Source organism: Microbulbifer regidiadema (SeqCode), assembly GCF_052467605.1.
This window is the reverse complement of record NZ_CP174316.1, coordinates 2,361,364-2,419,034: the sequence shown is the minus strand read 5'-3', so window position 1 is coordinate 2,419,034 and position 57,671 is coordinate 2,361,364. Positions and strand designations below refer to the sequence as shown.

At 54.0% G+C, this 57,671-nt stretch carries 49 protein-coding genes (2 of these 49 only partly in view); 29 read left to right on the top strand and 20 right to left on the bottom strand.

What is annotated here, in order from left to right; all coding sequences use genetic code 11:
* Together ACJJIF_RS11210 and ACJJIF_RS11205 are read right to left on the bottom strand one after the other, a co-directional pair.
* On the bottom strand, positions 1 to 440 hold the beginning of the coding sequence (locus tag ACJJIF_RS11210; protein WP_444932298.1) for an NAD(P)H-dependent flavin oxidoreductase. 508 nt of this gene lie to the left of the window's left edge; only the first 440 of its 948 coding nucleotides appear in the window; it begins with the start codon at positions 438 to 440; its stop codon lies off the left edge, out of view.
* Positions 441 to 674: 234 nt separating this feature from the next.
* Positions 675 to 1,049 carry a hypothetical protein gene (locus ACJJIF_RS11205; protein WP_444932297.1) on the bottom strand — a complete coding sequence of 125 codons (375 nt, stop codon included), beginning with the start codon at positions 1,047 to 1,049 and terminating at the stop codon, positions 675 to 677.
* Positions 1,050 to 1,182: 133 nt separating this feature from the next.
* Between ACJJIF_RS11205 and ACJJIF_RS11200 the strand changes: the two genes are divergently transcribed.
* Positions 1,183 to 2,160: a winged helix-turn-helix transcriptional regulator gene (locus tag ACJJIF_RS11200; protein ID WP_444932296.1), complete on the top strand. Its 978-nt coding sequence runs from the start codon at positions 1,183 to 1,185 to the stop codon at positions 2,158 to 2,160.
* Positions 2,161 to 2,185: 25 nt separating this feature from the next.
* Here the strand turns inward: ACJJIF_RS11200 and ACJJIF_RS11195 are convergent, their stop codons facing one another.
* Entirely contained in the window at positions 2,186 to 2,488 is a 303-nt protein-coding gene (locus tag ACJJIF_RS11195; RefSeq protein ID WP_444932344.1) for an amidohydrolase family protein, read from the bottom strand.
* A 307-nt stretch (positions 2,489 to 2,795) separates the two neighbouring features.
* Here ACJJIF_RS11195 and ACJJIF_RS11190 point away from each other — a divergent pair, with 307 nt between their 5' ends.
* Positions 2,796 to 4,262 (top strand): hypothetical protein, encoded by a 1,467-nt coding sequence (locus tag ACJJIF_RS11190; RefSeq protein WP_444932295.1) that lies wholly within the window; start codon positions 2,796 to 2,798, stop codon positions 4,260 to 4,262.
* A 175-nt stretch (positions 4,263 to 4,437) separates the two neighbouring features.
* Here ACJJIF_RS11190 and ACJJIF_RS11185 read toward each other — a convergent pair whose 3' ends face one another.
* Entirely contained in the window at positions 4,438 to 5,535 is a 1,098-nt protein-coding gene (locus ACJJIF_RS11185; protein ID WP_444932294.1) for an NAD(P)/FAD-dependent oxidoreductase, read from the bottom strand.
* Between the two features lie 120 nt (positions 5,536 to 5,655).
* Here ACJJIF_RS11185 and nadA point away from each other — a divergent pair, with 120 nt between their 5' ends.
* The gene (gene nadA / locus ACJJIF_RS11180; protein ID WP_444932293.1) at positions 5,656 to 6,708 is read left to right on the top strand and encodes a quinolinate synthase NadA; all 1,053 of its coding nucleotides are present in this window, start codon (positions 5,656 to 5,658) and stop codon (positions 6,706 to 6,708) included.
* Positions 6,709 to 6,788: 80 nt separating this feature from the next.
* On the opposite strand, the gene ACJJIF_RS11175 is transcribed toward nadA, so the two are convergent.
* Positions 6,789 to 8,297: a M48 family metalloprotease gene (locus ACJJIF_RS11175; RefSeq protein ID WP_444932292.1), complete on the bottom strand. Its 1,509-nt coding sequence runs from the start codon at positions 8,295 to 8,297 to the stop codon at positions 6,789 to 6,791.
* 150 nt (positions 8,298 to 8,447) lie between these two features.
* Here ACJJIF_RS11175 and ACJJIF_RS11170 point away from each other — a divergent pair, with 150 nt between their 5' ends.
* The 12 genes from ACJJIF_RS11170 to ACJJIF_RS11115 all read left to right on the top strand — a co-directional run bounded on the left by ACJJIF_RS11170 (position 8,448) and on the right by ACJJIF_RS11115 (position 21,846).
* Positions 8,448 to 8,777: a sulfurtransferase TusA family protein gene (locus ACJJIF_RS11170; RefSeq protein WP_444932291.1), complete on the top strand. Its 330-nt coding sequence runs from the start codon at positions 8,448 to 8,450 to the stop codon at positions 8,775 to 8,777.
* Positions 8,778 to 8,800: 23 nt separating this feature from the next.
* Complete coding sequence (locus ACJJIF_RS11165) at positions 8,801 to 9,886, top strand: AI-2E family transporter (RefSeq protein ID WP_444932290.1); 1,086 nt, start codon at positions 8,801 to 8,803, stop codon at positions 9,884 to 9,886.
* 97 nt (positions 9,887 to 9,983) lie between these two features.
* Positions 9,984 to 11,087, top strand: a complete 1,104-nt coding sequence (locus ACJJIF_RS11160; protein ID WP_444932289.1) for a phosphoribosylaminoimidazolesuccinocarboxamide synthase — start codon at positions 9,984 to 9,986, stop codon at positions 11,085 to 11,087.
* Positions 11,088 to 11,297: 210 nt separating this feature from the next.
* Positions 11,298 to 12,164, top strand: coding sequence for a ribosome-inactivating family protein (locus ACJJIF_RS11155; RefSeq protein WP_444932288.1), 867 nt, complete (start codon positions 11,298 to 11,300; stop codon positions 12,162 to 12,164).
* 281 nt (positions 12,165 to 12,445) lie between these two features.
* Entirely contained in the window at positions 12,446 to 14,806 is a 2,361-nt protein-coding gene (locus ACJJIF_RS11150; RefSeq protein WP_444932287.1) for a marine proteobacterial sortase target protein, read from the top strand.
* Between the two features lie 2 nt (positions 14,807 to 14,808).
* Entirely contained in the window at positions 14,809 to 15,387 is a 579-nt protein-coding gene (locus ACJJIF_RS11145; RefSeq protein WP_444932286.1) for a class GN sortase, read from the top strand.
* A gap of 448 nt (positions 15,388 to 15,835) precedes the next feature.
* A complete protein-coding gene (aceE, locus tag ACJJIF_RS11140) occupies positions 15,836 to 18,505 on the top strand; it encodes a pyruvate dehydrogenase (acetyl-transferring), homodimeric type (protein ID WP_444932285.1) in 2,670 nt (889 codons plus the stop codon).
* A 17-nt stretch (positions 18,506 to 18,522) separates the two neighbouring features.
* Positions 18,523 to 20,142 (top strand): dihydrolipoyllysine-residue acetyltransferase, encoded by a 1,620-nt coding sequence (gene aceF, locus ACJJIF_RS11135; RefSeq protein ID WP_444932284.1) that lies wholly within the window; start codon positions 18,523 to 18,525, stop codon positions 20,140 to 20,142.
* A 253-nt stretch (positions 20,143 to 20,395) separates the two neighbouring features.
* A complete protein-coding gene (locus tag ACJJIF_RS11130) occupies positions 20,396 to 20,668 on the top strand; it encodes a hypothetical protein (protein WP_444932283.1) in 273 nt (90 codons plus the stop codon).
* 77 nt (positions 20,669 to 20,745) lie between these two features.
* On the top strand, positions 20,746 to 21,039 hold the full coding sequence (locus ACJJIF_RS11125) for a hypothetical protein (RefSeq protein WP_444932282.1): 294 nt from the start codon (positions 20,746 to 20,748) through the stop codon (positions 21,037 to 21,039).
* Positions 21,029 to 21,322 (top strand): hypothetical protein, encoded by a 294-nt coding sequence (locus ACJJIF_RS11120; RefSeq protein ID WP_444932281.1) that lies wholly within the window; start codon positions 21,029 to 21,031, stop codon positions 21,320 to 21,322. The genes ACJJIF_RS11125 and ACJJIF_RS11120 overlap by 11 nt, the downstream gene beginning before the upstream one ends.
* 128 nt (positions 21,323 to 21,450) lie before the next feature.
* Positions 21,451 to 21,846: a hypothetical protein gene (locus tag ACJJIF_RS11115; protein WP_444932280.1), complete on the top strand. Its 396-nt coding sequence runs from the start codon at positions 21,451 to 21,453 to the stop codon at positions 21,844 to 21,846.
* A gap of 38 nt (positions 21,847 to 21,884) precedes the next feature.
* Here ACJJIF_RS11115 and ACJJIF_RS11110 read toward each other — a convergent pair whose 3' ends face one another.
* Positions 21,885 to 25,076, bottom strand: a complete 3,192-nt coding sequence (locus tag ACJJIF_RS11110) for an efflux RND transporter permease subunit (RefSeq protein ID WP_444932279.1) — start codon at positions 25,074 to 25,076, stop codon at positions 21,885 to 21,887.
* A gap of 94 nt (positions 25,077 to 25,170) precedes the next feature.
* On the bottom strand, positions 25,171 to 26,313 hold the full coding sequence (locus ACJJIF_RS11105; protein WP_444932278.1) for an efflux RND transporter periplasmic adaptor subunit: 1,143 nt from the start codon (positions 26,311 to 26,313) through the stop codon (positions 25,171 to 25,173).
* Between the two features lie 379 nt (positions 26,314 to 26,692).
* Between ACJJIF_RS11105 and ACJJIF_RS11100 the strand changes: the two genes are divergently transcribed.
* On the top strand, positions 26,693 to 27,655 hold the full coding sequence (locus ACJJIF_RS11100) for an AraC family transcriptional regulator (RefSeq protein WP_444932277.1): 963 nt from the start codon (positions 26,693 to 26,695) through the stop codon (positions 27,653 to 27,655).
* Between the two features lie 89 nt (positions 27,656 to 27,744).
* On the opposite strand, the gene ACJJIF_RS11095 is transcribed toward ACJJIF_RS11100, so the two are convergent.
* The 9 genes from ACJJIF_RS11095 to ACJJIF_RS11055 all read right to left on the bottom strand — a co-directional run bounded on the left by ACJJIF_RS11095 (position 27,745) and on the right by ACJJIF_RS11055 (position 38,617).
* Positions 27,745 to 27,939 carry a hypothetical protein gene (locus ACJJIF_RS11095; RefSeq protein WP_444932276.1) on the bottom strand — a complete coding sequence of 65 codons (195 nt, stop codon included), beginning with the start codon at positions 27,937 to 27,939 and terminating at the stop codon, positions 27,745 to 27,747.
* 52 nt (positions 27,940 to 27,991) lie between these two features.
* Positions 27,992 to 30,307 carry an immune inhibitor A domain-containing protein gene (locus ACJJIF_RS11090; protein WP_444932275.1) on the bottom strand — a complete coding sequence of 772 codons (2,316 nt, stop codon included), beginning with the start codon at positions 30,305 to 30,307 and terminating at the stop codon, positions 27,992 to 27,994.
* A gap of 279 nt (positions 30,308 to 30,586) precedes the next feature.
* Complete coding sequence (locus ACJJIF_RS11085) at positions 30,587 to 31,906, bottom strand: sensor histidine kinase (protein ID WP_444932274.1); 1,320 nt, start codon at positions 31,904 to 31,906, stop codon at positions 30,587 to 30,589.
* A complete protein-coding gene (locus ACJJIF_RS11080; RefSeq protein WP_444932273.1) occupies positions 31,906 to 33,258 on the bottom strand; it encodes a sigma-54-dependent transcriptional regulator in 1,353 nt (450 codons plus the stop codon). Before ACJJIF_RS11080 ends, ACJJIF_RS11085 begins: the two co-directional genes overlap by 1 nt.
* A 91-nt stretch (positions 33,259 to 33,349) precedes the next feature.
* Positions 33,350 to 33,889, bottom strand: a complete 540-nt coding sequence (locus ACJJIF_RS11075; RefSeq protein WP_444932272.1) for a nuclear transport factor 2 family protein — start codon at positions 33,887 to 33,889, stop codon at positions 33,350 to 33,352.
* A gap of 122 nt (positions 33,890 to 34,011) precedes the next feature.
* A complete protein-coding gene (locus ACJJIF_RS11070) occupies positions 34,012 to 35,217 on the bottom strand; it encodes an ABC transporter permease (RefSeq protein WP_444932271.1) in 1,206 nt (401 codons plus the stop codon).
* Positions 35,218 to 35,226: 9 nt separating this feature from the next.
* Complete coding sequence (locus tag ACJJIF_RS11065; RefSeq protein WP_444932270.1) at positions 35,227 to 36,540, bottom strand: ABC transporter permease; 1,314 nt, start codon at positions 36,538 to 36,540, stop codon at positions 35,227 to 35,229.
* Positions 36,541 to 36,552: 12 nt separating this feature from the next.
* Positions 36,553 to 37,254, bottom strand: a complete 702-nt coding sequence (locus ACJJIF_RS11060) for an ABC transporter ATP-binding protein (protein WP_444932269.1) — start codon at positions 37,252 to 37,254, stop codon at positions 36,553 to 36,555.
* An 82-nt stretch (positions 37,255 to 37,336) separates the two neighbouring features.
* On the bottom strand, positions 37,337 to 38,617 hold the full coding sequence (locus ACJJIF_RS11055) for an efflux RND transporter periplasmic adaptor subunit (protein ID WP_444932268.1): 1,281 nt from the start codon (positions 38,615 to 38,617) through the stop codon (positions 37,337 to 37,339).
* A gap of 368 nt (positions 38,618 to 38,985) precedes the next feature.
* Here ACJJIF_RS11055 and ACJJIF_RS11050 point away from each other — a divergent pair, with 368 nt between their 5' ends.
* Together ACJJIF_RS11050 and ACJJIF_RS11045 are read left to right on the top strand one after the other, a co-directional pair.
* Positions 38,986 to 40,488, top strand: a complete 1,503-nt coding sequence (locus ACJJIF_RS11050; protein ID WP_444932267.1) for a SulP family inorganic anion transporter — start codon at positions 38,986 to 38,988, stop codon at positions 40,486 to 40,488.
* On the top strand, positions 40,488 to 41,390 hold the full coding sequence (locus tag ACJJIF_RS11045; RefSeq protein WP_444932266.1) for a universal stress protein: 903 nt from the start codon (positions 40,488 to 40,490) through the stop codon (positions 41,388 to 41,390). The genes ACJJIF_RS11050 and ACJJIF_RS11045 overlap by 1 nt, the downstream gene beginning before the upstream one ends.
* A gap of 26 nt (positions 41,391 to 41,416) precedes the next feature.
* Here ACJJIF_RS11045 and ACJJIF_RS11040 read toward each other — a convergent pair whose 3' ends face one another.
* On the bottom strand, positions 41,417 to 43,090 hold the full coding sequence (locus tag ACJJIF_RS11040; protein ID WP_444932265.1) for an aminotransferase class V-fold PLP-dependent enzyme: 1,674 nt from the start codon (positions 43,088 to 43,090) through the stop codon (positions 41,417 to 41,419).
* Between the two features lie 176 nt (positions 43,091 to 43,266).
* On the opposite strand from ACJJIF_RS11040, the gene ACJJIF_RS11035 reads away from it, so the two are divergent.
* A complete protein-coding gene (locus ACJJIF_RS11035) occupies positions 43,267 to 43,743 on the top strand; it encodes an Lrp/AsnC family transcriptional regulator (RefSeq protein WP_444932264.1) in 477 nt (158 codons plus the stop codon).
* Between the two features lie 4 nt (positions 43,744 to 43,747).
* Here the strand turns inward: ACJJIF_RS11035 and ACJJIF_RS11030 are convergent, their stop codons facing one another.
* Both ACJJIF_RS11030 and ACJJIF_RS11025 read right to left on the bottom strand, forming a co-directional pair.
* Entirely contained in the window at positions 43,748 to 44,458 is a 711-nt protein-coding gene (locus ACJJIF_RS11030; RefSeq protein WP_444932263.1) for a DUF2238 domain-containing protein, read from the bottom strand.
* Between the two features lie 255 nt (positions 44,459 to 44,713).
* Positions 44,714 to 45,127, bottom strand: coding sequence for an acyl-CoA thioesterase (locus tag ACJJIF_RS11025; RefSeq protein ID WP_444932262.1), 414 nt, complete (start codon positions 45,125 to 45,127; stop codon positions 44,714 to 44,716).
* Positions 45,128 to 45,603: 476 nt separating this feature from the next.
* Here ACJJIF_RS11025 and fabV point away from each other — a divergent pair, with 476 nt between their 5' ends.
* The 8 genes from fabV (at position 45,604) to ACJJIF_RS10985 (ending at position 53,399) form a co-directional block, all read left to right on the top strand.
* The gene (fabV, locus tag ACJJIF_RS11020) at positions 45,604 to 46,782 is read left to right on the top strand and encodes an enoyl-ACP reductase FabV (protein ID WP_444932261.1); all 1,179 of its coding nucleotides are present in this window, start codon (positions 45,604 to 45,606) and stop codon (positions 46,780 to 46,782) included.
* 184 nt (positions 46,783 to 46,966) lie between these two features.
* Positions 46,967 to 48,010: an NADP(H)-dependent aldo-keto reductase gene (locus ACJJIF_RS11015; RefSeq protein ID WP_444932260.1), complete on the top strand. Its 1,044-nt coding sequence runs from the start codon at positions 46,967 to 46,969 to the stop codon at positions 48,008 to 48,010.
* Between the two features lie 75 nt (positions 48,011 to 48,085).
* Complete coding sequence (locus tag ACJJIF_RS11010) at positions 48,086 to 48,319, top strand: DUF2789 family protein (protein WP_444932259.1); 234 nt, start codon at positions 48,086 to 48,088, stop codon at positions 48,317 to 48,319.
* 105 nt (positions 48,320 to 48,424) lie between these two features.
* Positions 48,425 to 49,390: an LpxL/LpxP family Kdo(2)-lipid IV(A) lauroyl/palmitoleoyl acyltransferase gene (gene lpxL, locus ACJJIF_RS11005; protein WP_444932258.1), complete on the top strand. Its 966-nt coding sequence runs from the start codon at positions 48,425 to 48,427 to the stop codon at positions 49,388 to 49,390.
* Positions 49,391 to 49,480: 90 nt separating this feature from the next.
* The gene (gene dapA, locus ACJJIF_RS11000; protein WP_444932257.1) at positions 49,481 to 50,356 is read left to right on the top strand and encodes a 4-hydroxy-tetrahydrodipicolinate synthase; all 876 of its coding nucleotides are present in this window, start codon (positions 49,481 to 49,483) and stop codon (positions 50,354 to 50,356) included.
* A 34-nt stretch (positions 50,357 to 50,390) separates the two neighbouring features.
* Positions 50,391 to 51,584 (top strand): NlpB/DapX family lipoprotein, encoded by a 1,194-nt coding sequence (locus ACJJIF_RS10995; protein ID WP_444932256.1) that lies wholly within the window; start codon positions 50,391 to 50,393, stop codon positions 51,582 to 51,584.
* Positions 51,584 to 52,357, top strand: a complete 774-nt coding sequence (locus tag ACJJIF_RS10990) for an MBL fold metallo-hydrolase (RefSeq protein ID WP_444932255.1) — start codon at positions 51,584 to 51,586, stop codon at positions 52,355 to 52,357. The genes ACJJIF_RS10995 and ACJJIF_RS10990 overlap by 1 nt, the downstream gene beginning before the upstream one ends.
* 211 nt (positions 52,358 to 52,568) lie before the next feature.
* Complete coding sequence (locus tag ACJJIF_RS10985) at positions 52,569 to 53,399, top strand: sulfite exporter TauE/SafE family protein (protein ID WP_444932254.1); 831 nt, start codon at positions 52,569 to 52,571, stop codon at positions 53,397 to 53,399.
* Between the two features lie 85 nt (positions 53,400 to 53,484).
* Here the strand turns inward: ACJJIF_RS10985 and ACJJIF_RS10980 are convergent, their stop codons facing one another.
* The gene (locus ACJJIF_RS10980; protein WP_444932253.1) at positions 53,485 to 55,266 is read right to left on the bottom strand and encodes a peptide MFS transporter; all 1,782 of its coding nucleotides are present in this window, start codon (positions 55,264 to 55,266) and stop codon (positions 53,485 to 53,487) included.
* Between the two features lie 405 nt (positions 55,267 to 55,671).
* Here ACJJIF_RS10980 and ACJJIF_RS10975 point away from each other — a divergent pair, with 405 nt between their 5' ends.
* Positions 55,672 to 55,800: a hypothetical protein gene (locus tag ACJJIF_RS10975; protein WP_444932252.1), complete on the top strand. Its 129-nt coding sequence runs from the start codon at positions 55,672 to 55,674 to the stop codon at positions 55,798 to 55,800.
* A gap of 989 nt (positions 55,801 to 56,789) precedes the next feature.
* Positions 56,790 to 57,671: the start of a TonB-dependent receptor plug domain-containing protein gene (locus ACJJIF_RS10970; RefSeq protein WP_444932251.1), read on the top strand. Its footprint extends 1,953 nt past the window's final position; only the first 882 of its 2,835 coding nucleotides appear in the window; it begins with the start codon at positions 56,790 to 56,792; the stop codon falls past the right edge of the window.

The window sequence follows — 57,671 nt, the reverse complement described above, 5'->3', positions numbered from 1 at the left end:
AGTACCAGGCCATCTACGCCTGCGGCTGCGGCTTTTTTGGCAAAGCGAGGGCTGATCACATCGGCCAATACAATACCGCCATAGCTGTGGATTTGATCCACTACATACTGCGGGCTACCCAGCGCGGTAACGACGATGGGCGGCTTGTGCTTGAGGATTAGGTCCAGATCGGCATCGCGGCGCGGATAGGAGGGGTGCACGATGATATTGACGGCCCAGGGCACTGCAGGGGTCGCCCCGTCATCGGTGCTTACCACCGCGTTGATTTGCGTCATCCACTCGTCGAGGATCTCAAGAGTGCGGGCGTTGGGTGTGGGGAAGCAGCCGATAATGCCGGCCCGGCAGGCATTGATCACCATCTCCGGTCCGGAAATCAAAAACATGGGGGCCTGCATGGCGGGGATGCGCAGCTGGCTGAAGAAGTCGGCGGCCTGTGTCATACGGGTAACTCCTGGCTTCGCGGGTGCTGATAGCTGTGAGTTCTATATTGCAAGCCTCTCGAGCTTACCCTGTAGGTCTAACAATGCAAGTAAAAAATGAAATTAAGTGGTTGAGAGAGATGAGATATTGGAGGAGGCATGGATCGGGGCGAGCAGCGCCCGGAATTCTGGTGGTTTGAGCATGAGAGTGGGCCGGATGCTTCAGGTGAATATAGAGCGAGGCGCTACAGGGAATCATTCAAGGGGAGGGGTGCCAGGGCGGGCGGCAACAGGGGCGTCGTGGTGAGCCGCGATCAACTCAGCGGCGGTGGGACGATTATTGCCGTTCAGAAACAGCATCCGCTTGTAGGTGGGAGTAATTGAGTGGTCCACGAGAATAGCGAGAAAGGCACTTGGGAGGCCAATGTGGTTCTGGGCACAAAGGGCCACGCGACCGCCGATTGGTAACTGTTGGCCAAGCCTGCGGCAAGTGCTTCGCTGCGGCGCACCAGTTCTCGATAGCTGATACGCTCGCCGTCGTCCTCTGCGTACCTGCTGGGCGCCGGCATTCAGTGCCTTGTTCAGGGTTGAGCGGTGTTTGTCGAACCAGGCGTCCATAGAATTTTCCATATTTTATCTTTTACAAAAAAACATAAGTCTTCCAGTAAAAGTAACTTGTGCTATGAGATCATCAGTATGATTGCGCTGTATCAAGAGTTGATACAGGGCTGCCGTTTATTCGGCCGGGGCTTTCCCCTAAAATATGTCTATGCAAGTTACCAATCAAATTCTGTCAAACCCTGTTGCCCGGGGACTGAATATCCTTGGCGATCGCTGGACTATTTTGATATTGCGCGAGGCCTTCCTGGGTCAGCACCGCTTTGAAGCATTTCGCACCCATACCGGCGCTTCTCGCGGAACCTTGTCCAAACGTTTGGAATCCCTGGTGTTCCTTGGAATCCTCTATAAAAATCCATATCAGACCGCACCACTGAGATTTGAGTATCGGCTCACCGACAAGGGGCTTGGGCTTTACCCTTGGGCGCTGCTTATATGGCAATGGGAGCATCAATGGGGGGGGGATGCAAAAGAAGCGGGCGTGCCGTCGCAGCTTTATCATGCGACAGCCTCGGGTCACCTGTTAAAACCGATAAGCGTGTGCAGGCACTGTCGGGAGCCTTTGCATCTCGATGATGTGGAGCGGGTGGTTAACGAGAACGCGGAACCGGCCTCGGCGAAAGATTTAAAAGCGTTTGGCAATCAGCGGCGTATCCGGGTCGAGTCCAGCGGCGATCAGCCTCTGGCGCATATCATCGATATTATCGGTGATCGCTGGACCCTGTTACTTTTGGCTGCGGCCTTTATAGGTTTGCGCCGCTATGATGATTTTCGCCAGCAATTGGGGGTGGCGACCAATATACTGGCTGATCGACTTAAGTTACTGGTGGAGATGGAGGTCTTCAGCCGGCATGAATACCAAAGCAATCCTCCCCGTTTCGAATATCAATTGACGGAAAAAGGCAAGTCGCTCTACCCCCAGACCATGGCCCTGCGCCAGTGGGTACTGGAATGGTTGCCGAAGGTCTCGCACCCCTTCAAGCTGGTGCATCGCACTTGTGGCGTCGAATTGGCCACTGAGGTTATTTGCGAAGCGTGTGATGAACCCGTGTTGGCAAATGAGGTGCGTTTTGCCAAATTGGTTTACTCCGATGCCAGGGGAGCGGCGGGTTCACGAAGGTAAACCAGCTTGCCATCAAACCAGGTCATTAATACCCGGGTGTCACTGATTTTCTCAGCCTCCCTTTATCCGCCAGTTCAACCAGGTTCTGGTAGATCACTATAAAATCCGCTTTTTTGCCCGCTTCCAGGGTTCCCAGCTCGGCTGCCTGGCTCATCGCCCGTGCACCGTTAATGGTATAGGCCGCGATGATCGAGTGGATATGCAACCGCTCATCGATGTTAAGGATATAGGGATTGCCATAGTCGCTGCCGTCCCGTGTCATGGCCATTTCCATATTTTGAAACGGTTGGGGGTCGGCGGCTGTCCACCGGTGCGTCGCTGCCCGCAGTAATCACTCCGCCTAAGGACTGGATACTGCGGTCGGGCCCAGTTTTGCATTGCAACAGCAGGCACAGCAACAGTCGGCTCTTTGATTTCTGTGCACCTAAGTTGTTATCTTGGTAATACAGAAATTTAATCCCAAACTTTGTTCCTAGCTTTTCCCCACTTCCTTCTTATAGCTGTATTGCCGCTTATCGATAAGGCTTATTTGGTGGCTTGTCGATTTGCATTCCGCTCGGCTCGTATTGACGTCACCTGAGGCGCATTTTGCTAAGTCCCGGCAAAAGTATGGATATTAGGTTAAGGATTGAGTTATGAGGAAGTTAAAGCCTGTTGTTATAGCCATATTAACTGCGATGAGCGGTGCTGTTGTGGCTTCTGATAATGAGACGACTGTCAGTCAGGAGGGAGGTAGCAATACTGCTAACGTCAATCAGGTTGACCCTACAGCTGTGGGCAACTGGATCGATGTCACCCAAATTGGAAATGACAATTTATCGCTAACGACTCAGGCCTCTGATGCGGTCGGTAATCTTATGATCCACATTCAGGAGGGGGACGGTAATAGCGCAGAGTCTTCCCAGGAGACGTCGGCGGAGTCCAGTGGGCTGGAGATCGAGCAGGTCGGAGATAACAACGAAGCCGTTGCACAGCAGCTCGACTCGTTTGGTGGGGTCCTGGCAGTGATCCAGGAAGGAAATATGAACTTTCTGCAGGTAACCCAGGACGGGACTTATGGCTCGACGATTGGGGTTGGGCAAGAGGGTGACTCTAATAGTGCGACCATAACCGGGCAGACCCTGGGGGTTTTGACGAGTACCCTCTATCTGTTCCAAATTGGCGATGACAATATAGCCGAGATTTCCCAGCAGAGCGATGTGGAATTGGCTTCGATATTTGTACAGCAAGACGGGGATCAGAATGTCTTTTTGGGCGAGCAGTCGAACGTGGTGGAAAGCGCTTCAGTTGTCGCCAGTCAAACCGGTGATGGGAACGAGATTGAAATTCTTCAGAGCAATGATGTTAGCGCAAGTTCTGCCACTATTTTCCAGTTGGGGGATGGCAACCTTGGCGGAGCTCTACAGGAATTTGGTGTTGCCGGCAGTTCTGTGTTTGTGCTCCAGGCGGGGGATGGCAACTTTGCTGGGGGGGTTCAGGGGGATCTCGTCAGTGCCAGTACTGCGACTGTCACTCAGGCGGGCGTAGGAAATATGGGGATAACCTATCAGTCGGAGGTCTCTTCTGCATCGGCGACACTGACCCAGGTGGGGTCTGCAAATGAAGCGTTTATTGAGCAATTTTTGTCGTTATCGGATCAGGCTTCTATAGATCAGGATGGTAGCGGGAATATCGGGGGAATAGGGCAAGAGGAAACTGAGCTTGTTACTGCGACACTGACTCAGGGGGGGACTGCAAATGAGGCGACGATTGTGCAGCTGTTGTCGGTATCAGATGCAGCTTCAGTGGAGCAGGACGGTGACAGTAATAGCGCGGAAGTACTACAGGAAGAAAATCTCCTCAGCACTGTGACACTCTCTCAATTGGGGGCTTCCAATGAGGCGGTTATTGAGCAGTCTTTAGCGGTATCGGTTACAACCTCTATAGTGCAAGATGGTATCAGTAATAGCGTAGGGGTGTTGCAGGACGGGAATGCGCTGAGTTCGACAACCGTCACCCAGCTGGGAGATATGAATGAATTTACCGCTGAGCAAATGCTGGACGCTCAGACGGCGGTTGCAACACAAATTGGTATCTCAAATATAGGGTTGGTTTACCAGTAGGTTTTGCCGGGCTCCGCATTTTGCTCGGGTGTTTATTGGCCAAAATGTGGAGCCTCTGTCTTTTCCCTGCCTAAGTCACTATTCAGGGGCTCATCACTTTAAGCTTGCGCTGGCTGCGCAATATGAATAAGGGGAGGGCGTCTAGTGAATGCATTGGCCTCCCCCCGGCAACTGATTAGTGAATCATCTGCGTGACGAGTTTGCCCAGATATAGGGCTGAGGTGAGGCCGGGAGATTCGATCCCCAGAAATGCCAGTAACTGGGCTTCATTGTTTAGCGTCTGGCGATAAATCTGAAAATCCCCAGCGGGCACTCCCTTTGGCACAATTTGTGGGCGAATACCGGCATAGCCGGGCCGCAGTGTATTTTCCGTGGCCCCGGGCCAGTAGCGGCGAATACAGCGATAAAATTTTTCTCGCTTGCCGGGGTCTACCCGGTAGTCGATGCTATCGACCCACTCCGTATCCGGGCCAAAGCGTGCGCCGCCGTGTATATCGAGGGTGAGGTGAATCCCCAGCCCCGCAACTTCGGGTAGCGGGTAGATCAAGTGTGAAAAGGGCACTTTGCCGGAGAGGGTAAAGTAGCTGCCTTTTACGAAATAAGTATTGGGAATTGCCTGTCGCACTGCGTCGCTATCAATAGTTTTTAGTAGTGCGCTGGTGTGAAGGCCTGTGGCTAAAATCAGGTTGCGGGCTTTCAGCCGGTAGCCGTCCGCCATTATCAGCAGGTAGGTGCCGGTGGAGATTTCAATCTGGACAACTTTATTTGCGAGCACCACCTCTGCACCCTTCCTCTCCAAGGCCCCCTCAAGAGCGAGCATCAGGCTGTGGCTGTCGACAATGCCGCTTGTGGCTGAGTAGAGGGCGCCGACACACCGCAATGCAGGCTCCAAACATCGGGCCTCAGTGGCGCTCAGTAAGCGCAGTCCTCCCGCACCATTGGCATCTCCCTGGGCTTTTAGGCTGCGCAACCGTATTAGCTGCGCTTTATCGGTGGCGACAACCAGTTTGCCGATCCGCCTGTGGGGCACACTGTATTGCCGGCAAAATTGATACAGCAGGGATTTGCCGGCAACACAGGCGCGGGCCTTTAAGCTCCCCGTTGGGTAGTAGAGCCCCGCGTGAATGACCTCACTGTTGCGGGCGCTGGTTTCGGTGCCGATGGCATTGTGCTGTTCCAATACCATCACCTCGCGGCCGCTGCGACTCAATTGATAGGCGCAGGCCAACCCCAAAATACCGGCTCCAACTACGACGCTATCCACGGTGTCCATATCGAGCCCCTGCCATATATTTTGCCTGTAACGCCAGATTGAAATTACTGTCCAAGGGGTAAGTGGTGGTGTTGTTGCATTGCGCTATAATGCGCGCTTTTCCGCGACTGGAAGTTAGTCATGACTCAGAAGTCCATTGCCGCAGACACTGTAGATTCTCGCTCTTTGGTGCAGGCGCACCTGGCGGAGCCGGTAATGTCACAATATAGCGAAGAAGAGCTGCAAGTATGGCGCGAGCGTATTAAGCGCTTGTTGAAAGAACAGAATGCAGTACTGGTCGCACACTACTATACCGACCCCTTGATCCAGGCCCTGGCGGAGGAAACCGGGGGTTGTGTTTCTGACTCATTGGAAATGGCCCGTTTTGGTGCCAAGCACTCCGCCGACACCTTGGTGGTTGCCGGCGTCAAGTTTATGGGCGAGACCGCCAAGATTCTCACTCCCAATAAGCGGGTATTGATGCCGACTCTGGAGGCCACCTGCTCCCTGGACCTCGGTTGTCCCCCTGAGGAGTTTTCCGATTTCTGTGATCAGCATCCGGACCGCACAGTGGTGGTATACGCGAATACCTCGGCGGCGGTAAAGGCTCGTGCTGACTGGGTGGTAACCTCCAGTATTGCCCTGGATGTGGTGGATCACCTGGATGCCAATGGCGAAAAGATTCTCTGGGCACCGGACAAGCACCTGGGTGGCTATGTCGAGCGCGAAACGGGCGCCGATGTCTTGCTTTGGGACGGCTCCTGTATCGTTCATGAGGAGTTTAAGGCGAAGGGTGTTGAGGACTTAAAGGCCCTCTATCCGGACGCGGTGGTTTTGGTACACCCGGAATCCCCCGCCTCTGTGGTGGCGTTGGCGGATGTGGTGGGGTCTACCTCCCAGATAATCAATGCTGCCAAGACCCGCCCGGAGAAGCGTTTTATTGTGGCTACAGACCAGGGTATCTTCTACAAGATGCAGCAAGAGTGCCCGGATAAGGAGCTGATGGTGGCGCCCACTGCCGGTGCGGGCGCGACTTGCCGCAGCTGTGCAAACTGCCCCTGGATGGCGATGAACTCTCTGGAGAACCTCTGCGGTGTACTGGAGCGTGGCGATAATGAGATCTTTGTCGACCCGGAGCTGGGCAGAAAGGCGATGATCCCGTTACAGCGCATGCTGGATTTTCGCAAGAGCTAGTAGCTGCGAAAACAGCGCAGAGTTAAGCAAAAAGAGCGGCCATTGGCCGCTCTTTTTGCTTTGGGGTAGGTGCTTAGGTGCTATAGCTCTTCGAGCTTTTCCTGCATTTTCAGCACGTCTTTTAGGCGCTGTTGCAGGATGGCGTGAATCTGATAGTTATCCTTGGACATACGGATGCCGTGGCGCAGGTGCTGTAGGGCCTTGTCGAATACACCATTGAGGATATAGTACTCGGCGCGGGCCTCGTGCACGCCGACGATATCCCCAGCCAAGCCGTGGGTTTCCGCAAGCAGATACCAAACTTGTGAGTCATCTTTGCGCGTGCGGCTGTACTTAGATAGAAGGCGCTCGGTAGCCAGGTAATTGCCGGCTTTGAAGTGGGCATTGGCGAGCCCCATAATTAAGGCGTGATCGCCGGGGTTGTGGTTGAGAGCTTGCTGGAGGCGCTGGGTGGCGCTTTTGTAATCTTCTCTGGCCAGATCAATATCTGCCCTCGCCAGTATATAGGTGGGCTTGGATGGATTTTTATCCAGCAGTGGCTGCAAGGTATCCAGCGCTGAGTCCGGTTTGCCGGTGGCAACCTGTGCCAGGGCCAGGCCGTAGCGGGCGGCATCCTCGTTGTCATTGACCCCATTCAGCTCTGCGCTAAAGCGCTTTACTGCCTGCTGAGGCGTTGACTCTGTGGCGAGGCGCACCCGCGCGCGCATTAGGTGATAGTCGAGGCTGTTGCTGGGAGGGGCGGCCTCCATACGCTGCGCCCTCAATTTGGCATCGGCAATTCGACTTTCGGTAACGGGGTGAGTGAGGAGGAACTCTGGTGGGCGCTGGTAGTAGCGAGTGGCCTTGAGCATTTGCTCGAACATCTCACCGGCGGCTTTGGGGTCGCGCCCGGATTTGGCCAGAGTTTCAATGCCGACCCTGTCTGCCTCCTGCTCGTTTTTACGGCTGAAGCGCAGCTGGTTATCCAGGGCTGCCGCTTGGGTGGCGCTCATGGCCGCTATCCCCGCTTCCCCGCCAGCCGTGGCGGCCAGGACCAGGGCGCCTAACATGCCGGCGATAGTGGGGATTCTGCTGTTGCGCTGCTCTTCCTTGGAGCGGGCATAGTGCCGCTGGCTGAGGTGAGCCAGTTCGTGCGCGATAACCGAGGCAAACTGGTCCTCGCTCTTGGCGAACAGAAACAGCCCGGTGTGAACCCCCATGACTCCGCCGGGCGCAGCAAAGGCATTCATAGTCTTATTGTTGACTACGACAAGGTGAATCTCTTTATCTTCCAGGGGACTGTACTCTGCCAGTTCACTGATCACCCCCTCGATATACTGTTGGATCAGAGCGTCGTTGGAGGTGCGAACCTGGCTGCGGAACATGCGCAGTATCATCTGCCCCAGTTCTTTCTCCTGGGTGTGGGAGACGATCCCGCTGGTGCTGTCACCGAGCTCAGGAAGGCGGATCTCACCGCTATCCGCTGTGGCGGCAATGGGTAGGGTGCCGAGTAAGGCCCCCATAGCCAGTGCGCGCACTCCCGTGAGAATTCGATGGCGGATAGCGGCTGGGTGTGTCCGGTGAAGCAGATTGTTTTTGGAATCAGTCATCTTGATTACTGCTCAGTCTGTCCATGAAGGATCTATAGTCCAACTCTATACGCTACCCCGTTGGACTGTCGAGGCTTCGACTCAGTGGCCCCTAAAAGGTTCACGCCTGCGCCTGGTGGATCGTTAAAAAGCGTAAAGCAGGTGCAGGTTATGGCGCCAGGTTCGCGCTATAATCCGCAGCAATACCGGTCTGTGACTAAAAAGGCAATGTCAGTAATCTCCTCCAGCAATCAGCCCAATGCCCCGGATTGGGACGCGGCCACCATTGTGGATGCGAGAGATCTGCCCTGCCCACAACCGTTGCTGGCCATGCGCCGGGCGCTGCGGGAGTACCCGGAGGGAACACTGCTTTGCATCCTCGCCACGGATGAAGGGTCCTGGCGGGATTTCCACAGCTTTGCCTCCTTAAGTGGTCGAACCCTGCTGCGCGCCGAGCGATGTAATAATAACTTTCAATATTGGCTGTACGCTGGCAAATGAATAAAGATAAATCCCGAGAGTCTATGTTATCGATTGTAAAAGGCTGGGTGAATCGCTACTTCGGTCAGGAAGAGGTGGTACTTCTGGTCTTGATACTGGCCCTGGCGCTGGTGGTTCTGGCGACGCTGGGAGCTGTGCTGGCCCCGGTACTGACCGCGCTGGTGATCGCCTTTTTGATGCAGGGGATGGTGCAAAAGCTGAAGTCCTGGCGTGTGCCCCACTGGCTGGCCGTCAGCCTGTCCTGCCTGGTGTTGGTGGGCACTATTGTAGCGCTGCTGCTGGTGGTGCTGCCGATTATCTGGCGCCAATTGGTGCGTCTGGGGACAGAGTTGCCGAATATGGTACAGCGTGGCCAGGAGCTGCTGTTGCTGCTGCCGGAGCGCTACCCGCGCCTGATTTCCGCCGGCCAGATCGATGAAATTTTCAATACGCTCGGCAGCGAGCTGGGTGGACTGGGGCAGACGCTGCTGGCCTTCTCCCTGACCAATCTGCCCATTTTTGCCGGGCTGTTGATCTATGTGGTGGTGGTGCCGATCCTGGTATTTTTCTTCCTCAAGGATTCCGATCAGCTGATTCGCTGGTGTACCTCTCTGCTGCCCACCGAGCGCCCCATGCTGCATCAGATTTGGCACGAGATGAACGATCAGGTGGCTAATTATGTGCGCGGTAAGGTGATTGAAATCGGTATTGTTGCCGCAGTCAGTTACGTCGCCTTTTTACTGCTGGGGGTGAACTACGCGCTACTGCTCGCCGTTGCTGTGGGTTTTAGTGTTTTGATTCCCTATATCGGCGCCGCTGTTGTCACTATTCCTGTTGCGGCTATTGGGCTGTTTCAGTGGGGCTGGAGCAATGAATTTTTCTATCTGATGGTGACCTACGGCATTATCCAGCTGCTCGATGGCAATGTACTGGTGCCGCTACTGTTTTCTGAGGCGGTCAATTTACACCCGGTTGCCATTATTCTCGCAGTGCTGTTCTTTGGTGGTATCTGGGGCTTTTGGGGGGTCTTCTTTGCTATCCCGCTGGCGACGTTGCTCAAGGCCATTATGACGGCCTGGCCCACCCACGAACACCAGGCCGAGTGGGAGGCCAGGCGAATAGCGGAGTAGGAGGGCTACTCTGCTATCTTTTTCTGTCTGCGGGTTGCGGCATTTGCTAGAATGCCGCGCTTTCTTTTATTTGGTCCCTTCAAATAGGTGAGAGCCCATGAGCCTGGCTGACAAAGTTCTAGCGGTCAATAATGACCTGCCGATCCGCACCGACAAACCTATCCACAGCGGCAAAGTCCGCTCCGTTTACTGGCTGACCGAGGCCGACAGCCGCCGCCTGATTGAGGAGAAAGGCTACCCGGTAGCCCCGGACACCCCCCTTGCCGTGATGGTGATTTCCGATCGCATTTCCGCATTTGATTGCATCTGGAGCGGTGAAGGCGGTATGCGCGGTGTACCCGGCAAGGGCGCGGCGCTGAACGCCATTTCCAACCACTGGTTCAAGCTGTTTAAAGAGCGGGGTCTGGCGGACAGTCATATCCTGGATATTCCGCATCCGCTGGTGTGGATTGTACAGAAGGCGCGTCCAGTGATGATCGAAGCGATCGCCCGTCAGTACATCACCGGCTCCATGTGGCGCGCCTATGACAAGGGTGAGCGGGAGTTCTGTGGCATTGAAATTGCCGATGGTTTGCACAGAGACCAGAAGCTGGCAGAGCTGCTGATTACCCCCTCCAGTAAAGGTATTCTCAAGGGCATCCCCGGCGTACCGGAAGCGGACGATGTCAATGTTACCCGCAAGAATATCGAAGACAATTTCGAAGCCTTCGGCTTCCGCAATGCAGGCGATATCGACCTGTATGAGAAGTTGCTGAAAGAAGGTTTCGATTTGATTTCCGCAGAGCTGGAAAAGCTCGACCAGGTCTTTGTCGATACCAAGTTTGAATTCGGCTATGTCACCGATGCCAATGGTGAGGAAAAGCTGATTTATATGGATGAGGTGGGCACGCCAGATTCCTCCCGCATTTGGGACGGTGAGCAGTACCGCGCGGGCAAGATTGTGGAAAAATCCAAAGAGGGTTTCCGCCAAGCGCTACTCAGCTATTTCCCTGATGCAGATATTCTGCTGAACAAAGACCGCATGGATGAGCGCTCGGCTTTGGCTCGCGACAATGAGCTGCCGGAATCTATGCTGATGGATCTGTCTAATACTTATATTGGTATTGCTGAGAAGATTGTTGGTACGAAACTGGAGATATCTGATAATCCCAAAGCTGAGCTGCTCGAAGTGTTGCGCAAGGATTATGGCTTGGTCGACTGATCTCAGTTTGATTGATAAAAAACCGGCGCTTGTGCCGGTTTTTTTGTGCCTTTCAATAAGTATTTTTTTGTTGGGTTGGTAAATTTATTTAAATCTGTTTTTTGTGGTTGGTTTGCTCGAGGGTGGGTACAGGTTATTACACTTTCACTGTTCTTTTTTGTGTTGTGCGATAATGAAGATTAAATAAATTTTATTTGTGGAGATGGTCGAGTGATAGAAGGGCGACATTTAAAATTGAATCTGAATTCAGTTGCGATGTGTATTGAACTTGGTGAAGGATATACTTATCCAGCTAAAGTAACTGATTTGGTGGTGCATTTTCTAGGGAAGTATCCTGGGCCGAAAAGTGGCTGGGTTGAGACTGGCGGAGGGGTTGCTGCATCTAAAAACGCAAAAAAGAAAGGTAAGGTTGTCCTTTCTTCGTCTTCGGAGGTTACTGTGTGTGCGGGTGGTTTTGAAGGGGGGGCGCGAGTTGATTATGAATGTAAGTTGTACATAAATGACAAAGACTTATATTTAATTGGTTTTCAGGGTGGCGATGGCTGTAATTTTTACACTAGTGACTCTGGCGTGCTTATGGGAAACGGAGAGGATAATATTGATTTGGGATTTGGCGGGGATTATAGGAGCTTGGGAGTTTACGAAAAAGGGTGGACATGGCTTGAGCGTAGAACTGATGGTCGGCGAGAAGGGAAAATTAATATAGGACCAATGACTATACTCAAGAGTTTACAGTCGTTGGCGGGTTTTACTAAAAAAAAGCAAGCTGCTAGAGATTCTAAGGACATTAAGGGTGTAAAAGACGCCTTGGCAACCATGGCGCTTGTAGTTTGTGAGGCAATGCGCGATAAGCAAATCCTGTGGCTGGTCGACGGCTACTTGGCGGGGTTACCAGGGTATGAGGAGATTAGTAGGGAAGCGATTCTTGCCCGGGCTCAGAACTGGTCGAAAAACACCGAGGGGGGCTGTAAGGATATACTTATAGGGCAAGGATATCAGGAGCGAAAAGCTAATATGACGCTTTTGGAGAAAAACCTAAAAGAGGAACCTGAACTCAGCCAGAGAGAGTATAAATAATTCTCTGTAATCGCTCTCGCTAGTGGGTTATTGGTGGTGAGAGTATTCAAGATTCTGTGTCAGTTAAGTAGTTTCATAGGCTGATGTATTTACCCAAGCGATTAGAGAAGTGTATTGTCAACTGTGGCAATGTTGGGTTCCAAGTCTGAATCGTGCGAAGAGCGGCCCCTGCCACAATTCGCCATAATTCCTCCAAATTCTCGCCCGATTCCCTGCCACCTTTCGCCCGCTTCCCCCTGTTTAATAGCTTCAACATCCAATTTAAAAGTGGAGGGAAGTGAGTGAACAGGGTAACGTTATTTAAGCCGCAGTTTCATAAAGATGACCTGATGCTGCCGACTGAGGAATACTATCGCCGACGCCAAAAGGCCGATGGGGCGGGGCGCTGGTGGTGCTTTGTCGTTGTGGTCCTGGCGGTTGTTGTTGCGGCAATCGGCGCCGAGGTCAATGCCCAGGCGCTTCCCGATGCCGGCGATGCCCCCCAGTTGGAGCCTGCGGAGACCGTTACCCTAAATGACATAAAAGGCGGGGATTTACTTTTTAGCGGCAGTGAGCCGGGAAAGTATATCCCGGCGCTACACCTGGACAGCCAAGTGAATATCTCTGTGCGGGGACTGGTGGCGGAAGTCGCGCTTCGGCAACAATTTAAAAATACCAGCGACGCCTGGCAGGAGGCGGTTTACGCGCTGCCGCTGCCGGAGCAGGCTGCGGTGGCCGGGCTCGAGATTCAGGTGGGCGAGCGCCGTATCGTCGGCAAAGTCCACGAGCGCAAAGCGGCGGCTAAGATTTATAAGGCCGCCCGCGCCGCAGGTAAACGCGCGGCCCTTCTCGAACAGCAGCGCCCAAACCTGTTTACCAATAAAGTGGCGAATATTGCTCCCGGCGAGACGGTGCAAATTAATATTCGCTACTTGCAGCCGGTCAATTATGACAGCGGTGTTTTTTCCTTGCGTATGCCCACCACACTGACCCCGCGCTATATCCCCGGCAAACCTATATCGCCCCAGGCGCTGAACGGCGATGAGCGGGAATTGGTGGTGGAGCAGAGTGGCTGGGCGCTGCCCACGGATCAGGTGCCGGATGCTGCGGCGATAACCCCGTTTATGCAGCCCGCGCAGGAGTTGCAGGCGCTGGGCAGCCACAATATTGCGATCGAGGTGGATTTACATGGCGGTCTGCCGCTGGCAAAAATCGATAGTCCCTATCACGCCATTGATATCGATAACCGGGGTGAGGGTCGCTACCGGATTCAGTTGCGCGATGGTACTGCGGAGATGGATCGGGATTTTCTACTGAACTGGCAACCGCGCGCTTCTGCCATGCCGCGCGCGGCGCTGTTTAGCGAGCAAATCGCCGCAGAACAGGGAGAAGGTGCACAGGCGGGCGCCTATTTGCAGGTTATGCTGCTCCCCCCCAGCGCCGGTACCAGCACCCAGCGTCTGCCGCGGGAAGTGATTTACGTTGTGGATACTTCCGGCTCCATGTCGGGCAATTCCATGCGCCAGGCGAAGGAGAGCCTCACCCTGGCACTGTCCCGCCTGCACAGCAGTGACCGCTTTAATGTGATCGAATTTAACAGTACCACTCGCGCATTTTTCCCGCGTCCGATAGCGGCGAGCGCCGACAATATCCGCCGCGCGCGCCGGGAAATTGAAAACCTGAACGCCGAGGGGGGCACCGAAATGGCGCCGGCCCTGCGGATGGCATTTGGACAGCAGATGCAGGATGACACCAGCACGGTTCAGCAGGTGGTCTTTATTACCGATGGTGCGGTGGGCAATGAGCGGGCTCTGTTCGAGTTGATCAGTCAATCCCTGCACAGCGCCCGCCTGTTTACTGTCGGTATCGGCTCGGCTCCCAACAGCCACTTTATGCGCAAGGCCGCCCAGTTCGGGCGCGGTACTTTTGTCACTATCGGTGATATTTCCGAGGTGCGCGAGCGTATGCAGGCCCTGTTTGCCAAGTTGGAAAATCCCATGGCTACCGATTTGCAGCTCAGCTGGCCCCAGGGCGTGGTGGCGGATGCCTACCCCAAGCGCATCCCCGACCTGTATAGCGGTGAGCCTATCCAGTTGGTGGCAAAGGTGCAGGGCCACTTACTACAGGGGGATATCCAGCTGCGCGGGCGTATGGCCGGCAAGCAGTTTGTACGCAAACTCGCCCTGAAAATAGATGGCGGCAGCGATACGCGGGGTATTGGCAGTGTCTGGGCGCGCAGCAAGATACAGGCGCTGCGGGACCAGCAGCTTGAGTCTGGGGAGCACTCGGATGCCGGCCAGGCTCTGCGCGAGCAGATTTTACAAACCGCCCTGAGTCATCAGCTCGCCAGCCCCTACACCAGCTTTGTCGCCGTCGAAGAGGAGGTGGTGCGCGGCGCTGCGGAAACCTTATCCCGCAGCCCGGTCGCTAATATGACAGCGCAAGGGCAGGTATTGCAGCGCCAGGCCTATCCGCAAACGGCTACCGGCCTCTATGGACAGTTGTTGGCGGCGGCATTGCTACTGATATTGGCCGCCAGCCTCCGGCGGGGTCGCGCTCTGCGCGGCCACTGGATGCACACCCTGCGCCGCTTCTTGCGCAGGGTGTTGCCGGACCCCCGCCAGTTGAGCTGTGATGGTGCGCTAGAGCGGGGAGGAGTGTAAGCGTGCTTCGTTCACTGCTCTTTGTATTGTGCCTGGGGGCGGGACTGTGGCAGCTGGGATCTGCCAGCTGGCTCCTGGCCAAGGCGGAGTTGGCCCAGGTGCTGATCGATAGCGCTTGGGAGGAGCAGCTGCTGGGCGGGGCTGCGCAAAAGCCCTGGCCCTGGGCGGATACCTGGCCGGTGGCCAAGCTCAAGCTGGAAGGGCAGTCGCCATTAATTGTTCTCGAAGGGGGCAGTGGGCAGGCGCTGGCCTTTGGCCCCGGCCTCCTGTCCGGCTCCGGCAATCCCGGCGAGCCCCGCACCACAGTGATCGCCGCCCACCGGGATACTCACTTTGCCGGATTGGAGCGCGTCAGGCGGGGTAGCTCCATCTATTTGCAGGACAAGCGCGGGCGCTGGCATACCTACCGGGTTGCAGAGCTGCGGATTGTGGATAGTGAGAAAGAGCGCCTGCCTATCTTTGCCGAGCGCGGCCTGCTGCTGGTGACCTGTTACCCTTTCAATGCTCTAGCGTCTGGCGGACCGCTGCGCTACTTGGTCTACGCTGAATATCAATCCGGCGGAGACTTAGTTCAGCTGTGACCAGTGTCTTTATTTGGGACTCGATTTTGTAGTTCGTTTTCTCAAAAATTCCACTAAATATTCCGGTAAAGCGGTTAAAAGGCAAATAATTGTTTTGCCCTTTGGTTTTATTTGTTACTAACCGTCCTATCTGGAAAATTTTATGTAGTAATACTACAATCTCTTCCGCTAACAACCGGGGATGGGGTTTTGTCCGCCAGTCTGCGCGGGCCCCGGAACAGATAATCACAGTCAAACTAAGCACTTGCGGCAATAAATAGCGCCGCTTTCCTCTCCGTCATACTCGAGTAAAGATTTACCAACTTTGCATTTACGCCAACAGAGTTGGTGAATTGGCGGAACCAAGAAAAAAAGGAAGCTTTTTTTTGCCCGCGCTGTAGTTTGCCCGCGTACCGATTTTTGAGAAATAGACCGACTCGACGTCGCCTAATTCGCCGAGGAGCACTTGATGCACGAAGATACCGATAACCTCGAAACGCAGGAGTGGCTGGACGCGCTGCAAGCGGTTATCCGCTATAGCGGCAAAGAACGCGCAGCCTTTCTCCTGAAGCAGCTGTCTGACCGCGCTACCGATGTAGGCGTACAGCTGCCCGCAGCAATCACCACGCCCTATCGCAATAGCATTCCGCCCAATGCGGAAAAGCGTATGCCCGGCGACCTGTTTATGGAGCGCCGTATTCGCTCCCTGATTCGCTGGAATGCCCTGGCGATGGTGGTTCGTGCCAACCAGAATAACGATGGCCTCGGCGGCCATATCTCCAGTTTTTCCTCTGCGGCCACCCTCTACGATGTGGGCTTTAACTACTTCTTCCGCGGCAATGAAGGCGAGGAGCGCGGTGACCTGATTTTCTTCCAGGGCCACAGCGCACCGGGTATTTATGCCCGCTCCTACCTGGAAGGGCGCTTCGATGAAGAGCAGCTGGACAACTTCCGCCGCGAAGTAAACGGCAATGGCCTGTCCTCTTACCCGCACCCCTGGCTGATGCCGGAGTACTGGCAGTTCCCCACCGTCTCCATGGGATTGGGGCCGATCCAGGCAATTTACCAGGCGCACATTATGCGCTACCTGTCTGCCCGCGGCCTGTCCCCGCGCGGCGATCGCAAGGTGTGGGCGTTCCTCGGCGACGGCGAGTGTGACGAGCCGGAAACCCTGGGCGCAATCTCCCTGGCCGGCCGCGAGCAACTGGAAAACCTGGTGTTCGTGGTTAACTGTAACTTGCAGCGTCTGGATGGTCCGGTGCGCGGCAACGGCAAGATCGTGCAGGAGCTGGAAGGCGTATTCCGCGGTGCCGGTTGGAACGTGGTCAAAGTACTCTGGGGTCGCCTGTGGGACCCGCTGCTGGAGAAAGATGACAAGGGCCTGCTGCAGAAAGTCATGGACGAAGTGGTCGATGGCGAGATGCAGAACTTCAAGGCCAACGGCGGCGCCTATACCCGCGAGCACTTCTTCGGCAAATATCCGGAGCTGCTGGAGCTGGTTAAGGATATGTCCGACGATGAGATTATGAAACTCAATCGCGGCGGCCACGACCCCTACAAAGTCTACGCAGCTTACGCGTCGGCGATGGCCCACAAAGGCCAGCCCACCGTGATCCTGGCGCAAACGGTTAAAGGTTACGGCCTGGGCTCCGCCGGTGAAGCGGCGATGGACACCCACTCCGTGAAGAAGCTGGACCTGGATTCCCTCAAGCGTTTCCGCGATCGCTTTGCCATCCCGCTCACCGATAAAGAGCTGGAAGAAGTTCCTTACTACCGTCCATCTCCGGACAGCCCGGAAATGAAATATATGGCGGAGCGCCGCAAGGCCCTGGGCGGCCCGGTTCCCCGTCGCCCGGTTGAGTGCCCGAAACTGGAAGTGCCCGGTCTCGATGCGTTCAGCGCACTGACCAAAGGCTCCGGTGAGCGCGAAATCTCCACCACTATGGCATTTGTGCGCGCTATTGCCGCCCTGGTAAAAGATAAGAATATCGGCAAGAACATCGCGCCGATTGTGCCCGATGAAGCCCGTACTTTCGGTATGGAAGGCCTGTTCCGCCAGCTGGGTATCTACTCCTCCCAGGGGCAGCGCTACACGCCGGTGGATCACGGCCAGATCATGTATTACAAGGAAGATAAGAAAGGCCAGGTGCTGGAAGAGGGCATCAACGAAGCCGGTGCCATGTCCACCTGGATGGCGCTGGCCACGGCCTACAGCAACCACGGCGTGCCGATGGTGCCTTTCTATATCTACTACTCCATGTTCGGTTTCCAGCGTATCGGCGACCTGGCCTGGGCCGCTGGCGATATGCAGGCGCGCGGCTTCCTGATCGGTGCCACCGCCGGGCGTACCACCTTGAACGGTGAAGGTCTGCAGCACCAGGACGGCCACAGCCACGTGCTGTCCTCCACTATCCCCAACTGCCGCAGCTACGACCCGGCTTACGGTTATGAGCTGGCGGTGGTTATGCAGCGCGGCTTGAAAGAGATGTACGAAGAACAGAAGAACCTCTTCTACTACATCACTATCGAGAACGAAAATTACCTGCAGCCGGAAATGCCCCAGGGTGTGGAAGAGGGCATTATCCGCGGTATCTACAAGTTGCAGTCCAACGTCAAGAAAGGCGCCAAGGGCAAAGCGGCGAAGAAACATGTACAGCTGATTGGTGGCGGTACTATTTTGCGCGAAGTGCTGGCAGCGGCGGATATTCTCGCCGACCAGTTCGATGTGACCTCCGATGTCTGGAGCCTCACCTCCGCCGTGGAAGCGGCCCGTGAAGGCCAGGATGTGGCGCGCTGGAATATGCTGCACCCGGAAGCAGAGCCGCGCAAAGCCTGGATCACCGAACAGTTTGATGGCAACACGGCTCCGGTGATTGCCTCCACCGACTACATTCGTTCCTACGTGGAGCCGCTGCGCGAATTTATCGACGGTGAACTCACAACTTTGGGCACCGATGGCTTCGGCCGCAGTGACAGCCGCGAGCAGCTGCGCCGCTTCTTCGAAGTGGACCGCAACTACGTGGTAATAGCCGCGCTGAACGGTTTGGCCAAGCAGGGCGTTATTGATGCGAAAGAGGTTGCGGAAGCGATCGTCAAGCTCAATATCGATGCCGAAAAAGTTAACCCGCGCACTATCTAAGAGAGAGCAGAACACCTATGGCAAAGCAAGTCATTAAAGTGCCTGATCTCGGTGGTGCCGATCAGGTCGATGTCATTGAAATTACCGTTGCCGTCGGCGATACCGTCGCGCAAGAGGATTCACTGATTGTGGTGGAGGGCGATAAGGCCTCCATGGATGTGCCGGCCCCGGTGGCTGGCAAAATCCTCAGCATCAGTATCAAAGAGGGCGATAAGGTCTCCGAAGGCGATGTGATCGGCGAGATCGAAACCGATGCGGTGGCAGCGCCGGCAGAGGAGCCGGCTGCGGCCCCCGCCGAGGAGAAAGCCGCGCCGGTTGCCGAACCCGTAGTCGAGGCCCCAGTGGCGAGCGGCGCGCCCAAAGAGGAAACGATCCAGGTCCCCGATCTGGGCGGCGCCGATGCGGTTGATGTTATCGAGATCAGTGTGCAGCCCGGTGATACGGTCGAAGAGGGCGACTCACTGATTGTGGTGGAAGGCGATAAGGCCTCTATGGATGTGCCTTCCCCCAGCGCCGGTACGGTAGTTTCTATCGCCGTCAAAGAGGGCGATAAGGTATCCACTGGCGATACCCTCGGTGTGTTGAAAGTGGTTGCCGCAGGTGGCGCCGCGCCCGCAGCGCCGGCTCCGGCAGCAGCTGCCGCGAGTGCGCCACAGCAGGTATCGCTACCCGCTGAGCCCTCGGCAGCGCCGGCAAAAGATCACCAGTTGGAGCGCAATCTCACCGCAGCGGCCCAGGTCTACGCCGGCCCCGCCGTGCGCAAGCTGGCCCGCGAGCTGGGTGTCACCCTGGATAAGGTGAAGCCCAGCGGCCCGCGCAATCGGGTGTCCAAGGACGATCTGCACAACTATATCCGCGAGCAGGTGAAGAAGGCCGAGAGCGGTGCGGTGGGCGGTGGTATCGGTATCGCCAAGATGCCGGATATCGACTTCAGCCAGTTTGGCCCGGTGAATGTGGAGCCGATGAGCAAGATCCACAAGATCACTGCGGCCAATATGTCGCGCAACTGGCTCAATGTGCCCCACGTCACCCAGTTTGACGATGCGGATATCACCGAACTGGAGACTTTCCGCAAGTCTATGAAGGCCGAGGCGGAGAAGCGCGGGGTGAAGCTCACGCCAGTGCCTTTCCTGCTGAAAGCGGTAGCCGCAGCCCTGCGTGCAGAGCCCAGCTTTAATGTATCCCTGCACAACGATGGCGAGCACATTGTGCGCAAGGACTATGTGCATGTGGGCATGGCGGTAGATACGCCGAAAGGCCTGATGGTGCCGGTTATCCGCGATGTGGATAAGAAAGGCTTGTACGAGCTGGCGGCCGAGGCCACTGAAATGGCCCTGAAGGCCCGCGATGGCAAGTTGAAGCCCAACGAGATGCAGGGCGCCTGCTTTACCATCTCCAGCCTGGGGGCAATCGGCGGCACAGGATTTACTCCAATCGTCAACTCCCCGGAAGTTGGTATCCTCGGTGTTTCCAAGTTGGCGATGAAGCCGGTGTGGAACGGCAAGGACTTCGAGCCCCGCCAGATGTTGCCGCTGGCGCTGTCTTACGATCACCGCGCGGTTAATGGTGGCGATGCCGGACGCTTTATGACTTATCTGGTCAGCGTGCTGGCGGATGTGCGCCGACTGCTGCTGTAATTGTCAGCCAGTTAATGTCAGTAAAAAAGCGGCCAATTGGCCGCTTTTTTTATTTTCAAAATTAAGGAGCCCCTGAAGAACTCCCTATAACCGGGTTGGCCTTTAACGGGAAAAGAAATCGTTGCCACAAAAAACATCAAAAAGATGATTTTCGCGCAAATCGACATCGGCTTTCTGGCCGCTAATCCTTTGGCAGCTAGACTCACTGAGAGGCTACTATCATCGCAGCACTGAGAATGTGAGGTGTCGGGTTATGGGACCTACAAGGAAATTCGCGTTGCCGCTACTGGCGGTGTGTGCGATGCAGGGTTGCCTTTTTTTACCCGTGGAAGAAGTCGAGGGTGAAGACCCCTTTTTTTATGAGGTAGAAGCTGCCGAACAAGGTGTTCGCTTTGTGGAAGTCGGCAGTCGCCACAGGCAGGACCCACAACCCTTTGCCGCCCAAAAGCCCTGTGAAACGGTGGATTGCATCGATAGTTTGCAGGGACCTATGGCTTGGTTTTTTCCCATACTGCGGGTCTATTAATCGCAGTGGCCGAGCCTGGTATAAGCCGTTAAAAATGCGTGACCCCTGCCCGCGCAGTGCCGATTCGGAGCGCTACCATGCCAAAATACGCGATATTTATTTCTGTCTTGTCGCTGGGCGCTTTTACTGGGGGGTGTGGAGCCCCCGATACGCGCAATCACGTGGTTTATCCCAGTAATCCGCCCATTCCCCGCCACGCGGAGTATCGGGCCTATCCCTCTTCCCACTCTTCTCATATGCCCGATGCGCCGGTATCCCCTTCGAGCTGTCCCGGGGATGCGGAGGAATTGGCGCCGGGCTCTATCTGTCCACCCAGTGCCCGCTGCTTTGATATTTCCGCTGGGAGGCGGTGTATTTCCTATGAAAGGTAGAATCGCTCTTTTTCTTCTCCTGGCGGCGCCATTGCTGGCGGGCTGCGTTGCCGACGGTTTCTTTTGTGACCTAAGAGGTACGGCGGCTTATTACAGCTATAAAACCACACCGGTACCGCCGGATGAGGTGGCGGCATTCCCACACTTTTGCCTGGCGGGCGATCGCTATCTTGGGAGCCTCGCACACTGTGTTGCCGAGGGGGTGCATTGCTATCAATTGGATACTGGCGATTGGTGTGCGGGTGCTTATTCCCCCTTTGTGCTGAGCTACGGCCCCTATTAATTAACGGGTTTTCTTTTGGCGTTATCCCCGCTTGCTGTGATAGCGCGGTGGGGATAATACCTATGATTTTTATTCTGTGAATATTTTGCGGCGCGGTGGCAGCAGGGGGCCTCTGAGTGGATTTAATAATGCGAGGTACCAATAGAGGTAGGGGTAGAGGCTGGCTGCGAAATGTTCTTATTGCCCTGGATCGACTGGGCAATGCGATTGCCGGTGGCAGTCCCAATGCGACGATATCGGCTCGCTGTGGTTATTTTTCCCGAGTGACAGAGACACCTTTTCGACGTTACTGGAGATTTTTGGAGCGGGTGATTAATTACGCCCTGTTGCCTATAGATGGCCCGGATCACTGCTATCAATCTTACCTGCGCTGTCACGCCGAACAGCACGAAGAGGGCAGCGATTATATGCGGGCTATTTTGGGGGTTATTGTGATTTTATGCTGTGTGCCGCTGGGGCTGTTGCTTCGTTTGCAGGTGAGGCTTTTTCCCGGAACGGGTTGGCGGAAGGATAAGCGCAAATAAAAAGTCCCGGGCGCATACGGCGCCCGGGAAAAGCGGGGTTAAGGATTAATGGTTTGCGCTATAGAGCGGTTGCTTTCCTGATCATCCGTACTTTGGCTGACTGATAATTTGCCGCCGCTAATTTTGCGCAGGGCAACATAAAATACCGGGGTTAGGAACAGGCCAAACAGAGTGACACCGATCATGCCGGTAAATACGGTGATACCCATGGCATTGCGCACCTCAGCGCCAGCGCCACTGGCCAATACCAGTGGAACCACACCGGCAATAAAGGCCACCGAGGTCATAATGATCGGGCGCAGACGCAGACGGCAGGCTTCCAGTGCGGCCTCGACGGTGCCCTTGCCCTCCATTTCCAGTTCGCGGGCAAACTCCACAATTAGAATGGCGTTTTTGCACGCGAGCCCCATCAGTACAACCAGCCCGACCTGAACAAAGACATTGTTATCACCACCCGTTGCCCAGACACCGAACAGTGCAGCCAGTAGACACATGGGCACGATTAAAATAACGGCCAGCGGCATTACCCAGCTCTCATACAGGGCGGCCAGCACCAGGAATACCAGTAGCACCGCCAGCGGGAAGACCACCATCGCGGCACTGCCCTGGTTGACCTGTTGGAAGCTGAGGTCGGTCCACTGGATTTGCATACCCGGTGGCAGGGCTTGGCTGGCAACCTTTTCAACCGCCGCCAGTGCTTCGGAAGAAGACAGCATACTGGGGTCGGACTGACCCATTAGATCGGCGGCCGGATAGCCGTTGTAGCGGATAACAGGGTCGGGGCCGTAGCTCTGGCGCAGGGTTACCATGGTGCTGATGGGCACCATCTCCCCGTTCATATTGCGAGTGTAGAGGTTGTCGATATCCTGCACGTCATCGCGGAAAGGTGCGTCCGCCTGGGCGACTACCTGGTAGGTGCGGCCGAACAGGTTGAAGTCGTTGATATACATGGAGCCGAAGTACAGCTGCAGGGTGCCGAACAAGTCATCCATGCGCACACCTTGAGCCTTGGCCTGTAGCCGATCCACTTCCGCATCCATCTGCGGCACATTGGCCTGGTAGGAGCTGAAGGGGTAGCTGAGGCCGCTGGCCTGGCTCAGAGCGCCCGCCAACATATTGGTGGCGTTTTGCAGCTCACCGTAGCCGGCACCGCGACGGTCCTGAACATAGAGGGAGTAGCCGGAGCCGGCACCCAGACCGAAGATGGGTGGCGGCATAAAGGTCATGGCAAAGCCTTCCTTGATCTGTGAGATCTTGCCATTTAGTTCTGCGGCGATTTCCTGGGCACTGCGCTCACGTTGATCGAAATCGTCGAACAGGATAAATACAGTGCCCACGTTGGGGGTGTTGGTGCGCTGTAGCGCATTGAAGCCGACAAAGGCGGCAGCGTTGGCCACACCCTCGGTTTCCAGGGCTAATTCACTCACGCGGCGAGCAACTTCCTCAGTGCGGTCCAGAGAGGCACCTTCCGGCAGGCGGATACTGCCCACCAGGTAAGTCTTATCCTGCACCGGAATAAAGCCGCCTGGGACCTGTTGGAACAGGGCGAAAGTACCGCCGAGCAATATCAGGTAAACCCCAAATACGATACCGCGACGCTTGAGGCTGCTATCCACCACCCGCTGGTAGCGCTCGGAGTTGCGCTGGAAGAAGCGGTTGAACGGACGGAATATCCAGCCGAACAAACGCTCAATAATGCGCGCGGGCATATCCGGCTTGGCGCCGTGAGGTTTCAGCAGGGTAGCCGCCAGAGCCGGAGATAGAGTCAGAGAGTTGATCGCGGAGATAATGGTGGCGATAGCAATGGTGGTGGCGAACTGGCGGTAGAACTGGCCGGTGATACCATCCAGGAATGCCATGGGCACAAACACCGCACAGAGCACCAGGCTGATCGCGACAATCGGACCGCTCACCTCGCGCATGGCCTGGTGGGCAGCGGCTAAAGGCGTCAGTCCCTCCTCGATATTTCGCTCGACGTTTTCCACCACCACAATGGCGTCATCCACCACAATACCGATGGCCAGCACCATGGCGAACAGGGTTAGGGTGTTGATTGAGAAACCCAACATCAACAGCACCGCAAAGGTGCCGACAATAGATACCGGCACGGCCAACAGCGGGATCAATGAGGCGCGCCAGGTTTGCAGGAACAGGATAACCACCAAAACCACAAGCAGGACGGCTTCCAGTAGGGTCTTGATCACAGAGCTGATAGAGGTGCTGACAAAAACCGTGGGGTCGTAAGCGACTTCCCACTTGAGGCCTTCCGGGAACTGGTCATCCAGCTCGGCCATTTTTTCCCGTACTGCGGCAGAAACCTCCAGTGAGTTGGAGCCTGGCGATTGGAAGATAGGAATGGCGACAGCCTGGCGGCCGTTGAGCAGGGCGCGCAGGGAGTCCTGGGAAGAGGCCAGCTCTACACGGGCCACATCTCTCAGGCGGGTGATCTCACCATTATTGCCGGTCTTGAGTACAACATCGCCAAACTCCTCTTCACTTTCCAGGCGGCCTTTGGCGTTGATGGAAATCAGGAAGTCTGAGCCGTTCGGCATTGGGGAAGCGCCGATCTGGCCGGCGGAAACCTGCACGTTTTGCTCGCGCACGGCGCTGACAATATCGGCGGCAGTGATGCCTACGGCGGCGGCTTTTTGCGGGTCCACCCACAGGCGCATGGCGTAGTCACCGGAACCGAACACGGCGGCGAGGCCCACGCCGGGAATACGGGAGAGCTCATCGCGGATATGCAGTACGGCGTAGTTGCGAATATAGGTAGCGTCGAGGCTGTCGTCCGGTGAAATCAGGTGCACCGCCATCATCAGGTTTGGCGACTGCTTCTGGGTGGTAACCCCCTGTAGGCGCACATCTTCGGGCAAGCGCGGCAGGGCCTGGGATACGCGGTTTTGTACCTGTACCTGGGCTTGGTCCGGGTCTGTGCCCAATTCAAAGGTCACGTCCAGAGTCAGGGTGCCGTCACTGCCAGCCACTGACTTCATGTAGATCATATTCTCCACGCCGTTAATCGCTTCCTCTAGCGGCGTGGCGACGGTTTCCGAAATCGTCTTGGGGTTGGCGCCGGGATAGCGAGCGCTCACTTGCACACTGGGCGGCACTACTTCCGGGTATTCGCTAACCGGCAGTGAGGGAATACTGATCAGCCCCACAACGAAAATAATGATCGACAACACAGAGGCAAAAATCGGTCTGTCGACAAAGAAACGGGAAAAATTCATAGATTGCTACTCCGAGAGCGACTCAGTCAGCCGCTCGGATTCCATTGATAGGATTAGCTGAATATGGGGGCTTGCTGGGCCCCTCGCTCTCTGCTCAGTGGCCGGCGACCTGGGTCGCCGTTACCGGCTTCTGCATGGCCACCATTTCCGGCGCGACCGGCATACCCGGGAAGAAAATCTTTTGCAGGCCGTTTACCACAATTTTTTCACCGGGCTCCAGACCGCTGCGGATAACCACGAGATCACCTTGGCGCGGGCCTGTGACCACGGGACGTTTCTCGGTGATATTGCTGTCGTTGACGATATAGACATAGCGGCGGTCCTGATCGGTCATTACCGCTTTGCTATCGATTAAAACGGCCTGTGCCATCTCTTCAATCGGCATTTCCACCCGGGCAAATTGCCCCGGTTTAAAAAAGCCCTCTTTGTTGCTAACCAGGGCGCGGAACTGAATAGTGCCAGTGTGGCTGTTCAGGCGGTTATCAATAAAGTCCAGTTTGCCGCTGTGTGGGTAGCCCTGCTCGCCGGCGAGACCTATGCGCACAGCGGGCTTTTGTTCGCTGTTGAGCAGGTTGCGGCCCTTGGCAAAGGTCTGTTCATCACTTTCGAAGTACACGTACATCGGGTCGACAGAGACCAGCGTCGTCAGCAGGGTGCTGTCGGCATTGGCGAGGTTGCCGCGAGTCACCAGGGCGCGGCTGACCCGGCCACTTATCGGTGCTTTGACCTCGGTGTACTGAAGGTCCAGCTGGGCATTTTCCAGTGCCGCTTCGGCAGCGCTGAGGGCTGCTCGGGCTGAATCCCGCGAGGCGATACGGCGGTCGTACTCCTCGCGGGAAATGGCCTTGCTGTCGAGCAACTGTTGCGCGCGGGAGGCCTGCTTTTCGCTGTAGGAAAGGTCGCTGCGCACTCGGGCCAGATCGGCGCGGGCGGCGCGTTCGCGGGCCTGATAGGGGCGGGGGTCAATGGTAAACAGGATATCGCCCCGCTTGACCAGAGCGCCCTCGACAAAGGATACCTTATCGATATAACCGCTCACCCGCGGGCGTAGCTCGACGGTTTCCGGGGCGGCGACACGGCCGGTAAAGCTACGCCACAAGGTGGTGGCCGCAGAGGAGACCTGGGCAACCTCCACAGCGGCGGGAGGCGGTTGCTGGCCGCTAGGTTCGCCGCTGTTGCAGCCGGCGATGACCAGTGCGGTTACGCCGAATAAAACTGTGGTTAATTTTCTTACCATAACGCGTGTGCTCCCTTTGCTACGGAGGGGGAAGGGCTGTTGGGTACTTCTCCCACTAAGGGCGCCACTCTAGCGGTGCTGGGGGTGGTGGCGATATCCGGGAACTGTTAATTGATTGCCTATTTCTACTTAAGGGGCGTTTTTGCTCTGGAAGGATCACATTCTTATCTATGTGTAAATAACTGTATATATAGCCATGTGCGGGGAGTGGTTGTTAAGATATTACAGGGTCTGTAGCGCTTCTTATCGGTTGTGGTTACCTATTGCTGCACAGTAATTGCCCAATCCTGCAAAACCACATAAAAATTGCCTAAAACTCCGTATACTCTGTCTACTTCGTGTTGAGTCGTGAAATTGGTAGCAGGCACAAGGGGAGCATATGAGCACTGAAAAAAGAGTGGAATCCAACTCTGTCGCTGTGGATATGGAGTCAATACGGCAGAAACTGATTGTCTCCCTGATGCGCCAGGCAGCGGAGCAGGGGTTAAATGACACCGCGCTGGAGGGGCTCTCCCTGATCCGCTGCAACGAGCCGGGCGCCTGCACGGCAGCGGTGTATACCCCCTCTTTGAATTTTATTATTCAGGGGCGCAAGACTCTTGAGTTGGGCGACCGGGAAATTTCCTATATGCCGCTGAGTTATGTGGCAACCTCGGTGCATTTGCCAATTTTGGGGCGTATTGAAGATGCCTCGCAGGAAACGCCATTTCTCGGCGTGAAGATAGTGATTGATCCGCAAGAGGTGGCGGATTTGGTCATAGAATTGGGAGATAAAGCACCGGGTGTGGAGGCGGGCTATGATTGTCCCGAAGTGAGCTGTGGTCTGTGCCTGACCAAAATGGACTACGGTATGCTCGACGCCCTAAACCGACTGGTCTCCCTGCTCGATAGCCCCAGGGATGTCCCGATACTGGCGCCACTGGCCCGGCGTGAGATTATCTATCGCGCCCTAATGGGGGAGATTGGCGCGCGGATGCGTAAATTTGCTATGGTCGACAGCCAGGCGAACCGGGTTTCCCGGGTGATAGAGGTGCTAAAAGATCGCTTCTCAGAGCCGCTGCGTATCAGCGATTTGGCGGACCAGGCCAATATGAGTGAATCGTCTCTGTATCACAGTTTCAAGCAGATCACGCGCATGTCCCCACTGCAATTTCAGAAAAAACTGCGTTTGCACGAGGCGCGGCGCCTGATGTTGAGCGAGGGCCTGGAAGCGGCTTCAGCCAGCTATCGGGTTGGCTATGAGAGCCCCTCTCATTTCAGCCGTGAATACAGCCGTATGTTTGGTCTGCCGCCCCGTGCGGATGTAATTAAGTTGCGCGGTGAGCAGCGGATGCCGGCTTAATTTGAAACTGGGGTACTCTGCTTCAGGACGAGCAAACTACACCAGCCCTCCATAACCAGGTGGGTATTGGGGGCTCAAACAGCCACAGTTCACATATTTTTCCCTGCCTGTGGGGCACCGGGGTAATTTACCTTGTCTTTTTCCTCTTTCATTTGTTCTTGTGCTGGCGGTGCTGCAATAAATATGGCCTGAATGATAAAAGTAGGTTTTTTTGCATTCAGGTTAATTCGGGAGGGGCGCTTTACTCGGATTAAAGGCTTCGCTTTAGCGGGTGATTTTTTCAATTTTTCTAGATTGGAGACGGCGCCATAAAGGCGCCGTCTGTTTTTACTTCTTTTACTTGGTTATGCGTATTTTGGCTACAGATTTATCTCCACTGCGAGAAACTACCCGAACTTTTAAGCCGTAAGGTGTAATAGCGCGGCCGGCATCTGGTATTTCTTCGCTGCTATAGCTCCAGGTATCGTTAAACATGGGATGGCGGCGATTGTAAGTATCACTAAGAGTTACGCCGTAGTCTTCAAGTAAATCCAGAACCATATCGTCAGCTCTGTCGATATTGAAAGTGGCATCGTGAACCTGATAGCGGGTACTGGCAACAGAGTCATCACTCCATTTCAATACATTCTGGTCAGCATCAACAACTCCGAGGAAGCCGTTTCCTGGGTGTACGCCAACCCAGTTATTGTCGTAGCTGGAGTCTACGTACCAAACCAAGAGACCTTCAGTGAAAGTGAGCATCTCGCCGGCTACATTCACATGTGCCAGTCCGGCATCAACGCCGCGATGAGTGCGCCATTCGAGCAGGTAGTAGTGATCGTGCTCAAGATAACCTGGGTTGCGACTAAAGCCTGCCAGACTAAAGTTGCCATCAGTCTCAGCATCATCGAATAGGAATGTTGCATCATCAATTTCGATGGTGATGTCATCGGCAAAAAGACCAGAATTCGCTACGGCGCCATCAGTAATATAGGCAAGCGAAAGGCTAATTTCTTGCCCGCTGTAAGCACTTAAGTCGAAGTCAATATCAATCCAGCCTTCGGAGCTGCCCGTAATGCCATGACCAGGATTAGTGCCATTGGGATTGCTGTCTGTAGTTACTGAACCGGGAATGGAAACAAAGCCATCACCTGAATCCACCATAATCGCAGCGTAATCCCAATCCGCCTCAATATCGTACCAGGCTTTGAAAGAGAGGTTTGCCGTTTCCGCATCACTCAGATCAATAGATATTGTCATAGAGTTTTGCAGGTTGTTACCGCTACCACTGAAGTAGGCGTATTCACCGCTGCTGGGCTCGGTAACTACTTCTTGCTTTGCAGGTAGATCAATTCGAATGGCATCGTTATTGCTACCCTTACTAACGGCTTCATCGAGTAATAATTCGATACCACGGCGAGGAATTTCATCTAGCTCGATGGTTTCACCGTAAAGCCAGTTACCGCCATGGTTGTGTTGCAGGTACTCCTTGGCATATGCGGAGAAGCCGGTGGGTTCTGCACCTGGGGTTACGCCAGCCCAGCTGCCACTGGACATAATGGACCAGTAGGAGACAGGTTCTCCACGACCGCTTCCATCGGTGTCGTATTCATCGGGTAGGCCCAGATCATGGCCATATTCATGGCTGACTACCCCCGCAGCGGCATCCGCCGGCTGAATGGTGTAATCATAGGCGGCCATGGTGCCTCCCCAGTAATCTACCTCCGCTGTCGTCCCTTCAAGTGAATAGACTCCGCCAAGATTCCAGCGGTGAGACCAAATGGCGTCTTCACCCAGCTGTCCGCCACCAGCTTCTTCACCAACTGACGAGTGGAAGATCATAATGTGGTCTACCAAGCCGTCTGCTTCCCAGAAGTCACCATCGCCATCCAGGTCGTAGCGATCTTCAATATCGAAATCTGATAAGTTAATTGTGGGATCGGCAGCGGCGGCTTCCAGAGCCTCGCGAATCAGGGAGCGAGCATCGCCATCGGTATTATTGCCGTAATAAGCTGCTGATTGGCTGGCCATATACCAACCTGCTACAGAGCCTTCAACCGAGTAGCTATTGCCGGACTGCTGCCAGTAAAACTGCTGCATGGATAGCATATTTTCTCCACTGGGGCCGTCAAAGCCGCTTTGGGAGAAAAGCAAATCTGCGTAGTGTTCAGCGGCGTAATCCGCGTAGTACATATCACTTTCCCCTGGCTCAATGCTGTTGTGGGGAAAATCGGGGAACTCCATCAGGATGGCGAGAACCCGGGCTGTGCGCGCTTCGCCATCGTAGTTTTCAAGTTGAATATTTGCAGGGTGGCGGCTGCCATGATTGCGGTGAAGGGAACCTTTCCCCCTTTTAAGTCGAGGGTGTTTATGCCCTCCATGGGCTTCGCGCATCATTGTTACGGTATCGCTGGAGAGGTCTTGGGCTCCATTAATACTGTGGGTAGCCCGCTCCTTTAAATAGGTGCGCAAAGTGCGTTCCGCTTCCTCAATCGTTGCCTCTTGGTTGATGCGACCAGAGCGTTTTAGCATATCGATCAACTTGGCTTCGTTGGCAATAACCAGGTCGACTTGGTCTCCCCCTTTTTTGGGTGCGTTGACAGCCTGGGCATTGACTGCCATCAGACTTAAAGCAAGTGTGCCGGCGGACAGCAAACTATTTATTTTTAGCATGATCCCTTCTTGTGCGTTCCGAGAAAAGTAAACAACGATTCTAAAATCCGAATCATAGAAAAAATTCGGATTTCGAGTTATGGCAGCTTAGACTTTTGTTTTTAGCTACAAAAAGATGACGTTTCGAACGGGAGTGGCCGCAATAAAATTATCGCTGCATGGCGCAATTTTAAACTTAAGTGTGATGTTCTTTTATTGGTTAGAGAGTTCCATTTATAGGCTGTGTCTTTTATTGACTGGTGGATTGTCAGTGATTGCTGCGGTATTTTGGGGTATGAGTTATATTTTTCCCCAAGGCAGCCAGAGGCAGATTTGAAGGCCTCCTCCGGCTCTATTCAAAAGCTGGATCTGCCCATCGTGGGCATCAATGATCTCTCTGCACAGTGCCAGTCCCAAGCCCACGCCCTGCTCCTTGGTTGAAAAGAAGGGTAGCAATGCCTGTTCAAGCACCTTCTCGCTCATACCGCAGCCCCGGTCGGAGAGTACTATTTTCTGGCCAAGGGGATCGGTGCTGACTTCAAGTTCAATATCATCACTATTACTGCCAGCTTCCCGTGAGTTTTTTATTAAATTCAGCAGAGCTTGTTCTATTTGAATGGGGTCAAAGTAGCCGGGTTCCTCCGGTAAAGTGCCCTTTAGGGAGAAGGCTTGAATGGGCATTATTCGATTGATCAACTCTTGCCAGGTGACGCTTTCACAGCTGGGTGCGGGCAGCTTGGCAAAAGACGCGTAGCCCTGGGTGAACTCTGTCAGGTGTTTACAGCGATCCGCAATAATATCGAAAACCTTTTCCAGAGCCTGCTCTTTGCCGGGTTTGGTGACCAGCATCTTTCCCGAGTGGGCGAGCGATGAAATCGGAGCTAGAGAGTTGTTCAGCTCGTGGCTAATCAGGCGGATAACTTTCTTCCAGACTTCCACTTCTGCACGAGTCAGTTCGCGGGTCATTTCGCGCAAAACAATCAGGCGATGTGTTTGCGTATTGAGTACAAACGTACTATTTCCGATATGGATGGAGTGTGGGCCGTGGCGGTCGGTGTAATTAAATAGGCCGTTTTTCCAGCTGTTAATGGCTCTGGCTATTTCCTTGGGACTCTCGGAAAGTGCTTGTTGCAGCAGTAGCCCCTGTATTGGTTTCCCGTGATTCAGCAGTTGCTTGGCGCTATTGTTTGAATAAATGATACGATCGTTTTGATTGATCAGTAAGAGAGTCTGTGGAGAGGTTTGGATAACCGTATCCAAAAGGAGTTCCCGCTGATAAATATGTGCGCGCTCTTTGCGCAAGTATTCGCCAACTTCGTTATAGAGTAGCGTTATTTGGCGGAGTTCACTGTCTTTTGGGGGGACAAGGGAAATGGAGAAGTCGCCGTCGCGAAAGTTTAACAGGCCATTTTGCAGGGACTTTAATGTGCTGTTCAGCGGGGTAAGTACATATCGTATTAATCCAATTAATAACGGTAGTGCGAGCAATAGCGCTGTTGCCAGTGAGAGTAATGGGCTAAAGCCGGCTTGAGTGCCGAGCCAGGTGATAACAATAGCGATTATTAACGGTAGGGCCGCTGCGCTGATAAGGCGGCCCTCAAGGGAGAGATATTTCGACATCAATAGGGTATACCGTGTTTTTCCAGGCGGCGGTACAGCGCTTGACGACTCATACCGAGTTCCCGTGCGGCCTGGGCAATAATGCCATTACAATTGGCGAGCGTCTCTTGCAGCAGCTCGCGGCTGGGTTCGAAACTCACCTCCACCTTGTCGCTTGCGCTCTGTTCAGGGAGTGCCAGAACGGCCTCATCGATGGTCTCGCCCTGGCATAGGACGGCTGCCCGCTGCATAACATTTTGCAGCTCCCGCACATTGCCTGGCCACTGATAGCGAGTCAGGGCGTTTAACGCTTGTGGAGAGAGCTTTTTTGAACTGCCATTTTCTGCGAGAAAGCGCATCGCGAGCGCGGGGATATCCTCCGGGCGCTCATGTAATGGCGGGAGGCGCAGCTCTATAACATTGAGCCGATAAAATAAATCCTGGCGAAACTTGCCTTCCGCTATCGCCTTGTGGAGGTCCCTATTGGTAGCGCTGATCACCCGAACTTTAGCTGTGCGGGTTTGGCTGCTACCCAGACGTTGAAACTCTCCAGTTTGTAGAACGCGTAAAAGTTTTACCTGACCACTGGGCGAGAGTTCGCCAATCTCATCGAGAAATAAAGTGCCACCATCGGCAGCCTCAAACCTCCCCTGTCGCGCCCGGTTGCCGGCACCGGTATAGGCACCGGGTTCGGCACCAAACAATTCTGCCTCCATCAGTTCTTCTGGCAGGGCACCAACATTAACTTTGATAAATGGACCTTCTCGCGATAGGGAGTTTGCCTGAATGATCTCTGCAATCTTTTCTTTGCCGGCGCCATTTGGGCCGGTGATTAGAATCGGGACATCAGACTTTGCCACTTGGGTGGCCATCTCCAGCAATTTTTGCATTTTGTCGCTGCGGTAGATGATATCCAGCAGCTGGAAATTTTCGCGCAGTTGACTGCGTGCATTCAGGGCTTGTTGCTGAGTGGCTTGCTGGCGTTTTTGCAGCTCTCCCAATTCCAATAAGTTGTTGATTGTGGATATCAACTTATTGTCATCCCAGGGTTTGCCCAGGTAGTCGGCGGCGCCGGCTCGGACTAGTTCGACGGCCATTTCCAACTGGGTCCAGGCGGTCAGCAGAATGATAGGAAGGTCCGGGTTGATCTCCCGAATAGCGAAGAACAACTCCTTGCCCTCTTCGCCGGAGGTGGTATCCGCAGTGAAGTTCATATCCTGAATAACCAGGCTGATATCGCGGTTCTCCCGCAGGAGTTGGAGTCCGGCCTGGGGGGTAATTGCACAAAGTGGTTGCAGGTCATGTAGGGACAACAGAATCTCCAGGGCGGAGACGATACTACTGTTGTCGTCAATAATAAGTACTTTGTCCATAGTGTCTGAGCGTGCTCTTGATAGTCCCATTATGCAGTGTGTGCTGCTGAGAGGAAATGCCTGCGACATATTTTCCCCATTACAGGGGGGGCTAGTCGACGCTGTTTGGGTTGGCGGGTTTATGGTCAAAGCTCAATACCCTGGCGAGCCGCCAGGAGCCGTCGACCTGTTTCCAGAGGTGAGTAAATTGAGAACTTTCACGCAAGGTTTCGCTTTTGTCATCATTGATGCCGTAAAAACGATGAATACCGGTTTGAATAGCCCCGTAGTGGTTAACGGGATAGATTTCAATACTATCGATTACTAATTCACGCCGTGCATGAATATCACTGCCATTCTCGCGTTGCTTACACATATTGCTGATGATCTTGACAAACTCCTTACCGGATTTCGCTGTTTGTCCCCACTTATCGTGGTACATTTCAAAGTCTTCGGTAACCAGGTCCTGTGCTTCGCTTAGATCGCAGTGGTTGAATAGCGCATCAAATAAGTGTTGGTCAGCACTTGTAATCTGCTGAGCTAATTCCTCGGATAGCTGGGGGCCGGGAATCACGGGGTGTTGCTCTGCCAGTGACATTGGACTCAGTAGAGCCAGTTCCATGAATATGAAAGCAGAGAGATCCTTTAACATTACCAATATCCTTATTGTTGGCTATATTGGGGCAGTTGGGGCTGCCCCAATATAGGTGGTGGGAGAGGGGATTGAAAATTGCTGGTTTTTTATCGGGGGAGATAAGCCCCCCCGATGATTATTTAAATGCTCCGGGTGGCTGTCGCTGGTGATATGTTTGCTGCTCGCAGTGCTGGGGCCAGTGCGGCGCCAAGGCTGACTAAGAGAACCAACAGCGCGCAAATAGCCAGGGGAGCCAAAGTTAAAACTGGCTGTGAGTAATCTCGAACCATATATTGATTGGCAATCAAGGCTGCCGCACTTCCAACGGCAATGCCCAGACTGGCGATTATCCCGTTTTCTAACAGGAAGTAGCGGCTGATATTGGTGCGGGTAGCCCCTAATGCACGTCTAACACCAATTTGCTTGGCCCTTTGATTAATCCAGAATATGGTTAGGCCTACAATGCCAAGAGCTACAATAAAACTTAACATGGCTGCAACAGTAGACAGGACTTTAACCATTAAATTATCGCGAGCATAACTGCTGGCGACATACTCTGTAAGAACTTTTGTTTTTATCACTCTTTGTGGGTCGCGTTCAGATAACTTCTCCTCTAATACCTTCAATACGTCATTGAGCTTTCCTGGTTCAGCCCGAACTAAATAGTTTATATCTTGTGTGTTTCTAACGACGGGAAAAAAGGCTACATTACCTGCCTTTGACCATCCTACCCAGGCACCCAGGTGCCTCTCGACAACACCAATAATTTCAATTGGATGGTTGTTGCCATCATATAAGGGTTTACCGATTGGGTCCTGGTTAGGGTACAGTTTTTCAGCGAACTGCTTAGTGATAATGGCAACTGACATTTTCCTAATTTCATTAGGGTCAAAATACTGCATTTCCACGTCTGTGAAATTGCGACCCGCAATTAAATTAAGACCTAGAGTATTAATAAAGTTTGGATCTGTATTGTAGCGGTTGGAGACGACCCCACCGATTTCCTGATTTGGTTGCGTGTAAAATACGCCGGCAGACCCTGATTGTGATAAGGGTACTTGCGGTGTAACAGATGCATCCTTGACATGGGGAAGTTCGCGCAGCAATTTTAAATCAGAAGACGCTGCATTGATCATGTCATAATCTTGGGGGATTGCCATAACATTTATAGCAATAATTTCTTCCACGGCAATACCTGTAGGTCGTGCTATCTTGTCAATGCGATCCTTTACAATAACCACAATATTACTGATGATCGCTAGTGTTAATGCTAGTTGTATAGCGATTAGCATTGCTGAGATTTTGTTGCGCCAGAGGGCAGACAACATAGGTTTCAATTCCAACATGATTCGGCCTTACTGGGTTTTCAGATAAATAGAGGGGTTGGTACGGCTGATACGCCAAGCGGGATAGATTCCTGCGAGTAGGCTTGCAATCAAAGCGAGGCCGATGGCTGCAATCATCATTACCCAATCCATCGTGGCTACAGTATCCATTTGCCCCATGGCTAGGTAGCGGATTCCATTAATACCCATAGCCGCAATAAATATTCCGGCGATACCACCGATCACTCCAATGGCAGAACTTTCAATTAAGTGTTGGGTGAAAATAGCGCCTCGGCTCGCTCCTAGGGCGCGACGGACACCAGCTTCGGGTGCTTTACGCAAAAATTTAGCCAGCAGTAAAGCTACTGCATTGATGACGCAAACTAATAAGAAAGCCAGAGATATCCAGCCCAATACACGATTATCATCTCTGAGGACCTCATTGAGAACCAGCCATTCAGAGGGCTTGCTCAGGGCGAATTTTAATGGTCGTGCAAAGCGCCCTTGTGTTTTTTCACCATTAATATATGCAGTCAGGAAATCTTCATATTGAACTTTTTGCTCACTACTATTTATCTCGACCCAATACTGTATCCAAATATCCTCACTCTGTAGGAATCCTTCGTAGCCATGGCCTTCACCATTTTTCCACCCATTGGTGTTTCCCCAGCTGTATATTTCCAGTTTCCTGTGTAGTCCGAAAGGCACAAACAGTTTTTCGGCGCTGCCAAAGACATTGTTGTTAAGGTCATAAACTTTAGGAGCGGGCTCCCAGTGATCAATAACACCAACAACGGTAAAGGGCTCGCCGTTTAGGCTGATAGTTTTTCCTACACTATCTTCGCCAGAAAACAATTTGTCATTCATCGACTTGGATAGAACAACAACTGTTACGTGAGAAGAGTCTGCTTCATTTTCCCAGGTACCACCATAGATAAAAGGCACATCAAAAAGGGAAAAGAAATCGCGCGTAGTGACGCGGGTAGATGCGGTAAAAGGGCGCATTGAGGATTCTTCAAGTTGAACCGTAAACCCGAAGCGATGCATGGCAACCTGACGAGTTGGAATATCTGAGCGCAGTAGCGCTTGTGTATCTCGGTAAGTCAGTTGCCACGGTATCTCATTGGCTGTATCAGCAGCTTCCTTAGGGTTCCAGCCATCCAGTTGCACAGCGAAAAGAACATCATCTTTATGCTTGAGTGCGTTTTGCGACATCATATAGTTGAGGGTGAGTACAGTCATCGAGGCACCCACACCCACAGCAATAGCAGTGATCATCAAACCGCTTAAAATTGGAGTACCGCGCAAGCTGCGCAGGGCCAGGGAAATATAGTATCCAAACATGGTACGGGCTCCTTAAGCAGTCACGGCAGCAGGCTGCTCGGGAACTGCGCGCAAGTCGCATACCTGCCCGTCCACAATCTGGATATTGCGATGGGCGCGGCGAGCGAGCTCTGGGTCGTGGGTGACCATAACGATGGTGGTTCCCCAATCGTTAATAAACTCCAGTAGCTCCATTACTTGGCGGGCCATTAAGGAGTCGAGATTGCCGGTGGGTTCATCTGCCAATAGAAAGCGGGGTTCGCCGGCTAAAGCGCGGGCGATCGCGATACGCTGCTGCTGTCCACCGGACAGTTGTGCCGGCAGGTGCTTGGCACGTGCAGAAAGGCCCACTTGCTCTAGTACCTTCTCAATACGCTTGCGGCGCTCTTTTGCATTGAAGCCTCGATAGCGTAGGGGGACATCGATATTGTCGAACAGGGTCAGATCGGGAATCAGGTTAAACCCCTGGAAAATAAAACCAATTTTCTCATTGCGCAGCTGTGAACGCTGGCGGTCATTGAGATTGCTGACATTGTCGCCATCAAGCAGGTACTCGCCACCGGTGGGCGTTTCCAGCAGGCCGGCAATATTGAGGAAGGTGGTTTTGCCGGAGCCACTGGGGCCGGTGACGGATACGAATTCGCCCTCTTTTACTTCAAGGCTAAAATCCCGCAGCGCGTGAGTTTCGATAGTATCGGTGCGAAAACTTTTACGGATATTGTTCATTTTCAACATTGCGATATTCCCTTTTTCTTAAACTTTAAATAATTGATTCGTTGACTCAGGGGCTATAGCCGGCCCCAATTTGAATTCGCGCTTAATCGGTTAAGGCAACCAACTGGGCACTCTCAAGCTCTTCAGAAGAGGAGATAATGATTCGGTCCCCCTCCTGTAGGCCGGAGATAATTTCCACCTGTTTTAGGCCGAAGGCGCCTATCTGTATGGATACCCGCTCCGCCTGTTGTTCACTGTTCAGGCGGAATACATAGTTGCCACCGCTTTGATCGAGAAAGCTGCCGCGTTTGACCAGCAGGACGTTATTGCGGTTTTCCAGCAGAATGCGGGCGGTGAGGCGGAGGTTTTGCCTCAGCTTTTGCGGTTGTCCCCCGGTAAAGCGGACCCGCGCAACGACTTGGCCGTTAATGACCTCTGGAGAGATTGCGGTAATTTCCCCCGGCAGTTCTTTTTCAGCGAGATTGATGGCCACCGCCATACTGATGCCCAGGTCGTCGGCATAGTTTTCCGGTACTTTGGCTTCGAGTTCGAAGCTGGTGAGATCGACTACCGTAATAAGAGCTGTATTGGCACCAACGGCGCTGCGCTGCGCCACCGCCAGACTGCCGACAGTGCCGTTGACTGGAGAGACAATATTCAGCTCCCGGACACGGCGCTCGGTCTCCTGTACCTGTAGGCGCTGCTGGGAAACCTGAAGCTCCAGGTTCTGGGTCTCGAAAGTCAGCGACTCCTTCTCCAGCTCGGCATTCTGTACGGCTTGCTCGTACTCCAGCTGTGCGCGGGTCATATCGTCGTTGGTCTTTTCAAAATCCAGCCGCGAGATGATCTGCTTTTCCATCGACAGTTCTGCGCGTCTCAGTTCTCGCTTGGCGGCAGTGAGGTTGACCTTGGCCAAGTCGGCTTTTTGTTGGTTCTCCATATGCTGGCGTTTGGCCTGGATTTTCTGTCGTTGCAGATTCACGCTGAGCTGGTTGAGTTGGGCATTTTCCTGAGCCAGCTGATTGGACAGTTCCGGACTGTCGAGGGTGGCCAGCAATTGCCCCGCCTCAACGGTATCGCCAGCTTTAACAGCAAACTTGACGATGCCCTGGGCCGGACTGAACAGGGTGGGGCTATTGGCGGCGACCACTTGCCCCTGGACCACCAGGTCCCGCACCAGATCTCCGCGCTGGACCTGGGCGATATTGATTTGAGACAGGGAGAGGGTGCTGTCGACGGAGCCAGTGCGGTGCCAGGCGTTGACACCCCAGGCCAGAAATACCGCCGTCAAACCTGCAAATATCGAGGCTTTGACGACCTTTTTGTTCTTCCAAACCGGCACGGCTTCTATCTTGGTATCTTGTCCGGAAGTATCTCTAATCATTGCGGCTTTCCGTTTTCTTGCTGTTTTGCCTGTCATTGCTATTTGGATGCAGGCTTTTGGAAATTTGGATTCAGCGTTAAAAATCTGTTGTCTAGGGGGAGTATCGCAATAAATATGCCAACTTTTTTATCTGCATAACTTATTGAAATAAAAGGATTTTTTGTTTTTTTGTAGATTACTGCTGTTTTACGGGTGTCCGCAGAAAGTGTCCGCTGTCCGCCCTGTCCGGAGGTGGACATATGTGGACAGAGGGGCCATTTTCCAGTGGGGAGCTGGGGGAGGGGGCTGCGGCCATGCGGGGCCACCGCCGTTTATGGTAGAGTGCGCGGCCTTTTTTTGATCAATCTCAATTTAATTAGCTGTCTCCTATGTTTCCTTCGTTGCTCTCATCGACCAAAGCCGACTGGTTCGGCAACATACGTCGGGATGTTCTCGCCGGCCTGGTAGTGGCCCTGGCTTTGATCCCCGAAGCTATCGCCTTCTCAATTATCGCGGGTGTTGACCCGAGAGTTGGGCTTTACGCCTCTTTCTGTATCGCTGTTGTTATTGCATTTGTCGGCGGCCGCTCGGGAATGATTTCCGCTGCCACCGGGGCCATGGCGCTGCTGATGGTGACCCTGGTGAAAGAACACGGGTTGCAATATCTACTCGCGGCAACCCTATTGACGGGGGTCTTGCAGATTATTGCCGGTTACTTAAAGCTGGGGAGTTTAATGAGCTTTGTCTCCCGCGCTGTGGTGACGGGGTTCGTCAATGCCCTGGCGATACTGATATTCCTGGCGCAAATGCCCGAGCTGATCGGCGGTACCTGGGAAGTCTACGCAATGACGGCGGCGGGCCTGGGGATTATTTACCTGTTCCCTTATATCCCCGTAATCGGCAAGGCGGTGCCATCGCCACTGGTGTGTATCCTACTGCTCACCGCAGTGGCGGTCACTATGGGGCTGGATATTCGCACTGTCGGCGATATGGGAGAGCTGCCGGATACCCTGCCGATTTTCCTCTGGCCAGAAGTACCGTTCAATTTTGAAACCCTGCAAATTATCTTTCCCTACTCCGCAGGTCTGGCTGTGGTGGGCTTGCTGGAATCCCTGATGACCGCGACGATTGTCGACGATCTGACCGATACTACCAGTGACAAGAACCGCGAGTGTAAGGGCCAGGGTATTGCCAATATTGCTGCGGGCAGCCTCGGCGGTATGGCTGGCTGTGCCATGATCGGCCAGTCCGTAATCAATGTGAAGTCCGGTGGTCGTGGTCGCCTCTCCACCCTGGTGGCTGGTATCGGCCTGCTGACCCTGGTGGTGTTTATCAGTGACTGGGTCGCGGTGATTCCCATGGCGGCGCTGGTGGCGGTCATGATTATGGTTTCCATCGGCACCTTTGACTGGAGCTCCATTCGCAACTTAAAGCACTACCCCCTCTCTACAAATTTGGTCATGATTGCCACTGTGGTTGTGGTAGTGTGGACCCACAACCTGGCCTATGGTGTATTTGTCGGTGTGCTGTTGGCATCGCTGTTCTTTGCCAATAAAGTCAGTCACTTTATGTATGTGAGCAGCTCTCTGGATGAAAAGCAGAGTCGCCGCACTTACAAAGTTATTGGGCAGGTATTTTTCAACTCTGCCGATAAGTTTACCGCTTCATTTGACTTCAAAGAGGTGGTGGATACGGTGGTGATCGATCTCAGCCGCGCGCACTTCTGGGATGTTTCCGGAGTTAATGCGCTGGATAAGGTGGTGCTTAAGCTCCGCCGCGAGGGCGCGCGGATTGAACTGGTGGGGCTAAACAAAGCCAGTGAAACGATCGTCGACCGTTTCGGCGTACACGATAAGCCCGAGGAAATTGAGCGGGTTCTTGGAGGACATTGATGGTCGCAAGCAACAGCAATAATAACAACGAGAACACAGTCAATGGTGGCAGTGCCGCCCTGGTACTCTCTTGTATTGATGGCTCTCATTACACAGGAGCGGTATGTGATTACTCGGCCTGGCTGGCCAGGAGCTTACAGGCACCGTTAAAGCTGTTGCACAACATCGAAAGAAGCAATGTCCCTGCGGTGACCGATTTTACCGGCAGCATCGGCCTGGGTAGCCAGGAGGAGTTGCTGGAGGAGTTAACTGCGCTGGAGCAGCAGCGGGCGCAGTTGATGGTACAGCAGGGCAAGCTGATGTTGCAGGCCGCACGCAGTCGCGCTGAAGAGGCGGGGGTGCAAAATATCCAGGCCTGTCAGCGCCACGATAGTCTGACCGAATCTGTCGTGGAGCTGGAAGACTCCATCCGCGCGCTGGTGCTGGGGATTCGCGGTGAAGAGCACGGTGATTCCGAGCGGGGGCTGGGGGCGCATCTGGAGACGGTGGTGCGCTCGCTGCACAAGCCGATTCTGGTGGTCAACCGGGACTTCAAGGCACCGAGCAGGGTGATGTTGGCCTACGATGGCAGCGAGGCCTCGCGCAAGGCTCTGGCTATGGTTGCGGAGAGCCCGCTGTTTCGCGAACTCTCTTGTCACTTGGTCCATGTCGGGCCCGCTGAAACTGCGGAGAAGTTATTGGCCGAGGCCTCGGCAATACTGGACTCCGCCGGATTGGCCAGCACTGCCAGCAACCTCACGGGCAATACGGTTGAGGCTTTGGTGGCCTATCAAACTGAGCACCAGATTGACTTGACCGTGATGGGGGCTTTCAGCCACAACCGCCTGCATGACTTTCTGTTGGGAAGTATCACCGCAAAAATGCTGTTGAAAACCCGCCAGCCTCTGTTACTTCTGCGCTAGGCGCAGCTACTCCTATAACCTTGTCGCTAAAGTGCCAGTGCCGCTTCCCGGGGACTGGCATACCAGCGCAGGGATTCCGCCTCGTCTGGCAATCTTAAATCGTAGAAATGGGCTTCGCGGTTAATTCGGCGAAGCTCTTGTTCTCCCATCTGCAAATAGTCTCTAAGTTCTAAACTGCACGGGTTTTCTGCGACCGGCTCGGCCTCTGTTGCGGAAAATGTCAGTTTGGGGATATCAACGGATGTTTGCATCGTCTTACCCTGATATCGCCAGACACCGGTCAGCGGATCAAAGCGGTAAAAGGGGAGCAGCCTCCAGCCGTATTTGGCCACCAAGGCCACTGCCTCCAGCAGATACTCGAAGACTTCCTCACTGATGAAGTAGTTAAAATTGAGTCTCACCCAGCCGGGCCTCAGCACCTTGTGGCCCTTTAGGATTTGTGTTTCCAGGGATTTACTGTGGGCCATATCGATGCCCAGTAAAGCGTGGCCATAGGGGCCGGCACAGGAGCAGCCCCCGCGCACTTGGATTCCAAATAGATCGTTCAGCAGCGCCACGACAAAGCCGTAATGCAAGTCCTTCTCCTGCCATTTAATACGCAGGGAAATGATCGACAGCCGTGGAGCGTCAGTATTGCCGAGAATTTCTATCGCCTCTTCCCGCGACCAGCGTTGCAGCGCGCGCTGTAAAAATTGGTTTTCGCGCTGGCCGATCTCTTCCGTACCCACGGTTTGTTGGAGCTTGAAAACCATACCGGCCCTAATCGATTCGATAATGGCCGGGGTGCCGCCCTCCTCGCTGCGCTCGGCGTCCTCCAGGTAGCGGTGGTCCTCCGGTGTCACATAGAGGACAGTTCCGCCTCCCGGTGTGGCGGGTACTGAATTTTTCAGCAGGTCTTCGTGTACAACCAGAATACCCGGAGTACCCGGCCCACCGATAAATTTATGGGGGGAGATAAATACCGCATCTTTTTGCCCGAGGCCATCCGCTGTTGCCGGGCCCTGCATATCAATTTGTACATAGGGCGCTGCGGCGGCGTAGTCCCAAAAAGAGAGGGCGCCGTACTTTTTCAGCAGTGCGGTTACCTTATCCACCTCGGTTTTAATACCAGTCACGTTGGAGGCCGCCGAAAAGCTGCCGATTTTGACCGGTCTATCGGCATGGGCGCGCAGGGCTAACTCCAGTGCATGCAGGTCCAGTTTGCCATCGCGGTTCAGTGGAATAGATACCAGATCGGCAATGCTTTCTCGCCAGGGGAGTTCATTGGAGTGGTGTTCATAGGGGCCGATAAAAATAACCGGGCGTTGATGCGCTGGAATCCTATCGAGGAGCTGGTGTTGTTTATCCAGATCTGCAGGTAGGCGCAGATTGAGAATATCGATTAATTTATTGATTGCGGCTGTTGCACCGGAGCCGCAAAAAATGACTTTGTGGCTGTCACTGGCGTTGACAGCCCGGCGAATTTCTTCCCGGGCCTGCTCGCGCAGTGCCGTGGTATGGGCGCCGGTATAGGAACTCTCGCTGTGGGTGTTGGCATAGAAGGGCAGTGCCTGCTGGCGGATAGCATCTTCGATAAATGTCAGCGCGCGCCCGGAGGCAGTGTAGTCGGCGTAGACCAGTGGGCGCCTGCCAAACGGCGTCACTATTGGCTGCATATCGCCGATGACCGAATTGCGGATGTATTTGATCAGGTCTGCCATGATTTCTTTCCCCCTGTTATTTGCTGATCACTCTATCCGGATAAGCCCGAAACAATGTCCCTACTTGTATCTGTTATTATTTTCTTTGTGAAACATTGTGCCGATAAAAGACTATTTATCGTGAATTTGAACCGATTGCTTTTTTTGTGATCAGAAGGGGCGCTGGGGGACTTACTATGACCGTGGGATTAAGCAAGCAGGACAGGGCGATACTCGAGTTGTTACAGGCGGATGCCACTCTGTCAGTGGGGGATATTGCCGAGCGGGTGGGGATGTCCAAATCGGCATGTTGGCGCCGTATACATCGCCTTGAGGAAGATGGGGTGATTGGCGACAGGGTGACCCTGCTCGATCAACAAAAATTAAATCTGCCCCTGACGGTCTATATCTCAATCCGTACCAATCAACACAACGATCAATGGGCTGCCTGTTTTGCTGAATTGGTGCAGGGAGTGGCGGAGATTCTCGAAGTTCACCGTATGAGTGGCGACCTGGATTATTTGATTAAGGCGGTTGTGACCGATATGCCCGGTTACGACCGCCTCTACAAGGAGCTGATCAAGGCCGACCTGTTTGATGTCAGCTCCAGTTTTGTGATGGAGACGATGAAGCAGACCACCCGCTTACCACTGAATCACGCGCTGTCTAAATAGCACTTTAGCCGCGCCGGCTGTTCCACCAGTGGCGCAGGCGGGCCTCGCCCAGGGCTTTGTCACCAGGGGGAGCTTTCAAGCTATTGCGAATCTCACTCCAGGCGTTGGAGTTCAGCCACAGGTTGAGGGCAAAGACCAGCAGCATCGTGGTGATGGAGCCGAGCCCTGCCAGCAGCATATCTTTTTGTGCGTCCCAGATATCTCCCTGGGAGCCGAGGAAGGCGGCCCCCAATTCTGGGGAGACAGCCTTTGCCGCCTGCCACTCGATGATTTCGTAGATGGAGGAAAGCGCAAAAGTGACGTCTACCGGGAAGAAGTAGCCCCAGAAGCCTCGCAGCCGGGCCAGGCGCACTAGAATCTCCCGCACGGGATAGGCTAGCAGCAGGCCAAAGCTGAAGTGTACCAAGCGGTCGTACATATTCCGCTCAGAGCCCAGCCACGCCTGCAATGTGTAGCCAAAGGGTGTTTCGGCATAGGTGTAGTGGGAGCCGATCACATGGAGACACATAAACAGGGTGATCAGTGTGTAGGAGATATTCGATAGAGGAAATGTCCGCGCACTGAGCAAAATTACCGGCAGAGCGGCAAATACTAAATAGTTCTCCAGTAGCCAATCGTCGGGATGCAGAGGCTCCCAGGCAGACCAGCCCCAGGTCAGGGCAAACAGGGTTAGCAGGGATAGGCGGAACCCGTGTTGGTGAAGGAAGTTCAGCATATATTTGGTGCCTCTACGTCGGGCTATAGCGATTGGCGCCAGGATACACTATCGAAGTGGAATAGGAATTGCGCTGAATTACAGCCGCTATCGAGAACACCCCCATGGGCCTATGCCGTATTTGGATGGGGGGAGGGATTCACTTTCTCCAGTGCAGGCTGATCGGGCAAGGGCTGTTCAAGCAGGGGTGGCGGTTAATGCAAAGGCATCAGTATACCGCCACCGTTTCAGTGGATGGCTGGCTTTGGCACAGAGTCAGCTGGCCATTTTACACTCGCGCAGCGTGGCGAGACGGGCCTGTTCCAGGGACATACCGGCTTTTGTGTGAGGGATTGGCTTGCCATTGGCATCCAGAGCGACAAATACGATTTGATCTACTTGTGCAATCAGTTGTTGCGATTGTTTGTTGCGAACTTCGCAGCGCACCGTCAGAGAGGTCTGGCCGATGCCCACCACTTCAAAACCAAACTCCAGCACATCGCCACAGCAAGCGGAGCTGACAAAGTTAATTTCCGACATCAGCTTGGTGACTAGCATGGGGGTCTCCATTTGGCAGCCGGCAAAGATTGCCGCCTCCTCATCAATCCAGGACAGGAGCTGCCCGCCAAAGAGACGCTGGGCGGGATTCAGGTCCCCGGGTTTTACACAGTAACGCGAATAGTATTTCACTTCTGACCTTCCTAACTGACTGGGGGTTGAACAACGGGTGAGCCATCCATGGCTCGGCTGTATTGCAGCAATCCGCCGCTAGGGAAACCCTGCATACGGTATGCCAGCTCAGAAGAGCCGCCGTTAAGGGGCTTTCTGCATGCAAGATGTCAACCGCCCCTTCAACAGCACCGCTCTGGCGCGCTATTAATTGCAGTGTCCCCATTACTGGGCGGGAAAGTCATAAAAAATCGCTTTCTGGGCGAGGCTCAGCGGGAGCCGGGCCGCTTTGGCCGGGATAGCAGATATTTTGGACGCCATATACAAATTGTGGGAATTGCCGCTATGGGACTCCCCGGCGACAGGGATTAGAATGGTCCGCAAACATGACCCGGGCGTCGCACTTGTGCCCCGGGATGATAGTTTCCAGAGCGCCACCAGCGTATCTGTGATCTGGTAACGACGATTCCCAAAAGACGAAGGGAGAGACTGTAAGGATGATCATCCAGCCGAAAGTACGCGGTTTTATTTGTACCAATGCCCACCCGCAGGGCTGTGCTGCTCATGTCCGCGAGCAGATTGAGTATATTCAGTCCCAGGCAGCGGTTGAAAACGGGCCTAAAAAGGTATTGGTGTTAGGAGCTTCTACAGGTTACGGTTTGGCATCGCGAATCACCGCTGCTTTTGGTTGCGGCGCCAGCACTCTGGGGGTGTTCTTCGAGAAGCCGCCCACCGAGAAGCGCACGGCTTCTGCGGGCTATTACAACTCCGCCGCCTTTGAACAGGAGGCGCACAAAGCGGGTCTTTACGCGAAGAGTATCAATGGCGATGCCTTCTCCGATGAGGTGAAAGCCCAGACTGTAGAGATGATCAAAGAGGACCTGGGGCAGGTCGATCTCGTGGTTTACAGCCTCGCTTCCCCGCGCCGTAAAGACCCTAAGACCGGTGAGCTGTACAGCTCTGTACTCAAACCCATCAATAAGTCCTATACCGCCAAGAATCTGAACACTGACAAGTTGGAGATCTCCGATATCACTCTGGAGCCGGCGAGTGAGGAAGAGATCGAAAATACCGTTAAGGTGATGGGGGGGGAAGATTGGGAATTGTGGATGCAGGCCCTCGGTGAGGCCGGTGTTCTCGCTGATAATTGCAAGACCGTGGCCTACACCTATATCGGTGAAAAGCTCACCTGGCCGATTTATGGTCACGCGACTATCGGCAAGGCCAAAGAAGACCTCGATCGCGCGGCAAAAGCCATTACTGACAGCGGTAAAGCTGCGGCCAGCGTCGCCGTTTTGAAGGCGCTGGTGACTCAGTCCAGCTCCGCTATCCCGGTGATGCCACTGTATATCTCCCTCGTCTATAAAGTCATGAAAGAAGAGGGGACTCATGAGGGCTGTATTGAACAGTTATACCGTCTCTACACCGAGGGCCTCTATACCGATAGCCCGCGCCTCGACGATGCGAGTCGCCTGCGTATGGACGAGAAAGAGCTGCGCCCCGAGACTCAGGCAAAGATTGAAAAACTGTGGCCCGAAGTCACCGCTGAGAACCTGTTTGACCTGAGCGACTTCAAGGGTTACCAAGCGGATTTCCTCAAGCTGTTTGGATTTGGTGTAGATGGCGTTGACTACGAGGCGGATACCTCCCCTCTGGTAGAGGCCAACTTCAGCTAATGATGGGCGGGGCTCTGTTGCGGAGCCCCGCTTTCCCCCTTTCTTTCCGTCCTACTACTCTTCCCTGGGAGCCTCTGCATAATTTCGTGATATTTCTGCAAGGTCCGCAGAGAGATTGCGGAATTACTCAGAGTTTCCCTGGCAAAGTTGCATAATCCGCTGTTTGATTTGTGGGGACTATTTAATGGAGTACCGCCAGCTGGGCACCACTGACCTAAAGGTCAGTCAGATTTGCCTGGGCACTATGACCTACGGTGAGCAGAACAGTGAAGCTGAGGCCGCTGAACAGCTCGATTATGCCCTGGCACAGGGGGTCAATTTTATTGACTGCGCGGAAATGTACCCGGTGCCACCTCGCCCGGAAACCCAGGGGCGAACGGAAGAATATATCGGCAATTGGCTGGCCGCGCGCGGCGGCCGGGATCGGATTGTTCTCGCCACCAAGGTCGCCGGCCGCAGTGCCGCCAACTCCGGCGTTGGTCATATCCGCTCGGGCCCCCGTCTGAGTCGCGAACAGATTTTGCAGGCTTGTGACGACTCCCTAAAACGCCTGCGCACCGACTATATCGATCTCTACCAAATCCACTGGCCGGAAAGGCAGACCAACTTCTTTGGTCGCCTGGATTATATTCACAGCGACGATGACGGTGTCTCCATTGCCGAAACACTGGGGGCGTTGGAGACATTGCTTGAGCAGGGCAAGGTTCGCCATATCGGCATTTCCAATGAAACCCCCTGGGGGCTGTTCGAGTACCTGCAACAGTCGGTGGTGTACGGGAGGCCTCGAATTGCATCAATTCAAAACCCCTACAACCTTTTGAATAGAACTTTTGAAATTGGCTGTGCGGAAATCGCGATTCGCGAGCGGTGTGGCCTGCTGGCGTATTCGCCCCTCGCATTCGGGATGTTATCGGGCAAGTATTTAGACGGACGAAAGCCGCAGGGCGCGCGGCTCAGCCGCTATGACCGCTTTCAGCGCTATGCCGGTAAGCGCACCCTGGCTGCAACCCAGGCATATGTAGACTTGGCCCGGCAGTTTGGTCTGGACCCGGCGCAGATGGCACTGGCGTTTGTGAATCAGCAGCCATTTGTTAGCGCCAATATTATTGGTGCCACGACCCTGGAGCAATTGCGCTCCAATATTTCCAGCGTTGCAATCCGCTTAGTGGATGAGCAATTGGCTGCGATTGAAGCGATCCACCGAGAGAACCCCAACCCGGCCCCTTAACGGGCTGAGGGGCTCACTATAATGGGGCCAGGTGCCATAAAAATATGGTCGCCTCACTAGTTAGCGGAAATTGCTATGGAAACCACCGGACACCATACGCTGAAGGATTTGTTTTCCCAGCTGGGACTGGCCTCTGAAGAGGCGCAGATCAACACATTCCTGGGAACGCACTTTTTACATCGCCATGAGAAACTCTCTGCGGCCTCGTTTTGGACTGAGGGGCAGCGGGAGTTTTTGGAGAGCGCCATCCGGGATGATTCAGACTGGTGTGTCGCCGTGGATGAATTGGATACACTGCTGCGGCACTGAAGCTCTGTCGCAGGGGCTCGACCCCGGCGCTCTTTTCATAGGGTATACTACGTCGCTTTCAACCGACTTAGTGGGTGCCTTTGCACCTCAGCCTGAATAGACCCGATGGAAAAACCCCGATTTCGTGCGGCGCTGCTGCACCCTCGCTACTGGCTGACCTGGCTGCTTTTTGCTCTCTGGTTTTTACTGGCCCAGTTGCCCTACCGCTGGCAGTTGGCCATAGGGCGTGGGTTTGGGCGCTTGATGCTCAAGGTGGCTACCAGTCGCCGCACTATTGCCGAACGCAACCTCGCGCTGTGCTTCCCCGAATTGGGTGAGAGCGAAAGGGCCGAACTGTTGCGGCGCAACTTTGAGTCCAGCGGTATCGCCTTGATGGAAACCGGTATGGCCTGGTTTCGCTCTGCCCGCTGGTTGCGCAAGCGCTTTACCTTTGAGGGGCTGGAGGCTTTACAGTCTATTCAGGCCGAGGGGCAGGGCGTCCTCCTGATGGCCATGCACTTTACCACCCTGGAACTCGGCGCCGCTCTGATGGGGATGAGTATCACCCTCGATGGTATGTACCGGCCGCACAAGAACCCTGTGTATGACTATATGCAGCGCAAGGGGCGTGAACGCCATACGGAAAACGGCAGTGTTTATCAGCGTAAAGATGTGCGCGGAGTACTCAGGGCCCTGCAGCGGGGGCGCGCAGTCTGGTATGCTCCCGATCAGGATTACGGGATCAAACAGGGGATATTTGCTCCGTTCTTTGGTATTCCTGCGGCGACTGTCACGGGAACTTCGCGGTTTGCCCGGGTTGGGAAAGCCAAAGTCGTGCCCTATGTGGTGACCCGCCAGGACAATGGATCGGGCTACCATTTGAAAATTTACGACCCTATTGAGCAGATCCCCTCTGGGGATGAGTGGCAAGATGCCATCTTGGTGAACGAGTTTATCGAAGCCCGTATTCGCGAGGCGCCCGAGCAGTATATGTGGGTGCACCGACGTTTTAAGACCCGCCCTGAGGGGGCAGAAAACGTGTATCACGGGGTACGTAAAAAGAAGAAAAAGCGCAGGAGAGCGGCGAGCTAGTCGCGCTCCTAAGTACCCTGGCCTAAGTAACATACTGATCTGACTCTGGCGGTGCTATTCCGGGTGGAGTGCAAGAAATAAGGAGTGAGGATGTTAACCGGTAGTATGGTGGCCCTGGCCACCCCAATGTATGCAGACGGAAGCCCGGACTGGGACAGTCTGCACAATCTGGTTGAGTGGCATATTGAACAGGGGACCCGGGCACTGGTTGCCGTGGGTACTACCGGTGAATCTGCAACCCTGGACTTCAATGAGCATATTGAGGTTATCCGCCGTGTTGTGGACCAGGTGGCCGGTCGGGTACCGGTGATTGCAGGGACGGGTGCCAACTCCACAACTGAAGCGATTGAGCTCACAGAAAATGCCGCTAGGTGCGGTGCAGATGCCTGTTTGCTGGTTACACCTTATTACAACAAGCCCACCCAAGAAGGCCTCTATCAGCACTACCGTGCGATAGCTAAATCGGTCTCTATCCCGCAGATCCTCTACAATGTACCTGGCCGTACGGCAGTCGATATGCTGCCAGAGACGGTCCAGCGGCTGGCGTCGGTGGGCAATATCGTGGGCATCAAGGAAGCCACCGGTGACTTGGAGCGGGCAAAGGTTTTAATAGATACTCTGCCCGAAGGGTTTGCCGTTTACTCCGGCGATGACAGCACCGCTGTTGAGTTAATACTGCTGGGAGGCCACGGTAATATCAGCGTAACGGCCAATGTGGCCCCCGCTGCGGTAGCCCAAATGTGTGAAGCGGCTCTGGTGGGAGATGCGGTGACCGCGAGGGCAATCGATCAGCGAATACAAATATTGCACGAAGTGTTGTTTTTGGAGTCCAACCCGATACCGGTGAAATGGGCTCTCCGGGAGATGGGACGTGTCGATGGCGGAATCCGCCTGCCACTGACGAGCCTGGCCCCTGAGCACCACGGAACAGTGCGCGAAGCTCTGCGCAGTGCCGGTGTACTCTAAATCCGCGAACTGAGAATTAACCAGGATAGCTTTAATGAAAAAATTGACCGTTGGAGCCGGGCTCTTTATTTCCAGCATTGCGCTGGCGGGGTGCGGTGTGTTCGGCAACGATGGCTATTTCCGCGATCGCAGTAATGACTACCAACACGCCGACAGTCTGCCTCCCCTGAGGATGCCTGAAGGTGTGAATACCAAGCACCAAGAGGAACTCTACGAGATTCCCCAGATTGCAGGAGAGCAGTTGGCCCGGGGGGATTTTCAGGTACCTCGCCCCCAGGCAATCTCGGCTAATGCGGGTCTGGATAGGGTAAAAATCCAGAAGCTCGGCGCTAACCGCTGGGTATTGGTATCCCAGCCCCCGGAGGAGGTGTGGCCCCAGTTGCATCAATTCCTGCGCAGTTCTGGTCTGCGTATAGAGATGTCGGATGCCACTGCGGGGGTTATGGAAACCGCCTGGATGGCCTTTAAAGAGAGCCCCGATACTAAAGATAAGTATCGCTTACAAATTGAGACCGGGGTACAGCCGGATACCACAGAAATTCACGTGCGCCACCTCTCTGTACCTTCTTCGGCGCCTATTGGTGGCAGCGTCAACTGGCCGGAGCGCTCCTCCAGTCCAGAGCGTGAAGGCTGGATGATCGACGAAATGTCCACAGCCCTGGCTTCAGAGACCTCCGGCGCTACCGCCTCTCTGGTGGCGCAGGCAATTGGCAGCAGCTCCCTAAAAGTGCAGTTGAGAGAACCTTCTGGTCACGAGCCCTATATCGCAATGGACCTGGAGATGACACGAGCCTGGGCAACCGTGGCCCACGCGGTCAACTCCGGTGCCTATCGCCTGCATAGCGAAGACTCGGATATTGGCCTTTTCTATGTCACCTATGATGAAGACCGCGAACTTGTATCTGATGAAGACGATGATGGTGGCTGGTTCTCCTGGGGCAGTAAGGACGATGGCGATGAATTGGCGGAGAGTGCCGATCAGGTGAGCTTGCAGCAAATTCTGGCTGGCATTGACCTGTCTAAAGGAGCGGAGCCCGCGCTGTTCGAAGAGATCAACGGTCTGAATATCGGCGCGGGCGAGACAGACGTCTACCCGGGCTATTTGATTGTCGTTCGCGGCAATGATGACGATGAGATCGAAGTCCGCATCCGTGATACTCGCGGGCAGCCACTGTCTAAGAATGAGGCCTCAGAGCTGCTTCTCTCTATTCAGCAGAACCTTATTTAATGGGCCTGCGCTTCGCCTCTCTGGGGAGTGGCAGTAAAGGCAATGGAACCGTGGTCGCCAGTGGCGATCACTGTCTCTTGGTTGACTGCGGTTTTACCATTAAGGAAACCGAGCGGCGCATGGCGCGGCTCGGTATGTCCCCCGCTGACATTTCTGCAATTCTGGTTACCCATGAACACAGCGACCACCTCTCGGGTGTGGGCCCGCTTGCACGCCGGTATGGCCTGCCCGTCTACCTAACCCCCGGCACTTTTAAGGCCCGAGATATCGGCAAGTTACCCGCATTGCATCTAATCGAAGGGCACCAGCCTTTTGTGGTTGCAGATATTGAAGTGACCCCGGTTGCGGTCCCTCACGATGCCCGCGAGGCTGCGCAGTTTGTTTTCCGCAGTCGTGGCAGCAGTTTGGGGTTGCTGACAGACTTGGGGACCATTACCCCCCATGTCGAAGCGCACTTCGGCGATTGTGACGCTCTGGTTTTAGAGGCGAACCACGATCCCCTGATGCTGGCGCAGGGACCTTATCCCCCCTCGCTAAAGCGGCGCGTTGGCGGTGCTTACGGGCACCTGAGTAATCAGCAGGCGGCGGGATTTCTGCACAGAGTTGGCTATGAGCAACTGCAACACTTAGTGGTAGCCCATATCAGTGAGAAAAATAATAGTCTCACCCTGGCCAAGGAGGCCCTGGCGGATGTCGCGGCCAGTGTGGAGAGCTGCATCTTTGCCTGTCAGCAGGAGGGCTTCGATTGGCTTACTGTTGAGAGCCGTCGCTAAGCCAGCTCTTGTCCACAGGGGCCTATAAAATCCTGCGGGCCTTTCGGCGATTCACGTTCAGCAAGGCCTAAGCATTCCTGTGAAGCTGCCCGTGATTGTGAACCACTCTGAAAGCCAGGGGCATCAAAGAATTATTCAGGGGCCTCCTTAGTTCTTATCTGTTTAAATACGATCGCCTTAAATTGATGGTCGTATTTAATCTGAGGGAATTATGGAAACACTGCTGGTTTATTTATTGCTCGGTGCCGCTGCGGGAACCATTGCCGGATTATTCGGTGTGGGCGGCGGGCTGATTATTGTCCCCGCCCTGGTCCTGGTCTTCACTGCCATGGGGACTCCCCCGGAAATTCTCACCCATATGGCTGTGGGTACCTCTCTTGCCACGATTATTGTTACTTCAATAAGCTCGGTGCGTGCCCATCACAAAAAAGGTGCGGTGGACTGGAAGCTCTTTCGGGTTATGGTCCCCGGCATTTTGCTTGGCTCTTGGATCGGAGGCGCAACGGCTGAATTACTGCCCGGAGCCTGGTTGCAGTTGTTGATCGGCATTTTTGCGATTGTGATTGCGGTGCGCATGTGGCTGAGCGGTATTCGCCACGCCCAGGTAGCTGAAGGAGCTGGGAACCTGCCTGGTGCGCCCGTGCTGGTCTCTGCGAGTGGTGTGATCGGTTGGGCATCTGCGATTTTTGGTATTGGCGGCGGTTCATTGACGGTGCCGCTTCTGTCCCGCTGTCGCGTACAGATGCAGCGCGCTGTCGCTACGTCTGCTGCGTGCGGGCTACCCATCGCCATCGCCGGCGCCCTCAGTTTTGTCTACCAGGGGTGGAATAACGAACTGCTGCCTGAGTGGAGCAGTGGCTATATTTACTGGCCGGCCTTTGTCGGTATTGTTATCACCAGTACCCTGTTTGCCCGTTTCGGCGCAAACCTCGCCCACCGGCTTTCAGCGAAAATGCTGAAGCATTGTTTTGCGCTTTTACTGTGTGTGATCGGCCTGCGTTTTATCTGGTTGAATATGGGGCTGCTGCAAGGGCTGATTTAATCGCGCCTATAGCGGCTCAACAGCAGACCAATAAAAAAGGCCACTGCAATGCAGTGGCCTTTTGGGTTTTGCGTTATTGCTGCGATTAGCGGATACCGCACATTCCTTTTTTCAGGAGCGGGGAGATGATAATCATTAAGGCACCCACGCCGAGGCCCCACCACATCAGATACTCATACAAACTGGTATAAGTAGTTAGGGTTGAGGCCAGGTCTGTGGCTTCACCCTGGGGAACGGCAGCCATCTTACCGATTCGCGTTGCAACGGTTTCAGATAGGGCAGTTGCCAGGAACCAGGTACCCATGCTGACGCTGACCACTTTACCAATAGACAACTTGGTTACAGCAGACAGGCCAACAGGGGACAAGCACAGCTCACCGGAGGTGTGCAGCAGATAGGCCAATACCAGCCAGATCATTGCAACCTTGCCCGCCTCTGTGGGGAACTCCGCACCGAGAACCAGGGCGCCAAAGCCGAGGCCAGCCTGGATAATACCGAGACCGAATTTTACCGGGGTGCTGGGTTCCCAGCCGCGCTTGCCGAGCCATACCCACAGGGCGGCAAACGGAATCGCCAGGAGCATGATAAAGCCAGCGTTCAAGGAGCCGAACATGGAAGCGCGAACTTCTCCATCGCCGATAGAGCGATCCAGTACGCGGTCTGCATAGAGAGTCATGGAACCGGCAGACTGTTCGAACAGCGCCCAGAATACGATGGTAGAGGTAATCAGAACCATCAATACCACCGTGCGGGAGAACTCTTCGCTATAGTGGCGAACAAAGCCATAGCCAATAAAGCCTACCAGGGCCAGCAGCATTCCACCGAGCCAGATGTCATTGCCGCTAAACGCCCAAATTAGGCCGAGAACAGCGGTGAGCGCAGCCATACCGATAGCAACAAAGTCTTTGCCTTTATTGTCTTTGTACAGCATGGAGAACAGGATCAGACCGACAATCGCCACGATCAGAAGGCTGTTTTGCGCAAGGTGAACGGCGGGCTCACTTTGTACGAGGTACCAGACCGCTCCCAAAGACAGGATGGCGCCAAGGTATACGGCCCACTCTTTGTTGATGGGGCCGAGGGCCTTCTCTTTGAGCACTTCGGGGCGGCTTGGCTCAGCCAGTCCATCCAGGTACTTTTGTCCCCAGATAAAGGTGATCAGGCCGAATACCATGCCGATACCGGCGAGGCCAAAGCCATAGCCCCAGCCGTAGGTTTCCCCAAGCCAGCCGCACAGCAGGGTGGCGATAAAGGAGCCGACGTTAATACCCATATAGAAAATGGTAAATCCGGCATCGCGACGGGAGTCATTTTTGGGGTATAGCTGGCCGACAATTGTCGAGATGTTTGGCTTCAGGAAGCCCACACCAACGGTGATCAGGGCCAGAGCCATAAAGAAGACTTTGAGTGCAACAACATCCTGAATCACCACTTTTTCTGTCAGGGTGGTGCCCGCAGCGATGACTGTGCCGTCATTTAATGTAATTGCCTCACTGAGAACAGTGCCGGCGGCGTAGGAAATCGCCTGATGGCCTTCGACCGCCATCAACAAGTGCCCCAAACAGAGCAAAATGCCGCCGAACAGGACAGCCTTTCTCATGCCCAGGTAGCGGTCAGCCAAAAGGCCACCAATCAGGGGGAGGGCATAAACGAGGCCAGCGTAAGCCCCGAGGACATCATAGCCAGCACTGTCCGTAAAGAGGTGATACTTTGTGAGATAAAGTAGCAGTAAGTACTTCATCCCATAGAAAGAGAAGCGTTCCCACAGTTCTGTCGCAAAACAGATGTAGAGACCCTTGGGGTGCCCAAGCAACTCGCCTGAGCCAGGTGTGGCCGCCGTAGTGACGTCCGCGACATTAGAAGACATAGAGGTTCCTCTGTCTGTAATAGTTATTGGGGAACCTCAGGCAACGCTAGTCATGCAAGGGAGGGGAGCAAGACTTGGCGTCCGGAGTTTCCAGTACAACGGGCAGAGTTTACCAGCTGTCCATTTGACAGGCGAACTGAAGTGGGGGGTTTTGTACAAATGGCAACGAGGTACTGTTATCTTGAGGGTATTCAACACTCAGTGTCAGCCAAGTGGCTTCATAGACTGATATATTTCTCCAAGCGATCAGAGAGGTGTATCACCAACTGTGATAGTGTCAGATTCCGGTCTGAATCGGATGCGCTTAGCGCTGAGGGGCTTTCTGTATACCGGCGTAAGGAAGGGTCATAAGTTATTATCATTGGCGAAGTCTCCCTTGGTTTTGGCCAGCTTGCGGAATTGCCTGTGTACGATTTTCAGTGTATTCGTCGTGTAGATCGATGTGCGGACATATTTCGGGTATTAAGAGAGCTGGCCATTTACCGCACCACGATTAACCGCCATCGCCCCCTACTTCGCCTCGACTTCACCTAGAGCATATTTGACGGCATTGAGTGTTGCTGTTTTGGTTGACCATAAGGGCCTTCTGATTTTGTAAGGCCATATACTTCAGAGAGTTGCGGATCTGGTGAATGATACAGGCTGGATTTCAGTTTTGGGCGGATGCTTTCTATCGACTCAGGGAATCCCTGTAAAGCATTCACATAGGTAGGTAGAGCCTCAGGAGCTCTTTCTTGTTTCGATATTGAGGGCAAGGGTACGGGTATAATGGCCACCCTCCTTGATTTTTTAGTGGATAGTATCAAGCCAGATAATGGGGTAGACCGCCTTTAGGTCGCGTCCATGTCAAGCTTAAAGCTCCGATAATGGCTTGATCTTGACAATGTAATTGGGGAGCCCTGTAGCATAGATATTGGCAATATGTGTACGGGGGTTCTGATAACTATTCCCCAAAATGAACAGAGCCATGATCTTCCGGTCTAGCTCGCCGGTAAGTTGAGTTTGATACTTCTTGGCGATTTGGGAGTAAAGGTTTCCGTACGATCCGGTGGAGTCTGAAGTTCGAAGTTACCGGCGGAATTTTGAAGTGGTGCTATTCCTGCGATTGGGCTTAGCTTTGTTGGTGAGGTGTCCTGCCAGCTTTGCTTTCATAGCCGCTTCAGTTCGAACGTAGGGGTGGCTATGGGATATCTCTTCTCTAACGGTAAAGAAATAACACATAACTCTGAGCGCTACCTGATTACGAATAAAGGCTGATAGTTTTTTGAGCGAATTCGATGAAAATTAGATTGTAAAACAGGTTGAATCTTACAGGGGGGCAGAGGTAGCGGTAACAATGTACAAATTGGCAGATTTTCACGGAAAAAGCTTTTTGATATTTGAGTAAAGTTTTATTGAGGGGGGGAGGGATTTATTCGTTTTATCTTTGTTGGGAGCTGAAGCAGCCATGGGGGTGGTTGCTTCATGTATAAACTCAAACGTATCTAGTAGGGAGCGACCCTACCCTAGAGTGAGATAAAACAATGAAAAGGAATATCCTTTCGTCTGCAATCAAGACCGCACTTGGAGTATCTGTAGTCCTCGGAGCAACTGGTCAAGCGTTTGCCCAAGAATCTGAGGATGTAAATGACGCGACACTGGTTGAGGAGGTAATTGTAACCGGTTCACGCATTACCAGATCTAACTTGGAAGCTGCAACACCTATCACAACTGTCAACTCTGAGAATATTGAATTTTCCGGCATGGTAAACAGTGCTGATATTCTGCGGAGTCTGCCGGCAACTGGTGTGTCGGGTATTTCTAGCAGCAACTCTAATTTCTTTACTTCTGGTGCTGGTATCAACACTGTTGAACTTCGCAACCTAGGTGAGGATCGTACCCTTGTTCTAGTTAACGGACGTCGTTATGTTTCTGGCGTTGCGGGTAGCTCAGCTGTTGACTGGAACACTATCCCTACAGAGCTAATCGAGCGGGTAGAAGTAATTACAGGTGGTGCATCAGCAATCTATGGTTCTGATGCTCTTGCTGGTGTAATCAACGTTATCCTTAAGGATGACTTCGAAGGCGTTAGCATTACCTCCTCTCACGGGGAAACTGTAGAGTTTGGTGATGACCAAACTGATCGCTTTAATATCACTGCCGGTGGTAATTTTGATGACGGTAAAGGTAATGCCGTTATCTCTATGACTTATACCGATCAAAAAGGTGTTTTGGCACGCGACCGTGATAATACTGAAGTTGACGATATTGCTACTTGTCGATTGACGTCCGATATCAATGATTGTCAGGATAGTACTGCTCCTTTTTATTCCTCTTACTCGGAACATGGCCGTTTCTTTGTCCCCTCCACTGGTGACTCTTACGTATACGATGGTGGCGAAGTTGTACCTTGGGACCAAGAGCAA

Coding starts and splice junctions, on each gene's coding strand:
- ACJJIF_RS11205 (WP_444932297.1), bottom strand. CDS start 1,049: ATGGAAAATTCTATGGACGCCTGGTTCGACAAACACCGCTCAACCCTG.
- ACJJIF_RS11200 (WP_444932296.1), top strand. CDS start 1,183: ATGTCTATGCAAGTTACCAATCAAATTCTGTCAAACCCTGTTGCCCGG.
- ACJJIF_RS11190 (WP_444932295.1), top strand. CDS start 2,796: ATGAGGAAGTTAAAGCCTGTTGTTATAGCCATATTAACTGCGATGAGC.
- ACJJIF_RS11185 (WP_444932294.1), bottom strand. CDS start 5,535: ATGGACACCGTGGATAGCGTCGTAGTTGGAGCCGGTATTTTGGGGTTG.
- nadA (WP_444932293.1), top strand. CDS start 5,656: ATGACTCAGAAGTCCATTGCCGCAGACACTGTAGATTCTCGCTCTTTG.
- ACJJIF_RS11175 (WP_444932292.1), bottom strand. CDS start 8,297: ATGACTGATTCCAAAAACAATCTGCTTCACCGGACACACCCAGCCGCT.
- ACJJIF_RS11170 (WP_444932291.1), top strand. CDS start 8,448: ATGGCGCCAGGTTCGCGCTATAATCCGCAGCAATACCGGTCTGTGACT.
- ACJJIF_RS11165 (WP_444932290.1), top strand. CDS start 8,801: ATGTTATCGATTGTAAAAGGCTGGGTGAATCGCTACTTCGGTCAGGAA.
- ACJJIF_RS11160 (WP_444932289.1), top strand. CDS start 9,984: ATGAGCCTGGCTGACAAAGTTCTAGCGGTCAATAATGACCTGCCGATC.
- aceE (WP_444932285.1), top strand. CDS start 15,836: ATGCACGAAGATACCGATAACCTCGAAACGCAGGAGTGGCTGGACGCG.
- aceF (WP_444932284.1), top strand. CDS start 18,523: ATGGCAAAGCAAGTCATTAAAGTGCCTGATCTCGGTGGTGCCGATCAG.
- ACJJIF_RS11130 (WP_444932283.1), top strand. CDS start 20,396: ATGGGACCTACAAGGAAATTCGCGTTGCCGCTACTGGCGGTGTGTGCG.
- ACJJIF_RS11125 (WP_444932282.1), top strand. CDS start 20,746: ATGCCAAAATACGCGATATTTATTTCTGTCTTGTCGCTGGGCGCTTTT.
- ACJJIF_RS11120 (WP_444932281.1), top strand. CDS start 21,029: ATGAAAGGTAGAATCGCTCTTTTTCTTCTCCTGGCGGCGCCATTGCTG.
- ACJJIF_RS11115 (WP_444932280.1), top strand. CDS start 21,451: ATGCGAGGTACCAATAGAGGTAGGGGTAGAGGCTGGCTGCGAAATGTT.
- ACJJIF_RS11110 (WP_444932279.1), bottom strand. CDS start 25,076: ATGAATTTTTCCCGTTTCTTTGTCGACAGACCGATTTTTGCCTCTGTG.
- ACJJIF_RS11105 (WP_444932278.1), bottom strand. CDS start 26,313: ATGGTAAGAAAATTAACCACAGTTTTATTCGGCGTAACCGCACTGGTC.
- ACJJIF_RS11100 (WP_444932277.1), top strand. CDS start 26,693: ATGAGCACTGAAAAAAGAGTGGAATCCAACTCTGTCGCTGTGGATATG.
- ACJJIF_RS11090 (WP_444932275.1), bottom strand. CDS start 30,307: ATGCTAAAAATAAATAGTTTGCTGTCCGCCGGCACACTTGCTTTAAGT.
- ACJJIF_RS11085 (WP_444932274.1), bottom strand. CDS start 31,906: ATGTCGAAATATCTCTCCCTTGAGGGCCGCCTTATCAGCGCAGCGGCC.
- ACJJIF_RS11080 (WP_444932273.1), bottom strand. CDS start 33,258: ATGGACAAAGTACTTATTATTGACGACAACAGTAGTATCGTCTCCGCC.
- ACJJIF_RS11075 (WP_444932272.1), bottom strand. CDS start 33,889: ATGTTAAAGGATCTCTCTGCTTTCATATTCATGGAACTGGCTCTACTG.
- ACJJIF_RS11070 (WP_444932271.1), bottom strand. CDS start 35,217: ATGTTGGAATTGAAACCTATGTTGTCTGCCCTCTGGCGCAACAAAATC.
- ACJJIF_RS11065 (WP_444932270.1), bottom strand. CDS start 36,540: ATGTTTGGATACTATATTTCCCTGGCCCTGCGCAGCTTGCGCGGTACT.
- ACJJIF_RS11060 (WP_444932269.1), bottom strand. CDS start 37,254: ATGTTGAAAATGAACAATATCCGTAAAAGTTTTCGCACCGATACTATC.
- ACJJIF_RS11055 (WP_444932268.1), bottom strand. CDS start 38,617: ATGATTAGAGATACTTCCGGACAAGATACCAAGATAGAAGCCGTGCCG.
- ACJJIF_RS11050 (WP_444932267.1), top strand. CDS start 38,986: ATGTTTCCTTCGTTGCTCTCATCGACCAAAGCCGACTGGTTCGGCAAC.
- ACJJIF_RS11045 (WP_444932266.1), top strand. CDS start 40,488: ATGGTCGCAAGCAACAGCAATAATAACAACGAGAACACAGTCAATGGT.
- ACJJIF_RS11040 (WP_444932265.1), bottom strand. CDS start 43,090: ATGGCAGACCTGATCAAATACATCCGCAATTCGGTCATCGGCGATATG.
- ACJJIF_RS11035 (WP_444932264.1), top strand. CDS start 43,267: ATGACCGTGGGATTAAGCAAGCAGGACAGGGCGATACTCGAGTTGTTA.
- ACJJIF_RS11030 (WP_444932263.1), bottom strand. CDS start 44,458: ATGCTGAACTTCCTTCACCAACACGGGTTCCGCCTATCCCTGCTAACC.
- fabV (WP_444932261.1), top strand. CDS start 45,604: ATGATCATCCAGCCGAAAGTACGCGGTTTTATTTGTACCAATGCCCAC.
- ACJJIF_RS11015 (WP_444932260.1), top strand. CDS start 46,967: ATGGAGTACCGCCAGCTGGGCACCACTGACCTAAAGGTCAGTCAGATT.
- ACJJIF_RS11010 (WP_444932259.1), top strand. CDS start 48,086: ATGGAAACCACCGGACACCATACGCTGAAGGATTTGTTTTCCCAGCTG.
- lpxL (WP_444932258.1), top strand. CDS start 48,425: ATGGAAAAACCCCGATTTCGTGCGGCGCTGCTGCACCCTCGCTACTGG.
- dapA (WP_444932257.1), top strand. CDS start 49,481: ATGTTAACCGGTAGTATGGTGGCCCTGGCCACCCCAATGTATGCAGAC.
- ACJJIF_RS10995 (WP_444932256.1), top strand. CDS start 50,391: ATGAAAAAATTGACCGTTGGAGCCGGGCTCTTTATTTCCAGCATTGCG.
- ACJJIF_RS10990 (WP_444932255.1), top strand. CDS start 51,584: ATGGGCCTGCGCTTCGCCTCTCTGGGGAGTGGCAGTAAAGGCAATGGA.
- ACJJIF_RS10985 (WP_444932254.1), top strand. CDS start 52,569: ATGGAAACACTGCTGGTTTATTTATTGCTCGGTGCCGCTGCGGGAACC.
- ACJJIF_RS10980 (WP_444932253.1), bottom strand. CDS start 55,266: ATGTCTTCTAATGTCGCGGACGTCACTACGGCGGCCACACCTGGCTCA.